This window comes from Pseudoalteromonas porphyrae (genome assembly GCF_001298125.1).
Classification (GTDB): domain Bacteria; phylum Pseudomonadota; class Gammaproteobacteria; order Enterobacterales; family Alteromonadaceae; genus Pseudoalteromonas; species Pseudoalteromonas neustonica.
In genome coordinates, this window is sequence record NZ_LHPH01000005.1 from 173,015 (window position 1) to 230,685 (window position 57,671).

48 protein-coding genes (2 of these 48 running past the window's edge) are annotated in these 57,671 nt (G+C 39.9%); 25 read left to right on the top strand and 23 right to left on the bottom strand.

Features of this window, described 5'->3' with window-relative positions:
- A protein-coding gene (gene ubiG / locus ADS77_RS06410; protein ID WP_054203624.1) for a bifunctional 2-polyprenyl-6-hydroxyphenol methylase/3-demethylubiquinol 3-O-methyltransferase UbiG crosses the window boundary here: on the bottom strand, positions 1-55 show its 5' portion. The gene continues 656 nt to the left of window position 1, outside the view; the window shows 55 of its 711 coding nt (coding positions 1-55); it begins with the start codon at positions 53-55; its stop codon lies beyond the left edge, outside the window.
- Positions 56-234: 179 nt separating this feature from the next.
- Between ubiG and gyrA the strand changes: the two genes are divergently transcribed.
- From gyrA to ADS77_RS06460, 10 genes are all read left to right on the top strand, one after another.
- Positions 235-2,931 carry a DNA topoisomerase (ATP-hydrolyzing) subunit A gene (gene gyrA, locus ADS77_RS06415; protein WP_054203625.1) on the top strand — a complete coding sequence of 899 codons (2,697 nt, stop codon included), beginning with the start codon at positions 235-237 and terminating at the stop codon, positions 2,929-2,931.
- A gap of 130 nt (positions 2,932-3,061) precedes the next feature.
- The gene (serC, locus tag ADS77_RS06420) at positions 3,062-4,144 is read left to right on the top strand and encodes a 3-phosphoserine/phosphohydroxythreonine transaminase (protein ID WP_054203626.1); all 1,083 of its coding nucleotides are present in this window, start codon (positions 3,062-3,064) and stop codon (positions 4,142-4,144) included.
- Positions 4,144-5,421 carry a 3-phosphoshikimate 1-carboxyvinyltransferase gene (gene aroA, locus ADS77_RS06425; RefSeq protein ID WP_054453452.1) on the top strand — a complete coding sequence of 426 codons (1,278 nt, stop codon included), beginning with the start codon at positions 4,144-4,146 and terminating at the stop codon, positions 5,419-5,421. Before serC ends, aroA begins: the two co-directional genes overlap by 1 nt.
- Positions 5,422-5,528: 107 nt before the next feature.
- Positions 5,529-6,239 (top strand): (d)CMP kinase, encoded by a 711-nt coding sequence (gene cmk / locus ADS77_RS06430; RefSeq protein ID WP_054453454.1) that lies wholly within the window; start codon positions 5,529-5,531, stop codon positions 6,237-6,239.
- 95 nt (positions 6,240-6,334) lie between these two features.
- Positions 6,335-8,002, top strand: a complete 1,668-nt coding sequence (rpsA, locus tag ADS77_RS06435) for a 30S ribosomal protein S1 (RefSeq protein WP_029216020.1) — start codon at positions 6,335-6,337, stop codon at positions 8,000-8,002.
- Positions 8,003-8,064: 62 nt separating this feature from the next.
- A complete protein-coding gene (gene ihfB, locus ADS77_RS06440) occupies positions 8,065-8,352 on the top strand; it encodes an integration host factor subunit beta (RefSeq protein ID WP_016707218.1) in 288 nt (95 codons plus the stop codon).
- A gap of 21 nt (positions 8,353-8,373) precedes the next feature.
- The gene (locus ADS77_RS06445) at positions 8,374-8,655 is read left to right on the top strand and encodes a lipopolysaccharide assembly protein LapA domain-containing protein (protein ID WP_054203629.1); all 282 of its coding nucleotides are present in this window, start codon (positions 8,374-8,376) and stop codon (positions 8,653-8,655) included.
- A gap of 2 nt (positions 8,656-8,657) precedes the next feature.
- Complete coding sequence (gene lapB / locus ADS77_RS06450; protein ID WP_054203630.1) at positions 8,658-9,794, top strand: lipopolysaccharide assembly protein LapB; 1,137 nt, start codon at positions 8,658-8,660, stop codon at positions 9,792-9,794.
- Between the two features lie 48 nt (positions 9,795-9,842).
- On the top strand, positions 9,843-10,547 hold the full coding sequence (pyrF, locus tag ADS77_RS06455; protein WP_054203631.1) for an orotidine-5'-phosphate decarboxylase: 705 nt from the start codon (positions 9,843-9,845) through the stop codon (positions 10,545-10,547).
- A gap of 98 nt (positions 10,548-10,645) precedes the next feature.
- Entirely contained in the window at positions 10,646-11,020 is a 375-nt protein-coding gene (locus ADS77_RS06460; RefSeq protein WP_054203632.1) for a hypothetical protein, read from the top strand.
- 10 nt (positions 11,021-11,030) lie between these two features.
- On the opposite strand, the gene ADS77_RS06465 is transcribed toward ADS77_RS06460, so the two are convergent.
- Both ADS77_RS06465 and ADS77_RS06470 read right to left on the bottom strand, forming a co-directional pair.
- Positions 11,031-11,864, bottom strand: a complete 834-nt coding sequence (locus ADS77_RS06465; RefSeq protein WP_054203633.1) for a S1 RNA-binding domain-containing protein — start codon at positions 11,862-11,864, stop codon at positions 11,031-11,033.
- A 2-nt stretch (positions 11,865-11,866) separates the two neighbouring features.
- A complete protein-coding gene (locus ADS77_RS06470; protein ID WP_054453526.1) occupies positions 11,867-13,195 on the bottom strand; it encodes a DEAD/DEAH box helicase in 1,329 nt (442 codons plus the stop codon).
- 210 nt (positions 13,196-13,405) lie between these two features.
- Here ADS77_RS06470 and ADS77_RS06475 point away from each other — a divergent pair, with 210 nt between their 5' ends.
- Positions 13,406-14,413, top strand: coding sequence for a rhodanese-related sulfurtransferase (locus tag ADS77_RS06475; protein WP_054203634.1), 1,008 nt, complete (start codon positions 13,406-13,408; stop codon positions 14,411-14,413).
- Between the two features lie 71 nt (positions 14,414-14,484).
- Here ADS77_RS06475 and ADS77_RS06480 read toward each other — a convergent pair whose 3' ends face one another.
- A complete protein-coding gene (locus ADS77_RS06480) occupies positions 14,485-16,332 on the bottom strand; it encodes an ABC transporter ATP-binding protein (protein WP_054203635.1) in 1,848 nt (615 codons plus the stop codon).
- A gap of 78 nt (positions 16,333-16,410) precedes the next feature.
- Complete coding sequence (locus tag ADS77_RS06485; protein WP_054203636.1) at positions 16,411-16,740, bottom strand: DUF962 domain-containing protein; 330 nt, start codon at positions 16,738-16,740, stop codon at positions 16,411-16,413.
- A gap of 199 nt (positions 16,741-16,939) precedes the next feature.
- Between ADS77_RS06485 and ADS77_RS06490 the strand changes: the two genes are divergently transcribed.
- Positions 16,940-19,096, top strand: coding sequence for a prolyl oligopeptidase family serine peptidase (locus ADS77_RS06490; protein WP_054453456.1), 2,157 nt, complete (start codon positions 16,940-16,942; stop codon positions 19,094-19,096).
- 62 nt (positions 19,097-19,158) lie between these two features.
- On the opposite strand, the gene ADS77_RS06495 is transcribed toward ADS77_RS06490, so the two are convergent.
- Positions 19,159-20,448, bottom strand: coding sequence for an anti-phage deoxyguanosine triphosphatase (locus ADS77_RS06495; RefSeq protein WP_054453458.1), 1,290 nt, complete (start codon positions 20,446-20,448; stop codon positions 19,159-19,161).
- A gap of 169 nt (positions 20,449-20,617) precedes the next feature.
- Between ADS77_RS06495 and ADS77_RS06500 the strand changes: the two genes are divergently transcribed.
- From ADS77_RS06500 to ADS77_RS06510, 3 genes are all read left to right on the top strand, one after another.
- Positions 20,618-21,427 (top strand): glucosaminidase domain-containing protein, encoded by an 810-nt coding sequence (locus tag ADS77_RS06500; protein ID WP_054453460.1) that lies wholly within the window; start codon positions 20,618-20,620, stop codon positions 21,425-21,427.
- Entirely contained in the window at positions 21,420-22,088 is a 669-nt protein-coding gene (locus ADS77_RS06505) for a DUF2987 domain-containing protein (RefSeq protein ID WP_054203640.1), read from the top strand. Before ADS77_RS06500 ends, ADS77_RS06505 begins: the two co-directional genes overlap by 8 nt.
- A 276-nt stretch (positions 22,089-22,364) precedes the next feature.
- Positions 22,365-22,841, top strand: coding sequence for a GreA/GreB family elongation factor (locus tag ADS77_RS06510; protein WP_054453462.1), 477 nt, complete (start codon positions 22,365-22,367; stop codon positions 22,839-22,841).
- A gap of 123 nt (positions 22,842-22,964) precedes the next feature.
- Here ADS77_RS06510 and asnB read toward each other — a convergent pair whose 3' ends face one another.
- The 7 genes from asnB to ADS77_RS06545 form a co-directional block, all read right to left on the bottom strand.
- A complete protein-coding gene (gene asnB, locus ADS77_RS06515; protein ID WP_054203642.1) occupies positions 22,965-24,638 on the bottom strand; it encodes an asparagine synthase B in 1,674 nt (557 codons plus the stop codon).
- A gap of 154 nt (positions 24,639-24,792) precedes the next feature.
- Entirely contained in the window at positions 24,793-25,461 is a 669-nt protein-coding gene (pcp, locus tag ADS77_RS06520) for a pyroglutamyl-peptidase I (RefSeq protein WP_082355618.1), read from the bottom strand.
- Complete coding sequence (locus ADS77_RS06525; protein WP_054203643.1) at positions 25,454-26,479, bottom strand: DUF979 domain-containing protein; 1,026 nt, start codon at positions 26,477-26,479, stop codon at positions 25,454-25,456. Before ADS77_RS06525 ends, pcp begins: the two co-directional genes overlap by 8 nt.
- Positions 26,476-27,183: a DUF969 domain-containing protein gene (locus tag ADS77_RS06530; protein WP_054203644.1), complete on the bottom strand. Its 708-nt coding sequence runs from the start codon at positions 27,181-27,183 to the stop codon at positions 26,476-26,478. The genes ADS77_RS06525 and ADS77_RS06530 overlap by 4 nt, the downstream gene beginning before the upstream one ends.
- A gap of 10 nt (positions 27,184-27,193) precedes the next feature.
- The gene (locus ADS77_RS06535; RefSeq protein WP_054453464.1) at positions 27,194-28,132 is read right to left on the bottom strand and encodes a biotin-dependent carboxyltransferase family protein; all 939 of its coding nucleotides are present in this window, start codon (positions 28,130-28,132) and stop codon (positions 27,194-27,196) included.
- The gene (gene pxpB / locus ADS77_RS06540; protein ID WP_054203646.1) at positions 28,129-28,794 is read right to left on the bottom strand and encodes a 5-oxoprolinase subunit PxpB; all 666 of its coding nucleotides are present in this window, start codon (positions 28,792-28,794) and stop codon (positions 28,129-28,131) included. The genes ADS77_RS06535 and pxpB overlap by 4 nt, the downstream gene beginning before the upstream one ends.
- A gap of 186 nt (positions 28,795-28,980) precedes the next feature.
- The gene (locus ADS77_RS06545) at positions 28,981-30,498 is read right to left on the bottom strand and encodes a leucyl aminopeptidase (RefSeq protein ID WP_054203647.1); all 1,518 of its coding nucleotides are present in this window, start codon (positions 30,496-30,498) and stop codon (positions 28,981-28,983) included.
- A 173-nt stretch (positions 30,499-30,671) separates the two neighbouring features.
- Between ADS77_RS06545 and msrA the strand changes: the two genes are divergently transcribed.
- On the top strand, positions 30,672-31,964 hold the full coding sequence (msrA, locus tag ADS77_RS06550) for a peptide-methionine (S)-S-oxide reductase MsrA (protein ID WP_054453467.1): 1,293 nt from the start codon (positions 30,672-30,674) through the stop codon (positions 31,962-31,964).
- Between the two features lie 237 nt (positions 31,965-32,201).
- On the top strand, positions 32,202-34,160 hold the full coding sequence (locus ADS77_RS06555; protein ID WP_054453469.1) for a methyl-accepting chemotaxis protein: 1,959 nt from the start codon (positions 32,202-32,204) through the stop codon (positions 34,158-34,160).
- A gap of 80 nt (positions 34,161-34,240) precedes the next feature.
- Here ADS77_RS06555 and ADS77_RS06560 read toward each other — a convergent pair whose 3' ends face one another.
- Both ADS77_RS06560 and ADS77_RS06565 read right to left on the bottom strand, forming a co-directional pair.
- Positions 34,241-35,446 (bottom strand): putative zinc-binding metallopeptidase, encoded by a 1,206-nt coding sequence (locus ADS77_RS06560; protein WP_054453471.1) that lies wholly within the window; start codon positions 35,444-35,446, stop codon positions 34,241-34,243.
- 65 nt (positions 35,447-35,511) lie between these two features.
- Positions 35,512-36,351, bottom strand: a complete 840-nt coding sequence (locus ADS77_RS06565; RefSeq protein ID WP_054453473.1) for an SHOCT domain-containing protein — start codon at positions 36,349-36,351, stop codon at positions 35,512-35,514.
- A gap of 611 nt (positions 36,352-36,962) precedes the next feature.
- Between ADS77_RS06565 and ADS77_RS06570 the strand changes: the two genes are divergently transcribed.
- The 8 genes from ADS77_RS06570 to ADS77_RS06605 all read left to right on the top strand — a co-directional run bounded on the left by ADS77_RS06570 (position 36,963) and on the right by ADS77_RS06605 (position 49,573).
- A complete protein-coding gene (locus tag ADS77_RS06570) occupies positions 36,963-40,274 on the top strand; it encodes a DUF2126 domain-containing protein (RefSeq protein WP_082355619.1) in 3,312 nt (1,103 codons plus the stop codon).
- Positions 40,275-40,375: 101 nt separating this feature from the next.
- On the top strand, positions 40,376-42,892 hold the full coding sequence (locus ADS77_RS06575) for a circularly permuted type 2 ATP-grasp protein (RefSeq protein WP_054453475.1): 2,517 nt from the start codon (positions 40,376-40,378) through the stop codon (positions 42,890-42,892).
- Positions 42,889-43,767 carry a transglutaminase N-terminal domain-containing protein gene (locus ADS77_RS06580; RefSeq protein ID WP_054453477.1) on the top strand — a complete coding sequence of 293 codons (879 nt, stop codon included), beginning with the start codon at positions 42,889-42,891 and terminating at the stop codon, positions 43,765-43,767. Before ADS77_RS06575 ends, ADS77_RS06580 begins: the two co-directional genes overlap by 4 nt.
- A 42-nt stretch (positions 43,768-43,809) precedes the next feature.
- Positions 43,810-45,264, top strand: coding sequence for a circularly permuted type 2 ATP-grasp protein (locus tag ADS77_RS06585; RefSeq protein WP_054453479.1), 1,455 nt, complete (start codon positions 43,810-43,812; stop codon positions 45,262-45,264).
- Position 45,265: 1 nt separating this feature from the next.
- Positions 45,266-46,189 carry an alpha-E domain-containing protein gene (locus ADS77_RS06590; RefSeq protein WP_054453481.1) on the top strand — a complete coding sequence of 308 codons (924 nt, stop codon included), beginning with the start codon at positions 45,266-45,268 and terminating at the stop codon, positions 46,187-46,189.
- 239 nt (positions 46,190-46,428) lie between these two features.
- Positions 46,429-46,806 (top strand): BlaI/MecI/CopY family transcriptional regulator, encoded by a 378-nt coding sequence (locus ADS77_RS06595; protein ID WP_054203656.1) that lies wholly within the window; start codon positions 46,429-46,431, stop codon positions 46,804-46,806.
- 4 nt (positions 46,807-46,810) lie between these two features.
- A complete protein-coding gene (locus ADS77_RS06600) occupies positions 46,811-48,217 on the top strand; it encodes a M23/M56 family metallopeptidase (RefSeq protein WP_054453483.1) in 1,407 nt (468 codons plus the stop codon).
- Between the two features lie 69 nt (positions 48,218-48,286).
- Positions 48,287-49,573: a M23 family metallopeptidase gene (locus ADS77_RS06605; protein ID WP_054453486.1), complete on the top strand. Its 1,287-nt coding sequence runs from the start codon at positions 48,287-48,289 to the stop codon at positions 49,571-49,573.
- A gap of 132 nt (positions 49,574-49,705) precedes the next feature.
- Here ADS77_RS06605 and ADS77_RS06610 read toward each other — a convergent pair whose 3' ends face one another.
- The 8 genes from ADS77_RS06610 to ADS77_RS06645 all read right to left on the bottom strand — a co-directional run.
- On the bottom strand, positions 49,706-50,362 hold the full coding sequence (locus ADS77_RS06610; RefSeq protein WP_054453488.1) for a 3-oxoacid CoA-transferase subunit B: 657 nt from the start codon (positions 50,360-50,362) through the stop codon (positions 49,706-49,708).
- A 12-nt stretch (positions 50,363-50,374) separates the two neighbouring features.
- Positions 50,375-51,073, bottom strand: a complete 699-nt coding sequence (locus tag ADS77_RS06615; protein ID WP_054203660.1) for a CoA transferase subunit A — start codon at positions 51,071-51,073, stop codon at positions 50,375-50,377.
- 57 nt (positions 51,074-51,130) lie between these two features.
- Positions 51,131-52,039 (bottom strand): hydroxymethylglutaryl-CoA lyase, encoded by a 909-nt coding sequence (locus tag ADS77_RS06620; protein ID WP_054453492.1) that lies wholly within the window; start codon positions 52,037-52,039, stop codon positions 51,131-51,133.
- Entirely contained in the window at positions 52,032-54,008 is a 1,977-nt protein-coding gene (locus tag ADS77_RS06625; RefSeq protein ID WP_054453495.1) for an acetyl/propionyl/methylcrotonyl-CoA carboxylase subunit alpha, read from the bottom strand. The genes ADS77_RS06620 and ADS77_RS06625 overlap by 8 nt, the downstream gene beginning before the upstream one ends.
- Before the next feature lie 8 nt (positions 54,009-54,016).
- On the bottom strand, positions 54,017-54,787 hold the full coding sequence (locus ADS77_RS06630) for an enoyl-CoA hydratase/isomerase family protein (protein WP_054203663.1): 771 nt from the start codon (positions 54,785-54,787) through the stop codon (positions 54,017-54,019).
- A 10-nt stretch (positions 54,788-54,797) separates the two neighbouring features.
- On the bottom strand, positions 54,798-56,417 hold the full coding sequence (locus ADS77_RS06635; protein ID WP_054203664.1) for a carboxyl transferase domain-containing protein: 1,620 nt from the start codon (positions 56,415-56,417) through the stop codon (positions 54,798-54,800).
- 11 nt (positions 56,418-56,428) lie between these two features.
- Entirely contained in the window at positions 56,429-57,604 is a 1,176-nt protein-coding gene (locus ADS77_RS06640; protein ID WP_054203665.1) for an isovaleryl-CoA dehydrogenase, read from the bottom strand.
- A gap of 64 nt (positions 57,605-57,668) precedes the next feature.
- Positions 57,669-57,671 carry the 3' portion of a MerR family transcriptional regulator gene (locus ADS77_RS06645; protein ID WP_054203666.1) on the bottom strand. 432 nt of this gene lie beyond the right edge of the window, so the window shows 3 of its 435 coding nt (coding positions 433-435); the start codon falls outside the window, past its right edge — the gene reads right to left on this strand; its stop codon occupies positions 57,669-57,671.

The following is a 57,671-nucleotide window of genomic DNA, read 5'->3' on the forward strand; positions in this document are numbered from 1 at the left end:
CAATGGCTTCAAATTTTGCAATTTCTGCGTTATCTACATTTTGATGTTCGGTCATAAAAAGCTTCCTCGTCAATCTGAGGCCATTATATAGGGGGAAATTAATAAATCGCAAAGATTTAGCGCCTGTAAATATAAATAAATTGTGGTAGCATGACTTGGTAATAATAACTAAATACCCGCAAGCGCCCAGTATGTGGCACTTTAGGGGTAAATACTGAAGGAATGTGATATCAAATGACTGATTTCGCCAATGAAATTCTGCCAGTCAATATTGAAGACGAGTTAAAAAACTCCTATTTAGATTACGCAATGAGCGTAATTGTAGGACGAGCATTACCAGACGTACGTGATGGTTTAAAACCTGTTCACCGCCGCGTTTTGTTTGCTATGAACGAGCTTAATAATGATTGGAATAAGCCTTACAAAAAATCAGCCCGTGTGGTTGGTGACGTAATTGGTAAATACCATCCCCATGGCGACAGCGCTGTGTATGACACGATCGTACGTATGGCACAGCCATTCTCATTACGTTATATGCTAGTAGACGGCCAAGGTAACTTTGGTTCAGTTGATGGTGACTCAGCAGCAGCAATGCGTTATACGGAAGTCCGTATGGCGAAAATGTCTCATGAGCTTTTGGCCGATCTTGAAAAAGAAACGGTTGATTTTGTACCTAACTACGACGGTACAGAGCAAATTCCTGACGTATTGCCTACGAAAGTTCCTAACTTATTAGTAAACGGTTCATCGGGTATTGCGGTAGGTATGGCAACAAACATTCCGCCTCATAACTTAACTGAAGTTGTGAATGGTTGTTTAGCCCTTATTCAAAACCCTGATTTAACAATCCTTGAGTTAATGGATTATATTCCGGGGCCAGATTTCCCAACTGCGGCAATTATTAATGGTAAAAAAGGCATTGAACAAGCCTATTTAACCGGTCGCGGTAAAGTGTACATGCGTGCACGTGCAGAAATCGAAGTCGACGAAAAAACTCATCGTGAAACGATTATCGTTCACGAAATCCCTTATCAAGTAAACAAAGCGCGTTTAATCGAAAAGATTGCAGAGCTGGTTAAAGATAAGAAGATTGAAGGTATTAGTGCATTACGTGATGAATCAGATAAAGACGGTATGCGTATCGTTATCGAGATCAAACGTGGTGATGTAGGTGAAGTGATTCTAAACAACCTTTATGCACAAACTCAGTTACAAACTGTGTTTGGTATGAACATGGTTGCCTTAATTAATAATCAACCTAAGTGTTTCAATTTAAAAGAAATGCTTGAAGAGTTTATTATTCACCGTCGTGAAGTTGTAACGCGCCGCACCGTATTTGATTTACGTAAAGCCCGCGATCGTGCACACATGCTCGAAGGTTTAGCGATTGCACTTGCAAACATTGACCCAATTATCGAACTTATTCGTAACTCGCCAACCCCAGCTGAAGCAAAAATTGCCTTAGCTGCGCGTCCGTGGGAACTAGGTAATGTTAAAGCCATGCTTGAAAAAGCGGGTGAAGCAAATGTAGCGCGTCCTGATTGGTTAGCTGATGACTTAGGCATTCGTGATGGCCAGTATTATATTTCTGAGCAACAAGCCCAAGCTATCCTTGATTTGCGTTTACATAAGCTAACAGGTCTTGAGCACGAAAAGATTCTAAGCGAATACCAAACGTTATTAGATTTAATTGCTGAGCTTTTATATATTCTTGCTACACCAGAGCGTTTAATGGAAGTTATCCGCGATGAGCTAGTTGAAATTAAAGCGCAATATGGTGATGAACGTCGTACGGAAATCAATGCCGCAGCGCATGATATCAGTTTAGAAGACTTGATCACTGAAGAAGACGTAGTAGTTACACTTTCTCACGAAGGTTACGTTAAGTATCAACCATTATCTGATTACGAAGCACAGCGTCGTGGTGGTAAAGGTAAGTCAGCAACGAAGATGAAAGATGAAGATTTCATCGAACGTTTATTAGTTGCAAATACGCACGATACGATTCTGTGTTTCTCAACAGCTGGTCGCTTATATTGGCTTAAAGTGTATCAATTACCGCTTGCTAGCCGAGCTGCCCGCGGTAAGCCAATTGTAAATTTACTGCCGCTTGAGGCTGACGAACGTATCACAGCAATCTTGCCGGTGCGTGAATATGCAGAAGATAAATACATCTTTATGGCCACTGCATTTGGTACAGTTAAGAAAACACCACTGACAGCGTATAGCCGTCAACGTGCTAGCGGTATTATTGCCGTTAACTTAAACGATGGTGATAGCTTAATTGGTGTAGACATCACTGATGGAAGCAACGAGATCATGCTATTCACTGATGCTGGTAAAGTTGTTCGCTTTAAAGAAGCTGAAGAATCTCCAGTATTAGATGAAAATGGTAACCCAGTACTTGATGAAAATGGTAAGCCAGAAATCAAGTTCAAAGGTGTACGCCAGATGGGTCGTACAGCAACGGGTGTTCGTGGTATTAAAATGCCTGAAGGTCAACGTGTTGTCTCATTAATTGTACCTAAGACAGATGGTGCTATCTTAACAGTAACTGAAAACGGTTACGGTAAGCGTACTTTACTTGAAGATTATCCATCGAAGAGTCGTGCGACTCAAGGTGTGGTATCAATCAAAGTAAGTGAGCGTAATGGTGCTGTTGTTGGTGCAGTTCAAGTTGATGATAACGATGAAATCATGATTATATCTAATCGTGGAACCTTAGTACGAACTCGCGTTAACGAAGTTTCTACAGTTGGGCGTAATACCCAAGGTGTTATTTTGATAAGAACTATTGACGAAGAGCAAGTAGTTGGTTTACAACGTATCGAAGAAATTGAAATCGATGAGCTTGAAGCTATCGAAGGCGAAAGCGTTGAAGTAGTCGAGATTGTTAATGATGACGCTGGGGATAACCCTCCAGCAGAATAGCATTAATAAATAAAAGCGGCTTTGGCCGCTTTTTTTTATTGTTAAAATAAAACTGAGCAATAATATTAATCCCCAGATACGGGGATAAATATACACTCTTATTGTTAAATTACTGGAATGAGGAAAGGTAATGAGTAAATATAATTTTTGTGCGGGGCCTGCAATGTTGCCGCCAGAAGTAATGGCAAAAGCACAAAAAGAATTTGTTGATTGGCAAGATTTAGGTGTGTCGGTGATGGAGATAAGCCACCGAAGTAAAGAGTTTTTAGCGCTCACAGCAAAATGTGAAGCAAGTCTACGCCGTTTGATGGATATTAGTGACGAGTTTGAAATATTATTTATGCACGGTGGTGGTCGCGGTCAATTTGCTGCAGTACCGTTAAATTTGCACCTCGATGACAAAGCCGCCGTGTATTGTGAAAACGGCGTATGGTCAAAAGGCGCAGTAACTGAGGCATTAAAATTTACACAAGTGACAGAGCTTGATGTACGTAATGATAGTGATGAGCAATTTTCAATCAAGCCAGTGAGCGAATGGCAATTCCCCGCTGATCCGTCATACATTCATTATTGCCCTAATGAAACCATTGATGGTATCGAAGTATTTGACGTACCAAGTCATCCTACTGCACCCATAATCGCAGATATGTCATCAACGATCTTATCTCGTGAATTTGACGTCAATAAGTTTGATTTAATCTATGCTGGCGCGCAAAAGAATATTGGTCCATCAGGCTTAGCCATTGTCATCATCCGTAAAACCTTGTTAGAGCGCCAAGGCTTAGCTAAACCTGGTGTATTTGATTACGCGCTAGAGGTTAAGCAAGGCAGTATGTATAACACACCGCCAACATTTGCATGGTATTTAGCAGCGGAAGTGTTCGAATGGCTTGAGCAAAATGGTGGCGTTAAAGCCATGGAACAGCAAAACATTGCAAAAGCCGAATTACTTTATGGTTTTATTGACGAGTCGCCATTTTATAACAATAAAGTGGCAAAACACTGTCGTTCACGCATGAATGTACCATTTTGGTTAAACGATGAAAGTTTGAATCAGCAATTTCTATCACACGCTAAAGAAGCTGGTTTACTAGCCCTTGAGGGACACCGTATTGTTGGTGGCATGCGCGCGAGTATTTATAACGCAATGCCACTTGCCGGTGTACAGGCTTTAGTTGATTTCATGGCAAAGTTTGCCAAGGAGAACAGCTAATGGAGCAACTACGTTTAGAGCCAATTAATAACGTAAATGGTAGCGTGACATTACCTGGCTCAAAAAGTTTATCAAACCGTATTTTATTATTGGCAGCACTTGCTGAAGGTACAACGGTTGTTGAAAATTTATTGGACAGTGACGATATTCGCCACATGCTAGGCGCATTAAAATTATTGGGTGTAGATGTAAGCCTCAATGATGATAAAACAGTTGCAACAGTAAAAGGTGTTGGCGGGCAATTATTAACCCCATCAGAGCCATTATTTCTTGGTAATGCTGGTACAGCGTATCGTCCTCTAACGGCCGTACTTGCTGCTGTATCAGGCGAGTACGAATTAATTGGTGAACCGCGTATGGAAGAGCGACCAATTGGTCATTTGGTTGATGCACTGCAAGCGCTTGGCGGTGATGTAACTTATTTAAAAAATAAAGATTATCCGCCACTAAAAATCGTGGGTGGACAGATTAAGGGCGGACAGGTTGAAATTGACGGCAGTATTTCAAGTCAATTTTTAACCGCGCTATTAATGGCAGCCCCTTTATTCAGTGGTGACACCAAGATCACAATTAAAGGCGCGTTAGTTTCAAAACCTTATATTGATATTACCCTCGATGTAATGGCACGTTTTGGTATTGCAGTAGCGAATGATGATTACAAAACCTTTATCGTAAAAGGCGCACAGCAATACCAAGCGATTGAACGCATTATGGTTGAAGGTGATGCGTCATCAGCCTCTTATTTCGTAGCTGCAGCTGCGATTGCAGGTGGTGAAATAGAAATCAAAGGCGTTGGTGCTAAATCAGTGCAAGGTGACATTGGTTTTGCCAAAGTGATGGAGCAGGTGGGTGCTAAAATTGATTGGTATGATGAGCGCTTAGTTGTTCGCAAAGGGCAATTGAAAGGTGTAGACATAGATGCCAACGCTATTCCTGATGCAGCGATGACACTTGCAACAGTGGCTTTATTTGCAGATGGCCCTACAGCTATTCGTAATATTTATAATTGGCGCGTAAAGGAAACTGACCGCTTACATGCAATGGCAACTGAGCTTCGTAAAGTCGGGGCTGAAGTTGTTGAAGGGGAAGATTTTATCGAAATTATCCCCCCAACACACTTTAATGACGTTGCAATTGATACATACGACGATCACCGCATAGCCATGTGTTTTGCTATGGTAGCAGTAGGTGGAAAAGCAATTACAATTAATGATCCTAAATGTACCTATAAAACATTTCCGACATTTTTCAAGACCCTAGCGTCAGTAAGTCATTAAGGTACAGCGTTGTTGATATAAAAAGTTACATACAAAAAGCGGATAAATTTAATTATCTGACGTATAATATGGCGGTTTTATTTTGGTGTGCATTGAAGGAGGTTTAAATGCAGGCGTTATTAATGCCCGTAATCACCGTTGATGGCCCAAGTGGTTCAGGTAAAGGAACTGTTTGTCGCTTGTTAGCCGAGAAATTAGGGTGGGATGTATTAGACAGTGGTGCTATTTATCGTGTTTTATCACTGGCTGCACTTCACCATCAAATTGCATTGGACAATGAAGAGGCATTAGTGCCTTTAGCTGCCAATTTAGATGTGCAATTTTTAGTGGATAGTCAAACAAATGCTGGAAAAGTTATTCTTGAAGGCGAAGACGTATCAACTACAATACGTAATGAAGAGGTTGGTGCTGCAGCGTCAAAAGTTGCAGCGTTACCACGCGTTAGAGAGGCCTTATTACGCCGCCAGCGCGCATTTCGCACAGAAAATGGCTTAGTTGCAGATGGCCGAGATATGGGCACTGTCGTGTTTCCAGATGCGCCATTGAAAATATATTTAACCGCAAGTGCAGAAGAACGTGCTCGTAGACGTTTTGTTGAGTTGAATGAGCGCGGTCTTGATGTTACACTAAGTGGTCTATTAGAAGACATTAAAGCACGTGATGATCGCGATATGAATCGCGCTGTTGCGCCGCTTGTGCCTGCAGATGATGCAATTGAACTCGATACTAGCGAGCTTAATGCTCAGCAAGTATTTGATAAAGTTATAACTTTAATCGATATTGCAATATCTGAAGGTAAGTTTCCTAAACGAAACTAAACACATTTTATGCACCAGCAGGATGCCAGTGCTATTTTAACAACCCCATGCAGCATGGTTGCTAATTGGTAATAATATATGAGACGTATATTCGTATGTCAGAAAATTTTGCGCAGTTATTTGAAGAAAGCTTAAAGGGTTTTGAAGCAGAGCAAGGCTCTATTGTTAAAGGTACAGTTATCTCAATCGAGAACAACATTGTACTTGTAGATGCTGGTCTTAAATCAGAAAGTGCTATCCCTGCAGAGCAGTTCAAAAATGCTGCTGGTGAACTAGAAGTTGCTGTTGGCGACGAAGTAGATGTTGCACTAGATGCAATTGAAGACGGTTTCGGTGAAACTATCCTTTCTCGTGAGAAAGCTAAGCGTCACGAAGCATGGATCCGTCTTGAGAAAGCATGTGAAGAGCAAGAGACTGTTACTGGTGTTATCAACGGTAAAGTTAAAGGCGGTTTCACAGTTGAAGTTGATTCAATCCGTGCTTTCCTACCTGGTTCACTTGTTGATGTTCGTCCAGTACGTGACACAACTCACCTTGAAGGCAAAGAGCTTGAATTTAAAGTAATCAAGCTTGATCAAAAACGTAACAACGTTGTTGTTTCACGTCGTGCAGTTATCGAATCTGAAAACTCACAAGAACGTGAAGAGCTTCTTGCTAACCTTGTTGAAGGTCAAGAAGTTAAAGGTATCGTTAAGAACCTTACTGACTACGGTGCATTCGTTGACCTTGGTGGTGTTGATGGTCTACTACACATTACTGATATGGCGTGGAAGCGTGTTAAGCACCCTTCAGAAATCGTTAATGTTGGCGACGAAATCGCAGTTAAAGTTCTTAAATTCGACAAAGATAAAACTCGTGTATCTCTAGGTCTTAAACAGCTTGGCGAAGATCCATGGGCAGCTATCGCTGGTCGTTACCCAGAAGGTTCTAAACTTTCTGGTCGTGTAACTAACCTTACTGATTACGGTTGCTTCGTAGAAATCGAAGAAGGCGTTGAAGGTCTAGTACACGTTTCTGAAATGGATTGGACTAACAAGAACATCCATCCTTCAAAAGTTGTTAGCCTTGGCGACACTGTTGAAGTTATGGTTCTTGAAATTGACGAAGAACGTCGTCGTATTTCACTTGGTCTTAAGCAATGTATTGCTAATCCTTGGCAAGAATTTGCTCGTCTTCAAAACAAAGGCGATCAAGTTACTGGTAAGATCAAATCAATCACTGACTTCGGTATCTTTATCGGTCTTGACGGTGGTATTGACGGTCTTGTACACCTTTCAGACATTTCTTGGAATACACCTGGCGAAGACGCTGTACGTGAATTCAAGAAAGGCGACGAAATCACTGCTATCGTATTGCAAGTTGACCCAGAGCGTGAACGTATCTCTCTAGGTGTTAAGCAAATCGAAGCTGACCCATTCAATAACTACCTTGATGCAAACAAAAAAGGTGCTATTGTTAAAGGTAAAGTGACTGAAGTTGATGCGAAAGGCGCAACTGTTGAACTTATCGAAGGCGTTGAAGGTTACATCCGTGTAGCTGATATCGCTCAAGAGCGCGTTGAAGATGCAACTACTGTTGTTTCTGTAGGCGACGAAATTGAAGTGAAATATGTTGGTGTTGATCGTAAGAACCGCACTTTAAGCCTTTCAGTTAAAGCTCTTTTCGAAGCAGAAGAGAAAGAAGTACTAGAAAAGCTTAAGAAAGAAGAGCCAGTGTTTGAAAACGCAATGGCAGCTGCTTTCGCAAATGCACAAAAAGACTAATTAATCAGTCTTAATTGGAAGGGCAGTGTTGCCCTTCCTTTATCTCTTTTTAAGGAAACGTTATGACTAAGTCAGAATTGATAGAACAATTAGCCGAGCAACACGCACATGTCCCTGTGAAAGATGTTGAAAATGCTGTTAAAGAAATTCTTGAACAAATGGCCGGCTCATTATCAAGCTCAGATCGCATAGAAATTCGTGGTTTTGGTAGTTTCTCATTACATTTTCGCTCACCTCGCACAGGTCGTAACCCTAAAACAGGCGATACTGTTGAGTTAGAAGGTAAGCATGTACCACATTTTAAACCAGGCAAAGAATTACGCGATCGTGTAAATGCGAGTATTGCCTAGTTATTAAGTTGGAGTAGTTACTTGTTTAGGGTATTAAAAATTATTCTGGTAGCAATATGCCTAATTTTTGCATTTGTACTTGGTTCGCAAAATCCGCACTTGGTGAAAATCAATTATATTATTGCCAGTAATACGTTACCCCTCGCAATGATTATAAGTATCTGTTTTGCTTTAGGTGTCGTGATCGGTTGCTTTATAAGCTTTAAGTTGTTTTCACAATTGAAGTGGCAAAACTACCGTTTGAAAAAAAAATTAGCACCTGAAAAAAATAAAAATAAGCTCGTAGCTAATAAAGATTCTTAATTATGATTGAGCTTTTGTTTTTACTTTTGCCTGTTGCGGCTGGTTATGGCTGGATAATGGGTAAGAACAGTGCTAAAAACCAAGCTCATCAGCTAAATCGTCAGATCACGTCTGAATACAGTAAAGGCTTAAAGTTTTTACTCGACAGAGAAGAAGATCAAGGTCTTGAGCATTTAATTAACTTGCTTGAAGTATCAGCTGACTCTGTTGAACATTATTCTACACTTGCGACTATGTTTCGCCGTCGAGGCGAGCTAGACCGCGCGATAAAAATTCACGAACTACTGCTTAAACACCCAAGCCTTAATGAACAACAAGCTGCCAGTAGCCGACTTGAACTTGCCGAAGATTATATTATGGCGGGTTTGCTTGATGGCGCCGAAGAGCATTTAGTGTGGTTGATAAAAGCAAACCACAGTGATGCATTAGAACCGATACTTAATTTATATTCACAAACACGTGAATGGGAAAAAGGTATTAATATGTTCGAGGCTCACAGCGACTTATTTTCAAAGCCACAGCATTTTAAAGCCATAGCCAATTTTTATTGTGAGGCTGCGTTAATAGATAACGACCCACAAGTTATGCGCAAAGCTATTAGTCTAAATCATAAAGCAATTCGCCCTTTGTATGAATTAGGTAAGTCTGCTTATGCAAAAGAGGATTATGTAAAAGCGATTTATTATTGGCGTGAGCTGATATGTACTTTTACTTTTTTTGCTCCTTTATTTATTGATGATCTTGCTCACAGCTATAATCAATTAAAGTTGACTGAGCAATTTCATGCGTTACTTTTACAATTGCTTGATAAGGGCGGGGTGTTGATAAAAATAAAACATTGCCAAGCATTACTTGAGCAAGGGCACACAGATCAAGCAATTAAATTTTTAACTGATAGCTTAAAGCGTCAACCTACAATTCGCGGTTTTAGTTTTTTATTACAGCTTCTTGCTAAACAAAATACAGATATTAAAGATGTGCTTGATCAAATCGATAAGTTAGTCACCTCTTATATTGCCACAAAACCAGATTTTCAATGTCAACACTGTGGTTTCACCAGCCATACAATTTATTGGGTTTGTCCATCGTGTAAACATTGGGAAACCATTGTACCAAGCCGTGGTTTAGACGGTTTTTAGTTTTCTATAAAATATTCACTTACTTCTACAATTAGTTTTAGGAAAGTTATGTCTCTCGAACATTCAAAAAAAGTTCTTATCGCCCTCGATTATGATGATCAACAAACAGCTTTAAATTTCGTTAAACAATTATCACCAGATACTTGCCGCTTAAAGGTTGGCAAAGAAATGTTTACTTACTTTGGGCCTGCTTTTGTTAAAGAACTCATTGATTTAGGTTTTGATGTATTTCTAGATTTGAAGTTTCATGATATTCCTAATACGGTTGCAAAAGCGGTAACGGCGGCTGCAAAAATGGGTGTTTGGATGGTTAATGTTCATGCCAGTGGTGGTGTTGAAATGATGACTAAAGCGAAGCAAGCACTTGAACAATTTGGTGATGAAGCGCCATTATTAATTGCAGTTACAGTATTAACAAGTATGGATAGTGCCGAATTAAAAAGACTCGGTATTGATAAAACACCTGCTGAACAGGTAGTTTATTTAGCAAAACTGGCTAAAGAGTCGGGGTTAGATGGCGTTGTGTGCTCAGCACAAGAAGCCAAACAACTAAAATCAATATTAGGAAGTGACTTTAAACTTGTTACACCTGGTATTCGCCCAGAAGGCAGCGCAGCAGGTGATCAGAAGCGGATAATGACACCAAAACAAGCTATTGACGATGGTAGTGACTATCTAGTTATCGGTCGTCCTATAACGCAAGCAGATGATCCTGTTTCTGTTTTGATAAATGTTAATAATTCGATTTCTTAAAATTAACTTTTACCTATACTTTAGTACCAATGTTTTTAATTACAATTTATAACTGATCTGTTATATTAGCCTATATTAGTTTGTTGTATGGGCTTTTTATGAAATATATTATTACTTCTATTTTGTTGTTTGTTATCTATTTTTCGGTTAATAAATATGGGGTTTCTGCTAATTCATTTGATGATTCATCAAATGTGAGCGATGCATTCAATATTTATCCTGTCAATCTCGTTGACTTTAAGCTAACGCTTGTTAAATATATCCATCATGTATGCGAGAAGAATGAAGAAAGATTAACCCAAATGAAAAGTGATGTTTCAGAATGTATTTCAGCTCATGATCTTGCTAAGGATAAATGTGAGGTAAAAGTTTTACGTTTAGCGCCATTTAATATTGAAAATAAAGAAGATTTAGATGAGTATGGGCAAGATTACAAACAGTGTACCTTGCCCTATAAAAATTTAGTGGGTTAGTTTTTGTTATTTAAGCTTTTAAGCGAATTGCTTTTGCTTCTATATCAATTAAACCTTGCTTAAATAAACCACCAATCGCTTTTTTATAATTAGCTTTGCTGGTTGAAAAAACTTTTTTGATTACTTCTGGATCTGATTTATCGCCAAGTGCAATGACACCACCCTCGGCTTTTAATTTATCCATTATTTTTTCACCAAGGTCACTTACCTTTCCCATTCCTGGTTTTTCAAGAATGACGTCAATTTTTCCGTCTTCACGTACTTTTTGAATAAAACCAGTTAAGCGCTGGCCAACAAACATGTTTTTAAACACCATGTTGTAAAAAATTACGCCATAATGTGCTTCTTCAATTAACACTTTATAGCCAATATCCGTTTTACCGGCGACAATCAATTGTACTTCTTGCAGTGGTGTATATTCTGGTTCAGTTTTATTGATGAAGCGATTAAAGTTATTTGAAGCACAAATACGGCCACTTGCATTATCTAAGTACAAACGAACTAAATAAGAATAGCCTTCTTGCATTCTAGGTTTTTGTTCGTTAAATGGTGCAAGTACATCCTTCTCAAGACCCCAATCTAAAAAAGCACCAATGCTGTTCATTTCTTTTACGCGAAGCAGGGCGTACTCACCCACTTGTGCTAATGGCTTTTTAGTTGTTGCTGTTGCTAAGTTAGCATTATCTAAGAAAATGAATACGCTGATACTATCGCCAGCTTCTAATTCATATTTGATTTCATTACTTGGTAAGAAAACCTCGCCTAGGTCATGACCATCAAGGTACGCGCCTTCGTTACTTACTTCATTAACGAATAGTGTTTGGGTGGTTCCGAGGTAACTCATAATTATTCCTGTTCTGGCTTTTTACGACGGCGCATTGGGGCATCGCCATCAATATTAAGGGGGGCTTTAATCGGTGCTTGTGGCTTTTTAGACTTAGACTTACGCTTGGTCATTACCTTTGCTTTTGGTTTTGCTTTATCTTGCTCTTTAGCCCAAATAGCATCAGGTTTTGGTTCGCGGAGACCTTTAAATTTACCTTTAAGCCCTTCGATGGTATGAAACTCAAGTTCATCATTTAAAAAAGCTTTAATTGCTTTGTAGCTTAACCAATCTTTAGGTCCAACGAGTGAAATTGCAGTGCCTTTAAAACCTGCACGACCTGTCCTGCCTATACGATGAACATACTCTTCAGCGTGTTTAGGTAAATCAAAATTAATTACGTGTGTGACACTGAGTAAATCAAGGCCGCGGGATGCGACATCTGTTGTAATCAAAATCTTAAAGTTTTCACGACTAAAGCTGTCCATAATCTCAAGACGTTTATTTTGTGCAAGGTCACCTGCTAAGGCTTGTGCTTTAAATCCTTTTGCATTGAGCGCATCACTTAAACGGCTTGTATCCGCACGGGTTGCTGTAAAAATAATACATTGGCCCACATCATCTTGCTTTAAAAAGTGCTCAAGCAATGCTTCTTTGTGATCAAGGTGATCAGCTAAAAATAAACTTTGCTTAATGTCTGAATGTTGTTCGTTAGCGGCACTGAGCGTAATTTGTTTTGGCTTTTTTAATAAATTACGTGATAGCGCATCAACTTGGGCATGATCAAGTGTTGCAGAAAACAATAAGGTTTGACGCAGGCGATGATCCGCTTGTTCATTGATCATTTTTAGCTGTTCGGTGAAACCTAAATCTAAAATTCGGTCTGCTTCATCAAAAATAAGTAATTCAAGGCCACTTAATTGTAATGAGCGTTTTGTTATGTGATCAGCTAAACGTCCAGGTGTTGCAATAACGAATTGTGGATCATTACGAAGAGCTTTAATTTGATCATTAAAATTCTCACCGCCTAGTATTTTTACCGCTTTAATATTAGTACCCGCAATTAAAAGTCGAAGCTGAGTAAATACTTGTGTAGCAAGTTCGCGAGTAGGCGCGACGATAAGTACTCGAGGATCGCGTTTACTGAGCGCTTTTTGCTTCATGACTCGTTGAACTGCTGGGAGTAAAAAAGCTAAGGTTTTGCCTGACCCAGTTTTAGACTGAGCGAAAATGTCATGACCTGCAAGTGCTGTTGGCACTGCATGGGCTTGAATATCTGTAGGCTGGGTGATCCCTTGATGAGCTAATTGTGTTTCAAGGCGAGTATCAATCCCAAGATCAGTAAAGTGCAAAGTGTATTTCTCCAAATGAGCAATTAATTGGGTATAAGCCAACAATAATGTCGCTATTATAGCGTAGTAGAGTGCTTGGCCGACAGTAAAAACCTGTTTATCACTGCTTTTTTTGCATTTAACCGTAAAATGCGTAAAATATGCGCCCCAATGCGCCGGATTTACGATTCGGTTACCGCCAATAACGGCTAAAGCAAAATAGGAATACCCATGACTGCAGTACATAAAGATAATGTCACCAGTGAGCACTTTGTTGTATGCGCGCTGTATAAATTTGTTGCACTCCCTGAATTTGAAGCACTTCGTCAACCACTTTTAGATGTAATGGAAGCCAATGAAGTACGCGGTACTTTATTAATTGCTGCTGAAGGGATTAATGGCACAGTATCAGCTAAGCGCGAAGGTATCGATAATTTACTATCGTGGCTTGATACTCAACCAAACCTCGATAACATTGTGAGTAAAGAGTCGTTTGATGATGAATGCCCATTTTATCGTACGAAAGTAAAGCTTAAAAAAGAAATCGTGACTATGGGTGTTGAAGGTGTTGATCCGCTCAAAGTTGTTGGCAGTTACGTCAAGCCACAAGATTGGAATGCGTTGATTTCAGACCCTGAGGTTATTCTAGTTGATACCCGAAATGACTATGAAATTGAAATCGGTACTTTCCAAAATGCCGTTGATCCAAATACTAAAACATTTCGCGAGTTCCCGCAGTGGGCAAAGGAAAACTTAGACCCTACAAAACATAAAAAAGTAGCGATGTTTTGTACGGGTGGTATTCGCTGTGAAAAATCAACGGCTTATATGAAAGAGCAAGGCTTTGAAGATGTATATCATCTCGAAGGCGGCATTTTAAAATACTTAGAAGAAGTGCCAAAAGAAGAAACAATGTGGGAAGGTGAATGTTTTGTCTTTGATAACCGCGTTGCGGTGGATCACGACTTACAAAAAGGTTCGTATGATCAATGCCATGCTTGTCGTATGCCAATCACAGAGGCTGAAAAACTAAAATCAGAGTATATGGAAGGTGTATCGTGTCATCACTGTATTGACAACGTTACAGATGAACAAAGAGAACGATTTGCAGAGCGCCAAAAGCAAATTGAGCTGGCACAAGCGCGTGGTGAAGGTCATATAGGTAATGAAGCGCAAGCGGTTTTACAAAAACGCAAAGATGCTAAAAAAGCACAAAAAGATGCGCAACGCGGTAAATAATCTAACCACTTATTAATAATGATAAAAAGAGCCACTAAGGCTCTTTTTTATCATTCGGACATTTTAGTACTCTATTCAACCCCAATAAATCCACCCGTTTGATGTGCCCATAACGCAGCATAAATCCCATTTTGAACGAGTAATTCATCATGACTACCTTGCTCAACAATACCGCCTTCATCAAGTACAATGAGTCTGTCCATTTGAGCGATCGTTGAAAGACGGTGTGCAATTGCAATTACTGTTTTACCTGTCATTAAATCATCAAGGCTTGCTTGAATTGCAGCTTCAACTTCAGAATCAAGTGCGCTTGTAGCTTCATCTAAAATAAGGATAGGTGCATTTTTTAGGAGTACGCGTGCGATCGCAATACGTTGGCGTTGCCCGCCCGAGAGTTTAACACCGCGCTCACCCACTTGTGCTGCAAAACCTTTGTTACCTTGGCTATCTTCAAGGTCATCTATAAATTCGAGGGCTTTAGCCTGCTTTGCAGCGTTTAACATCTCTTGGTCACTCGCATCAGGGCGACCATATAAGATATTTTCTTTAACAGAGCGGTGTAGTAATGACGTGTCCTGAGTGACCATTGCAATGTGTTTGCGTAAGCTTTCTTGGCTGACCTTTGAAATATCTTGGTCATCAATTTTAATAGCTCCACTGTCAACATCGTAAAAACGCAACAGTAAATTAACCAAGGTTGATTTGCCCGCACCGGAACGACCAACTAAGCCTATTTTTTCGCCTGCTTTGATATTTAAATCGAGACCATTGATCACAGGGCCTCTATTTGTTTCATTGGCAGCTTTACCGTAATTAAAATGCACGTTTTCAAAATTTATAACACAATCACTCACATTAAGAGTATGAGCATCTGGGGCATCGTCAACGTCAATAGGGTTTGAAAGTGTTTTCATGCCATCAGCAACAGTGCCTATGTTTTCAAACAAACCACTAATCTCCCACATTATCCATTGGGCCATACCATTTAATCGCAGTGATAAACTTACTGCTATCGCAATAGCACCGGCACTAATGGCACTTAACGACCATAAATACAAAGATAATGCAGCGACGCTGAACACTAAAAGGTAGTTAAGGGATTGAATCGCAAAATTTAAGCTCGTGACCAAACGCATTTGTTTATAAACTGGCTGTAAAAAAACATCCATACTGTCTTTGGCGTATTGTTCTTCACGTTGTGTGTAAGAGAAAAGCTTAATGGTAGAAATATTGGTGTAACTGTCGACAATACGACCTGTCATTTCTGAGCGGGCATCGGCTTGCGAGCTGGCTATTTTTTTGAGTTTTGGCACAAAATAAAGCTGTATTAGGGTATAAAATGTGAGCCATACCAGCAGTGGGATCATCAGTCTCCAATCTGCCGCGGCAACTAAAAATACCATAGCGCTAAAATACACCACAATGTACATCAGTACATCAAGTAACTTCATCACCGTTTCGCGCACAGCAAGAGAGGTTTGCATTACTTTGGTTGCAATTCTTCCTGAAAACTCATTTTGATAGAAACTGACACTTTGACGTAGTAAATAACGATGAGCTAACCACCTGATTGACATTGGGTAATTACCCAATAGAGCTTGGTGTAATATTGCTGAATGAAAAAAGACCACCAGTGGTAAAATAATTAATAGCACCACAGCCATTTTAATAAGTTCAGATTTTTGCTCAACAAATAATGTTTCGGGTGTGTGAATACTTAGCCAATCAACTAATTGCCCCATATAACTGAACAGCGATACTTCTAAAATAGCGAGCAGCGCAGCACTAAGTGACATGAAAACGAGCGACAGTTCCATACCTTTTGTATAATGACGGCAAAAGGCAAATAAGGTTGAGGGCGGCTGCGTTGGTTTATCTTCAGGGAACGGCTTAGTCATCCGCTCAAATAATCGATACATTTTAATATCTTAAATAGTAAAAATGACCTTCACTATATCATTGAAAAGGGACAAAAACAGGGGGATTTAAAGTCTTATTTACCACTTAATTTTACCTGTTAGTATATCTCTAAACATCACCCAATCACCAAGCAGACTATAGAGAGGATGTTTAAAGGTAGCGGGGCGGTTTTTTTCAAAGAAAAAGTGCCCAACCCAGGCAAAACCATAGCCAATAATGGGTAATAACCAAAATACTTTGAGGTTTAGTGTGAGCAAAGCGTAGCAAATAGCTATGACAACTAAACAACTGCCAATAAAATGCAAACGTCTGTTTGTTGTATTAGTGTGCTCTTGCAGATAATAGGGATAAAAGTCTTTAAAGTTAGTAAATTGGATTGTGCCTTGCTCTGTGGTTTGCTTTTTCATTATATTTATACCAGCTTCAAGTGAAGTGTTTATTGTTAACGCAATGGCACTAAAAGTGCAAACAAGTTCATCTAAATGTCCGTTATAGGTTTACATATATTTACAGTCTAGCCTTTTATTAGTCGCATTACGCTAGACAAGGAGGCACTAAGGAAATATGTTACTCGATCTAATAAATTGTCCTATAAGAAATAATACGATGTTAAAAAAAGTTTTAGCTTGCGCCGTGCTTGTTGCGCTCAGTGGTTGTTCTGACAACACATCAAGTTCTGCGACAACAAATACGCAGGTCAAAGATCAAAAGGCACAAAGTGTTACTTACCCTGAGACGAAAAAGGGTGAAGTAGTTGATGTTTATTTTGATCAAAAAGTGGCTGACCCTTACCGCTGGTTAGAAGATGATATGAGCAGTGACACGGCTGATTGGGTTAAAACACAAAATAATCTTACTTTTTCGTACCTTGAAAATATTCCATACCGCGACAAATTAAAAGCCAGCCTTGAAAAATTAATGAATTATGAAAAAGTGACGGCCCCTTTTATCGAAGGCGATTACACGTATTTTTATAAAAATGATGGCTTACAAAATCAATATGTCCTTTATCGCAGTAAAGATGAAAGTGATGCTGAGGTATTTTTAGATCCGAATAAATTCAGTGAAGATGGTACGACTTCAATGTCTGGCTTAACTTTTTCTGAAGATGGTTCATTAGCGGCTTATCAGATCTCGGAAGGTGGCAGTGATTGGCGCAAAGTTATTATTATTAATACCCAAACAAAAGAACAAATTGAAAGCGCGTTAATCGATGTTAAATTTAGCGGTATTTCGTGGGTTGGTAACGATGGTTTCTATTACTCAAGCTACGATAAACCAAAAGGCAGTGAGTTATCAGCAAAGACTGATCAACATAAAGTTTACTATCATAAGTTAGGTACTGCGCAAACAGCAGACGAACTTATTTTTGGTGGTACAGATAACGAGAAACACCGTTACATTGGCGCATCAGTAACACGTGATAATAAATATTTAGTGATATCAGCCAGTGTATCAACATCTGGTAATAAACTGTTTATTAAAGATTTAACAAAACCTGACAGTAAACTCGTAACGATATTAGGGCACACTGATTCAGATACATACGTGTTTGATAATGACGGTAGCAAACTATATTTGGTGACTAATCTTAATGCGCCAAACAAAAAAGTAGTTACTGTTGATGCTGCAAACCCAACACCTGAAAACTGGCAAGATCTTATCCCTGAAACTGACAACGTTTTAAGTATGTCAAAAGGCGGCGATTTTTTCTTTGCAAAATACATGGTAGATGCAATTTCAAAAGTTAAACAATTTGATAAAGCAGGTAAGTTGGTACGTGAAATTAGCCTACCGGGTGTTGGTACAGCACGTGGCTTTGGTGGTAAAAAAGAGAGCAGTACCTTATATTATTCTTTTGCAAATTATACGACACCAGGAAATACCTATTCGTTTGACGTAAATACAGGACAATCTGACGTATATCGTAAATCGGGTGCAAAATTTGACTCTGCGCAATACACGTCAGAGCAAGTTTTTTATACATCAAAAGATGGCACGAAAGTACCGATGATTATATCGTACAAAAAAGATGTAAAACTTGATGGTACTAACCCAACAATTTTGTACGGGTATGGTGGCTTTAACGCAAGCTTAACACCAAGCTTTAGTTCTACTGTAGCCGCATGGCTTGAGCAAGGTGGTGTTTACGCCGTTGCAAATATCCGTGGCGGTGGTGAATATGGTAAGCAGTGGCATGACGCTGGTACGCAACTGAAAAAGCAAAATGTGTTTGATGACTTCATTGCTGCAGCTGAATACCTTAACGAGAAAAAATACACATCAAGTGACTATTTAGCTGTTCGTGGTGGCTCAAACGGTGGCTTGTTAGTCGGTGCTGTTATGACTCAGCGCCCTGAATTATTTAAAGTTGCGTTACCGGCGGTAGGCGTGCTTGATATGTTACGTTACCATACATTTACTGCAGGTGCTGGTTGGGCTTACGACTACGGTACAAGTGAGCAAAGTAAAGAAATGTTCGACTACCTTCATGGTTATTCGCCAGTTCATAATGTTAAAGCGGGTGTAAAATACCCAGCTACTATGATCACCACAGGCGATCATGATGACCGTGTTGTTCCTGCGCATTCATACAAATTTGCGGCAGAATTACAAGCAAAAGGCGCAGGTGCAAATCCATACTTTATCCGCATTGAAACGAATGCAGGTCATGGTGCGGGCACGCCAACGAGTAAAATCATTGATCAATACGCAGATATCTATGGTTTTACCCTTTATAATATGGGCATTAAATCACTTTAATCGTTATAAAATAAATAAGTATAAAAGCCACTTGTCGTAAGTGGCTTTTTTTATTTAAAAACTTAAATTGGTGAGAAAAGTCGCTCGTATGTTTTATACGCATACTCATCACTCATGCCAGACAAGTAATCACAAATAACTCGCATGCCTTGATTTTGTTTACTTGCTTGTAAGTAAATATGCTGTGTAGTTATCGGCAATAACCGTAAAGGATCACTTGCAAAGGCATTGAATAGCTCAATTAGTAAGTTTTGGCCTTTAAATTCAATCTGTTGCATATGTGGCTCTCGAATTAGCTGATTAAACACAAATTGCTTTAGTACCTGAAGTGCACCAGCATATTGATCTGGTAACTCTACACCAACTTGTAAAATTGGGCATTCAAACACACTGTTTTGCTCTGTTAAATGGGCATGAATAATAAACGTATTAACCAGTTCGCCTATGGCATCTTTACGCTCATAATCAAACGGTGAAAACAGGCGCTGAGTTATCGAAGCTAAATTGCTTTTTAACCAAGGTGAGTCAATGGCTGTTAGTGCAGGAACGGCGTGATTTTGCCAATCGGTTAAAGTCAGAGTGTGTGTTGCGATCGCATCTTCTAAGTCGTGTACTGCGTAGGCAATATCATCTGCAAGTTCCATAATCGCTGCATCAAGGGATTTATAATTAGTTTTAGAACGATAGTTATCAACTTTTTTGTGGCTAGCTAAAAGCGTTTGGTCATGAACTGATAGCGGGGCTTTTATCCAATGTAGAATTTCTTTATCGTCGCTGTATAAGCCTTTAGCAGGGCGCCAATCATCGGCCTTAATAAATCGCTGACTAGTGGAGTGCGAAGGGATTGTATGCCATAAATCATCAATGAGTGCTGGGTACTTGATGAACCCGAGTAAAGTGCGGCGAGTCAAGTTCATACCGTGGCCATTACTGTATGGCTCTAACTTAGCAACTATACGCAACGTTTGTGCATTGCCTTCAAAGCCCCCGTGATCACGCATCATATAATTAAGCGCTATTTCACCACCATGGCCAAAGGGGGGGTGACCAATATCATGTGCTAAGCAAAGGGTCTCTAGTAAACTGGTTGTGGGGAAATGATGAAAATCTGTATGTTGATTTTTTAAATGACGCAGCAAACCGCTGCCTATTTGCGCAACTTCCAAAGAATGTGTAAGGCGGGTACGATAAAAATCGTTTAAGCCAATCCCCATTATTTGCGTTTTAGCTTGTAAGCGCCTAAATGCAGCTGCATGGATAATACGAGAGCGATCAACTTGCCAAGGCGAGCGGTTATCATTTGGTCGATTTTTTTGCTGATCAATAATACGCTTTTGCCAGTCTAAATTCATGAATTCAATACCTAATAATAACTTACACGTTTGATGAGCGAATTGTAGCTGAAATTTTTGAATTATAACAATTGTGTTAATTCGCCTTTATTTAGATGCTTAGGTATAATGATTTGTCGAGTGCATGTGTATTTACCATGCATAACTGCTAGTTTTTTTGAGATGATACATGCTTAAATACGTTTTTCGTTTTCTAATGAGCCTCTTTTTTATCTGGGCATTAAGTTACCCATTTATACAACGTCCAACTTCGCTAAGCGAACCACAAACGACAGCAGAAAAAAAACCTGTCGTTAAGAAAATAGAAAAGCCATTGCATTCGGTAAAATTACCTAAGTTTGACAGCTTCACTGATGTGAAAGAAAAAAAGCATGCTTTTTTCGACTTTATTCGCCCACATATTGAGGCTGAAAATAAAAAAATTCGCCAGCAACGCGCAACATTAGAAATTGCGTTAATGATGTTGCAATACGATGAGCCCCTTAATGAGAAACAAACCAAGCAAGTAAAAGCAATTTTAAATAGCTATAAATTGCCTGACACGATTAATAGTTTGTCTTTAAATCAAGCTCTACGCCGTGTTGATATTATTCCAAAAGAATTGGCACTAATGCAGGCAGCCAACGAATCTGCGTGGGGAACATCACGATTTGCCCGTATTGGATTGAATTTTTTTGGCCAGTGGTGTTACAGTAAAGGCTGTGGCATGGTACCAAGTAGACGTAATGCCGAAGCAAAACATGAAGTTGCAGCATTTAAATCGGTTCGTGCAGCGGTAAACTCATATTTTAAAAATATTAACACGCATGGCGCATATAAAGAATTACGCTCGATTCGTGCTGATTTACGTCGCCAACAAAAACCTGTATCTGCAATAAAGTTAACCTATGGTTTAATATCGTATTCAGAACGAAGAGAAGCATACATTGAGGAATTAAACCAAATGATAAACCAAAACCGAGCGTATTTTGATGAATAAGTTAATGTTCAGCCTTCCCCGTTATATTATTATTACATTCATGCTGTTAGGTACTTTTAGTATTCACGCCAAAGAGTTTGTTGTTTCTTATGATGGCTTTTATGACCGTTTAAAAGTTGTAAACAAAGGGGACTTTCAGTTTGCGCAAGTTAATTTCTATATCACAGACATTGCAACAAATGATGCCTGTTTAATTAAAACTGGGCGTATTATTACTGAGCGACAGGAGTTCCCGTTAAACTACACCGATCAAGCTCAAATGCTATTACCGTTTGATAAACAACTAGATTCTGATAAAGCGGTCGTTGTCATTGAACCACAAAATGACAATCATGATTGCCAATTAAAATTACAAATAGAAGCGCGTGAATTTAACGCAAGCTATTTAAATAAAAAGCATCTTTATCAACTTGATCAAGAGTTTGATGAATTACTATCTAACTTGTCAGGTTTTTTCATTAGTAAATTAATGAGCTTTTTATTACCGGAACAAAAAGGTGTTGTGTTGACGTTTGCAGAACCTATCGTAGTTGCTGATCCTGCCTTTACATGTGAAGGTGTGGTTTGTCATGTCGCTATCTCTGACGAGTGGGAAGGCGATAAAACAGCGTTTAATATCACCGCAACGCTTGTTAGAGTCACTCCTTGGATAGCCAATTAACTATTTTATTAAGCACTGTGTGCAGTGCTTAATTATTTTATCTGCTTAAGCCTCTTTCGTTTAGTATCATATTGATTTTGGTTACTTAAATCATGTAATAAATACCCCTAAAAGATATCAACCAATAATTTACTTAATCTACGAATATCACTAACAGTGCTATTTCGATACAACTAGGTAAGGTATCAGTCATTTTTGTCAATTCAGTTACAACGCACTCAAAGCACGTTAAAATAGAGATATTATTGATTTTTATAGCACGTATGAACACAGACTATGAATAAAGCCCATGTTATAGAACACCTACGTTTTGCTCTTGAAGCGCAATTAACCACAGCGCAAGCCGCGGCTAAAACGGCTCACGATACTGCCACTCACGAAGAAAATGTTGCAGAAAACAAATATGATACGCTGGGGCTTGAAGCAGCGTATTTAGCGCAAGGGCAAGCGCAGCGTGTGAATGAATGCCATATGAGTATTAAAGCGTTCGAAAAAGCCTTTAAAGAACCCTCATCGACGAAGGTGAAAATAGGGTCTTTAGTATGCTTAAGTGATGAAGATGATGTACTTAATTGGTATTTTATCGGGCCTTATTCAGGTGGCTTAAAAGTGACGATTAAAAGCATTTCTGTTTATGTTCTCACACCATTATCGCCGCTTGGTAAAGCCCTATTGAATAAAGAAGTAGGTGATGATGTTTCATTTAGTGCGGGTGAAAAAACACGTTTGTTGTGCGTTGCTTCTATCGCATAAAAAGTTATTGTTTTAGTTAAGTTGAACTATGGCAAGTGGAGACATTACCAGAGTTCAACTTAAATTAAGTCGTAAACAATATACTCAAACCACCTCACATCTTGAGGTGATTTGGGTATATACCTAGCTTTTTTGCGTGTAGGCGTCGTTATGTATACCCGCAGCTCGTCCTGATGGATCTGCATTATTTTGAAATGAAGCATCCCATGCTAGCGCTTCAGGCGTAGAGCAGGCCACTGATTTACCATGAGGCACACACTTAGCGGCTGCGTCTCCCGGAAAATGTGATTCAAAGATAGTCCGGTAAAAATAGGCTTCTTTAGAATCAGGGGTATTTATTGGATATTTAAACTTAGCATTCGCTAAGTCTTGATCGCTCACTTGCTCAGCAACAAACTCTTTTAAGGTATCAATCCAGTTATAGCCTACACCGTCAGAGAATTGTTCCTTTTGACGCCATAGTACTTCGTCAGGTAAATAACCTTCAAAACCTTCACGTAAAATATGTTTTTCGATTTTGCCATTGCCACACATTTTGGCTTCTGGGTTTATTCGCATGGCTACATCAACAAATTCTTTATCAAGAAATGGCACGCGCGCTTCTACGCCCCAAGCTGCCATTGATTTATTAGCACGTAGGCAATCAAACATATGCAGTTTAGATACTTTACGATTTAGCTCTTCATGAAATTCTTGCGCATTAGGTGCTTTATGGAAGTATAAATAACCACCAAATAGTTCATCGGCCCCTTCACCTGAAAGTACCATTTTAATACCCATTGCTTTTATTTGACGTGCCATTAAATACATAGGCGTCGAAGCGCGTATAGTTGTTACGTCGTAGGTTTCAATATGGTAAATAACCTCTTTTAATGCATCTATCCCTTCTTGAATTGTAAAGTGAATAGGGTGATGCACTGTGCCAATCATATCAGCTACTTTTTGTGCAGCCGCTAAATCTGGTGATCCTTCAAGACCAACAGAGAATGAATGTAATTTTGGCCACCATGCATCACTTTCGTCGTTGTCTTCTATGCGTTTTGCGGCAAATCGCTGAGTTATGGCTGAGATCACCGATGAGTCTAATCCACCTGAGAGTAAAACACCGTATGGTACATCGCACATTAATTGGCGCTTAACGGCTGCTTCAAGCGCATCCTTTACGTCTTCTGCTTTTGCGCTATTATTTTTAACTGCGTCGAATGTTTCCCAATCACGTTGGTAATAAGCTGTGAGCGCGCCATCTTTACTCCATAAAAAATGCCCTGGAGGGAATTCTTCTATGTGTTTACAAATAGGTGACAGTGCTTTGAGCTCTGAGGCAACATAAAAATTACCATGTTCATCATGGCCGGTATAAAGCGGGATAATACCAATGTGATCACGGCCAATTAAATAAGCGTCTTGCTCTTCATCGTATAAACAAAAAGCAAAAATTCCGTTTAAATCATCTAAAAAGTCGGGGCCTTTTTGTTTGTATAGCGCAAGAATAACCTCGCAATCTGATTGTGTTTGAAACGTAAAGTCAGTTTCAAGTTGAGCAGCGAGTTCTTTATGATTATAAATTTCACCGTTCACTGCAAGAATATGGGTTTTCTCTGGGTTATATAGTGGCTGCGCTCCACTAGATACACCTACGATAGCTAAACGCTCGTGGACTAAAATCGCTTTGTCAGATGAATAGACACCTGACCAATCAGGGCCGCGATGACGCAGTAATTTTGACATTTCAATTGCTTGACTACGCAATTGTGTGGCATCAGACTTTATGTCTAATACACCAAAAATTGAACACATAGTAACTCCTCATTCCTATCATGTGTGTAGCATAGGTACATTTTCCTAAGCGCTAACCTTTGTTTTAACAGAAACAATTAACTAAGTCACATAGCTTTTACAATATTTAAAGAATAATTTATGCACCACAATGAACTGCAGTGCACCACAATGATCAGTGTGTAGTGCCTGCGGCCACCTTAACGTCTTTTTTTGTACTCAACGCTGCCGTAATCAGTACTTTTAGAGCATTGATGACGGTATCTTCACTCATACTTGGTGCACCGTGGTGGTGCACCGCTTGGCTTGGTAAATACGGTATATGAATAAAGCCGCCTTTGAGCTGCGGTTCATACTCTGCAATATAGTGTAATAAGCCATACATAACATGATTACAGACATACGTACCTGCAGAATTAGAGATAGCAGCCGGGATATGGCTTTTTTGTAAGTCGACGAGCATGCGTTTAATGGGGAAGTTTGTAAAATAAGCCGCTGGAGCATCTTCAATCACTGGTTTATCAATAGGCTGAGTGTTGGCGTTATCTGCAATGCGGGCATCATCAATATTAATGGCAATACGCTCTATGCTTATTTCACTGCGCCCACCTGCTTGACCAACACATAACACTAATACGGGGTGATGCTGTTCTATCGCTTTGTAAAGCACATCTAATGAGCGGTCAAATTCACACGGTAGCTCTAAAGCAATCACTCGATGCTTAGCAATTAAGTCATCGCCTAGTTTATTTACAGCTTGCCATGAGGGATTAATTGATTCGCCACCAAATGGTTCAAAGCCGGTGATAATCACACACGGCATACTCGATGTTAGTTTAGTCATTAAAAATCACCATATACATTAAAATAATATTAACAGTTAACAAGGTCAGTGCAGTGGGTATTTGCACCTTTATAACATGGTATTTGTCTTTTAAGTCGAGCAATGCAGCAGGGATAATATTAAAGTTTGCTGCCATGGGCGTCATTAACGTGCCGCAGTAACCACTGTACATACCAATTGCTACTAATGGTGCAGGGTTAGCGCCGTGACCTTCAATTAGGAATGGCATTGCAATACCTGCGGTCATCACCGGAAATGCGGCAAATGCATTGCCCATTATCATGGTAAATAATGCCATGCCAACACAATACAAAACCACCAACATAAAACGATTTTCGGGTGCAATAAACAAAGTGACTAATTCTTTGATAGAATCGCCTGTTTGCGCCACAATAAATACGCCGCCAAGCATGGCCAACATTTGCGGTAAAATAGCAGCCCAACCAATTGAATCAACCAGTCGGCGAGACTCAGTGATCGCTTCAACAGGGTTACCTCCTGTAATTTTCCAGCCAATTAAAAGTGCAAAAATACAGGCTGCTGTCAAAGACGCTAGCGTTAGATGGCGTTGGTCTAGTAAGTAATAATCACCTATAGCGACCCCATCAAATGATACTGTAAGTAATACAGTGATTACGGGGATCATTAATGCAGGAATAAATAACTTATTGCCAAGACGTGAGGCAGACTCAGTTTGTTGTCGCTCTGTTAGAGGTTTATAACTGCCCATACTAACAAGATTAAACCCTGCCAGAAGAGCAATTAATATTACGCTCACCCCAACTAATAAATAAGTAGTGGCTCCACCTAATATGGCAATAGACAAATCACCAAATAAAAAACTACTTCCGAATAAAAACCAAAATAGTGCTGTAGTGAGTCTTTTCGGGTGGTTTTTATCTTGTAACGTGCGTACGACTAAGAACATTACAATGATACCAATCAATAAATAAATGTTTTCTATGGTAATTATCGCAGTGCTTGAGCTGCTTATATCCGTTGTTGATACTTTACTCATATTGCTTCCTGCTGTTTGTGTGCGGCAACGGCTAAGGCAATTTTTGCTTCTAGGCGAGATAATCTAAATAGGTGAATAATCAGTGCAGCAATAGCCGTAGGGATTGCCCATAAACCGATGTGCAATGGTTCGATACCTGCGATCCCATTTTCTTTTAAAAAAGCATCCATTAAAAGTACTGCGCCAAAAGCAATAAAAATATCTTCACCAAAGAACATTGCAATATTATCAACAGCCGCAGCATGCGCACTGATCATGTCCTTAATTGGTTTTGGTAATTCACCATATTTATTCGTCGCAGCCCCTAATGCCATTGGGGCCAATAATGGGCGAACAGTTTGTGCTTGACCACCAAGGCTTAGTAAGCCAAGTGCAGCAGAGCACTCACGAACAATGAAGTATAAGGCCAATATGCGTGCGCTAGTGGCGCTTTTTATTTTTGCTATCCAATTTTTAGCATGTTGCTGTAGGCCATAACGTTCAAGTAAAGCAATGACGGGTAAGATTAAAATGAAACTAGCAAGCTGACGCGAGTTCATAAATTTCTCACCAAAAGTTTGCAACAAAGTGATGATATCTAAATTAACCGCCCAGCCTGTTGCAATACCAGCGATCGTTACGACCATTAAGGGGTTAAAGCGCAATGCAAAACCTAGCACAACAACTGGTATACCAATGAGTGGCCAAAAATTAAGTTCAAACATACTATAATTCCTACCTCTTTATTTTTAATGTGTTTAGCGCAAGTTTTAATTGTTGCAGATGGGCATTTAATTTTGACTGAGCTTGTGCTGCGACGGCTAAATCTACATAACTAAATTTTACTGTATCACCGGGTTTTAACTGAGCAAACTGATGTAAATCAGCACTAATAACAGTACCCAACAATGGGTATCCTCCCGTTGTTTGCGCATCATTTAAAAGTACTATTGGCTCACCACTGGGCGGAAGTTGAATACTGCCAGGGCCCACAGCTAAAGAAGGGAGCGAACGAATGTGTGTTAAATCACAAGCTTGGTTTGTTAAACGTAAACCCATTCGGTTACTATTAGGGCTTATATGCCATGTTGTTTGGCAAAATGCTGTTAAAGATTGTTCAGTTAGTAAGTGTTTATGTGGACTTGAATGAACTCTAATATGTTGTCTTGCCGCTGGTGAAATTGCCCCTCTTTGTGACCAAATACCATTATAATGGGTTATAGGGATGTGATCTCCAGTTTGTAAGGCGCGACCGGTTAATCCACCAAACTGTGCTGCTACATCTGTCGCGCATGACCCCATTGTAGGACTGCACACTATACCGCCCTTAACAGCTAAATAGGCTCTAAAACCACTTCGAGATGTGGCAAAGCATAATTTTTGGCCCGCTTTTATTTGGTATGTCCACCCAGGTGCCAATGGAGAATTGGCCAATGTGGCTTTCATATCAGCGCCCGTTAATGCGACTACGCAATCGGTTGTAAACGTAAGTTGCGCAAGTCCAAGAGTGATCTCAATGACAGGTGTATTATCGGGGTTGTTAAGTAGTCGGTTTGCGATGATCATGGCATAGGGATCTAAAGCACCTGAACGAGCAACGCCAATATGACGATACCCATTACGGCCTAAATCTTGAATCGTCATTTGCATACCCGGTTTGTTTACTGTGATCATGATGCAATGTCCTTCGCAATAAACTCAATGGTATCGCCTGGGTTGATAATGCTGGGCACGCTTTGGTTTGAATCAAACAAAGTAAAATCAGTATGACCAATAATATGCCAGCCACCAGGGGAGTCAGCTGGATAAACACCCGTTTGATCGGCACCAATTGCAACCGAACCTTTTGGAACATGGGTTCTTGGCTCACTTCGTCGAGGTGTATGTAATTGCGTATCTAAGCCATGTAGGTAAGTAAAACCGGGCTGAAAGCCAAGAAATAAAACCTGATAGTGCACGCTAGAGTGGCGTGCGATAACATCTTCAATGTGCATATTATGAAAACGCGCTACGTGTTCAATATCAGGTCCGTTTTCACCGCCATAACGCGTTATTAGTTTGTGATGGCGTCCTTTAAAGTCCTCCGGTTGGAGTGTTTTCCAGCTATTTAATAATTGCTCTTTTAAATCAATGAATTTAGTTTCATTTGAAAAATAAAGAGTTAAAGAGTTCATTGCCGGGACAATATCAATGCATTGATAGGTTTTTTTGCACTGTGATGCTAAGGCCCAGATACGTTTTTGAATGGCCAGTTTATCGCCAAGTAGGGTAGTGGCGTCAAAAAGTACGCTTGAGTTGCTTAGAATATGGATGGTTGGTTGGTCTTTTTTGTCCATCATTAATTATTTTTATTAGTAGATCATACCAGCAAGCTAGCACACTCGAAGGTAAATGTTTATAACAATACGATTAGCATACTCCTTTTTAAGTACCTGTTAAGTGTATAATTACGAGTCGGCATTACAAATGCATTAAATTTAAACTACGCCAAAAAAACTGGCGCAGTTTAAATAGATAGTTGTTTAGTTATTGAGTAACCATTCAGATAATAAACGCACGCCAAAGCCAGTACCGCCTGGCGATATTTCATCTTTACCTTTTGTAGCTAAAGCATTTCCGGCAATATCTATATGAACCCAACGAGTGTCATCTGCAAAGTGCTGTAAAAAGCTTGCTGCAGTTGTCGCGCCTGGACCACTTGATCCAATATTTTTAAGGTCGGCAATATCAGAGCTTAGAGTATCCTTATAGCCTAGCGGTAAGCGCCATAGGTTTTCGTTTACGTTTTTACCAGCAAAGGTAAGTTGTGACACTAAAGTATCATCATCAGAAAATACTGCGGCGTAATCATTACCCACGGCTCTAATTTTAGAACCCGTTAATGTTGCAACATCAATCATGATTTCTGGCTTGAAGTGTTCGCGTGCATACCACATTGCATCACTTAGAACTAAACGGCCTTCGGCATCGGTATTCACAATTTCTACACTTAAGCCTTCAGCAGTTCTGACGACGTCACCAGGAGCGACTGCAAATTGCGACACCATATTCGCAGCCATACCCATAACAGCAACCACATTTTTATCCGCTTTTGCCAAAGCCATTGCTTTAACAGTGCCTAAAACGGCTGCTGCACCAGCCATATCAGATTTCATACGCGCAATAGACGCACCTGTTTTAATGCTATAGCCGCCAGAGTCAAAGGTGATCCCTTTACCGACCAAAGCAATAGGAGTGTCATTTGAACCTTTATAATGCGCAACAACTAAGCGTGCGCCTTGTTGGCTGCCACGGCCAACGGCTTCTAAGGCACCCATGCCTAGTTCTTTCAATTGCTTAGGTTCTAAAATTGTAATTTCGACACCTAATGATTCAAGTTCTTTTGCGGCATTGGCAAAATCAACAGGGGTCATCTCTGTGGCAACTTCAGATGTTAAATCGCGCGCGAGAAAAACACCCGCCTGAATGCTTTCTAGCACTGTATATTGCTTGCGCGTTTGTTTAGTACTTGCAACATCAATTGTATAGCTAACTGTATTTGTGCTTGGTTTTTGCTTGTATTTTTCAAACCGGTGATCACGTAAGTTAGCACCATGGGCAAAGTTAGCAGCCAGCTCGCTATTATTAACAGCTCCTTTAACACTATCAAAAGCGATAGAGGCCGTCGTTGTTTTGTTAGCGATTAGACGCGCGTGGATGTTGCCACCTAATTTAGCGATAAGTGCTTTATCGAGCTTTTCTTGCTCGCCAGTACCAACGATTAGTACGCGTTTAAAATCACTATTAAAAGGGGCGAGTAGTTCAATAACACTGGCGTATTTACCTGTAAAGCTTTCACTTTCGACAGCGCGTTGCAATTGGTTATTTAATTGTTTATTTGTTGAATTAAACAGTGTGTTTTTGCCATCTTCACTGTAAAAAAGCACTAAAGTTTGGGCTGTATTATCTATTTTTGAAGAAAAATTAAACTCAGCTGCATATGATTGCGTAGAAAGGGAAAGGGCGATTGTTAATGCCGAAGCTTTAAGGATTTTTTTCATGTTTAAACTCAAATAAAATAAAAGCTCTTTTTACCTTATTTAGGTTCATAGGTTAAGTCGGATACGGTGGATATGCAATAAACAGCGATAAAACTATTTAAATAGATGAAATAAATTAGTTCACGTCAAGGTCTCACTTTATGACTGTGGAGTAATACACTAAAAGGTAAAATATGTTGGAACCAAAAAGTTTACTTAGACTAGCAACATTCGCGCTTTTATTCAGTGCTGCGAGTTACGGACTTTCTCTTGAACAAATAAAATCAAGTGATGTACAAGCAACTATGCATTTAGAAAAAATAGTACTTGGATCTGGATGTTTCTGGGGGGCGGAAAAACGGTATGAAGCATTACCAGGCGTGATCGATGCTGAATCCGGTTACGCAGATGGTAAAGGCTTTAAAGCGACGTATCGTAATATCACAGCACATTCCCGTCGACTTGATGAACATAATTATGCGGAAGTGGTACAGGTAACTTATAACAGCAATATTATAAGTGTAGATACACTCCTTAAAAACTACTTTGAAAGCCACGATCCAACACAAAAAAACCGTCAAGGTAATGATGTTGGTACGCAGTATCGTTCAATTGTATTAACCACAACACAGCAACAAGTAACTGTTGCAAATGCCTTAAAGACGAAATACCAAGCCAAGTTAACAAATGCAGGTTTTGGGGTTATAAAAACGATAGTCAAACCATTAGCAGAATTCTTTCCAGCAGAAGAATATCATCAAAATTACTTGGCAAAAAACCCAAATGGCTATTGCCCAGATCATTCAACAGGCGTTGTGTTTGACAAAACGGCCGATGAAAATATTGACAATTCGACTTTATTAAAAGGAAAACAGATAGTCATTATTGATTCGCGCAGCTATTGCCCATACTGTGAAAAACTGAAAAAAGACGTGTTAAATGATTATCAAGGAACAATTGCTTTAACGTTTAGAAAAGCCGATCAACTTTCTGGACTTACTATAAAGTCAGCGACATGGGCTACACCGACCATTTTGTTTCTCGAAAATGGAAAAGAAGTGTACGCTCGCCAAGGGTATGTCACTAAAGAGGAGTTTTATAAAGCATTAGGTGCGTTTAAACTAGGCGATAGTGAAGCATATCGTGTTGCCTTTAGTGCTCGTACCGACAGCCCATTTTGCAAACAATACGATATATTTAAAAACACGCCCGATGGTCAGTTTGTTGATAAGCTAAGCGGGGCGCCTTTATTTGATACAGATGATCGATTTACTTCAGGCACAGGGTGGCTATCATTTACTAATCCGATAGGTGAGAGTGTGACAATGCACGAAGATAACAGTTATGGTATGCAGCGTATTGAGATACGTTCAAAGTCAACAGGCATACATCTTGGCCATGTATTTCCTGGTGAAGGGCCAAAGGGAGAAGATAGGTATTGTATTAATGCCACCGTGTTGGAATTTGTGCCTCGAAAAAATAGTTAAAATTAACTCACGACTACAAAGGTTATATTGATTACTATAATAATTTATAGCCTTTATGAGTTTGCAAAGTCGTACATTTAAGTTACATACAGCAGTTAATACTATTTATTTTTGATTGAAATCATAACTTATTGTTATATTTAGTTTTAGTAATGCACTATAGGAAAATTCCTATTGGCATTTTTCAAAAATACGCCTAAAGTTTAAATATCTGTGTTATTTAATCGTTAGGCCTTTATGATTGTTTATATAAAAAATATRAGATTAGCCTCTCAGCTGCGTGGTTCATTCTTTTTTTTACTTGTTCTTTTGGCTGTAGTGGCTGGGTTTAGCCTTTATGGTTTTACAAAAAGCCAGCAAGGATTTGTTGATTATAGGCAACTTGCTATAGAAACAAATTTAGCAGGGCGTTTACAAGCTAATCTACTTTATACACGTTTGAATGTTTTAAAATACATCAAAGAAGACGACCCTGAAACCCTTAAAGAATATACACGCCGATTAGATCTTGTTGAGCAGTTTTTGAGAGAAATAAAAACCGCTTCGAATGATCCAACTCGTTTAAAGTTGATAGAGGAATCATCGCAACTTACTCAAAATTATAAATCAAACTTTATAAAAGTAGTTCAGTTAATTAAAGATAGAAATAAGATAGTGTCTGAAGATTTAGATCCCGCAGGAAAAGCAATGCGTATTAGCATCTCAGCTTTATTTAATCAAATTAGTAAGAATACTGATTACGACGATGCTCAATTGCTCTCACAAGTACAAGAATCACTTTTACTTGGTCGGTTATATGTAACTAAATTTTTGGTTTCAAACAAACACTCTGATATCGAACGGGCTGAGCAAGAGCTTGCTAAAACAAGTTCTTACATAGATAAATTGCTTAAAGGAACACTTAATACAGATTCAAGTCTGGAGAATGTAAAAACAAATTTAGCAAAGTATTTAAATGCCTTAAAAAATATAGAGCAAACAATTATCACGCGTAACGATATTATTAATAACAAACTAAATAAGATTGGCCCTAGTATCGCTGATAATTTAGAAAGCGTGAAGTTATCAGTTAAAAATGAGCAAGATGAACTTGGCCCGAAGGTACAAAAGAACAGTGAAATGATGATTTATATCGTTAAGATAGTATCGATATCCGCGCTATTTTTAGGCTTATTATTCGCGGTCACATTACCTAAAATGATCCGCAGACCTATTGGTGGAGAGCCTAAGGAAATAGCAGCTGTTACAGAGAGAATTGCTAAAGGTGACTTAACAGAAAAATTCGAACACCAAGAAGATGCGACAGGTATATTTAAATCTATCATTTATATGTCTAATAGTTTGAAAAGTGTTATTTCACGCATCGTTACTAATGGAGACTCAATCAGCGAAGCGGCAATTACTTCGAGTCAAATTGCGCAAAATACCAATAATGTCGTTAATGAACAACGAGAGCGAACGTCACAAATTGCAACCGCAATTAATGAAATGGCTTACAGCATCCAAGAGGTTGTTAAGCTATCAACGAATTCAGCAAGTTCTGCAAATGAAGCTAAAAAAGCTGCAGAGACAGGCCTTACAGTTATTGATTCAACGGTAGGTGCTATAAACCGTTTGGCAGAAACAATTGAAAATGCCATGAAAGATATCAATAAACTGGAACAAAGCAGCCATGATATTGGCGCTGTTGTTGAGGTTATTAGAAATATTTCTGAACAAACAAACCTACTAGCGTTAAATGCCGCAATTGAAGCCGCGCGAGCGGGTGAACAAGGCAGGGGCTTCTCAGTCGTTGCTGATGAAGTTCGAAATTTAGCCCAACGTACGCAAGAATCAACCAACGAAATTCAAACAATGATTGAAGCACTACAAGCAGGAACAAATACCGCCGTAAGTAGTATGTCTACCAGCAGTGATGAAGCACATCGCACCGTTGAGTTATCAGGGCAAACACGCCAACAACTAGATGGTATTTTATCCATGATCAGTGATATTAATGATATGAATAACCAAGTTGCTGTTGCAGTAGAAGAGCAGTCAACCGTTTGTGAGGATATCAATCAAAATATTACTGGGATATCAGAGTCATCAGATGCGTCGTCTCAAAGTGCTACTGAAGCGGCAATGGCGAGTGAGAAAATGGCTGAACTAGCGCATGCACTACAAATGATAGCGAAAGAGTTTAAAATTAGCTAAACCCAAATTAAACTCATTAATTATGAAATAAGCACACCCTTTTAGGTGTGCTTTTCCTTTTAAAATAAGGCGTTACTAAATCATGATTTTGCTGCTGAAATCTCGTTTTCGCTACTAGTCTTTACTTCTACATTTAAGTCTGGCATCAAATTTAGCCTATTATGAATGGCGTGATGAATGAAAGCTAACTTAGTACGTACCGCTTGAGTTAATACAAATGGATAGGCGTCGGCGAGGCCCATACTACGATTTAATGAATTTAGAATAACTGAAAACTCCATCCACGCATCTAAAATAGTGTCAATTGATGTTTGAGTATAAAAATAGCGTGCGTTTTGGGGTAATTGTAATTCGTCGGTATCTTCAACATCAGACTCATTGCCTGTTGTTGAGCCAGTAATAGAGAAGTTTTTTGCTGTTTCTAATGTATCGATAATATGCATGTAATGCGCCCATGTTTCAGCCCAATCTTCGTATGGGTGCATGGTGGCATATTCACTGATAAAACTCTCATGCCAATTAGCAGGTGCGCCTTGTTTATAATGTGTATCAAGTGCCTGTTGATAATCTAACTCATCATCACCAAAGTACTGTTTACACAAAGCATGTTTGATTGGGCAATGTATAATTAATTGATCAAAATAATAATGACCAAGTTCATGGCGAAAATGACCAAGTAATGTACGGTAATGCTCGCCCATCGCCATTTTAGTGTGTGATCGCGCTACATCATCGGCTTCAGCTAAGTTTATTGTGATGTGACCATCGTTATGCCCAGTAAACACGGTTTCTTGACCTACAATAGGGCTAACAAAGTGATCGTTTACATTTCGATCTGTAATAAAATCAAAACTTAATCCGCCCTCGGGAACTTGAGTTATAGTGTTAAGTGGCAGTGATAATGACTTTAATGTGTACAGGGCTCGGCGCTTCGCGGTCTCCATTTTTTTCCACAGGGGGATATGGTCAACAATACTTAAATCGGGCACCGTTTCGTTAAAGCGACACGCAAAACACAATACTTCATCTTTATCTGCAACAGGCACAAATGTACTTAAATTCACCATACCGTTACACACTTTGAATTGGGCATTATTATCACATTTTTTATAATGGACTTCTGGGCTTTCAGATTTATAAAATAGCCCTGATGCTTCATCAAGCTCATAAGGCTCGACTTGCTCAAACTCATCATCAATTCCCACTGTTTTGCCGCACGCTAAGCAGTGACTACTTTCAAAAAATAAAATGAGCTCTTCTTTGCAATTACATTTAAATGTTTTCATATTTTTTACCAAAATTAAATAAACTGCTATGAGGTTATCTTCATAGCGTATTAATACCTGATTTATTAGAGCCTTTTTAATAGCTCTGATTTTTTGGAATTAAACTCTTCATCGCTCAGTGCATTAGAGTCACGTAATTGCGCAAGTTTTTCTATAATTTGTAACGTCTCGTTTGTTGAGTACTGCGGATGTGTATTCACAGGAGCGTCCACATTATTTACTGATGCAGGTATAGAGTTTTGCTCTACTACTTGTTGTGTAGAGTGCGCAGCTTGTTGTGTAGAGTGCGCAGCTTGTTGTGTAGAGTGCGCTGCTTGTTGTGTAGATTGCGCAGCAACGTCCTGCTGAGCAGCGCTAGGCTGTATCCCTGATATTAATGGTAATGTATCCACATTAATGGTTCCCCACTGGCTACTAAATGTGAGCGATGTATTGCTACCTTGTTGCTGACTGACGCCACCAATATTGTGATCTAGCGTGTCGTATACACTCACAAGTCCATTGAGTTCAACGGCTAGTCGGTTAGGGAATATAGCGTAGCGAATATTATTTTGCGCGCCGCTACTAAATGGGCTCCCCAAATCACCTGGCCACCATTGATTACTACCAGGAGTCCCTGCAGGAATAGTTGGAAATACTTGATTGCTACTTAGAACATTTGAAAGTTCATTACACAAGTTATCGACAGTTGATTTGAGGCCATAATTAAACATATCGCCAACCATTGTCATCCCACCGCGCATCCATTGGCCAGAGCCACCGAGTTCAGGACTATTAAATTGTGCCATTGATCCTCCACCATTATTCACTGCAATAAGCATGTGAAGTACCGCATTTTGGCTAAGGCCATAACGAGAGGCGATACCGTTAACTAAATTATGACCGACATCTGTTAGCTGTTGCATACGAAAATATCCTATTGGTAAATTGGTTTGTTTTAAATATGAATAGAAATGGTAATGCACGCTTTAGCCTAGGCGTGGGTGATAACAAAACTAACACCTTGAAAATAAAACAGCTTGTTTTATTTTACTGGGCTTGTTAACTTTGATGTAACGTAAGTGATTAAAAATCGATCCACTATAACATTGTTATAGAATTTACTCGCAGCTTTATTATGAACTATTTTTTTAGTTTTATTATAGATAGATATGCAATGATTAGTCATGCCTATTTTGCTCGAATAGCAGTTGAAGTGTTTCGTTTTTTTATTGCTTAATTATCTATAAAATCGATTAAGTTGCTGATTTAAAATTAATAACTCTCCATTAGTGTGCGGACCTTACGATTGAAAATGATAATTGCAATATCAAAAAAATTACAAATATATTTAATTAACGTGTCTTCCTATTAATTAGGCCAAAATGATAATTGCATAGTCTGTGTTTTTAAGTGGCTATGTATATAAAGTACAAAACTGGTAAGTGTACTTATACAAGAATTACTGAATGAAATTAGGCCAAGTCATATTTATATGCGCTATGTTATGACTATACATTATAAAAGGGATTAATAGATGACGATTACAGTTGGTATTTCGCACCATACTCAGTACAAATACGATCGGTCAGTCAATATGGGACCGCATATATTTCGCCTTCGCCCGGCGCCTCATAGCCGAACTAAAATTAAAAGTTATTCAATAAAAATAGTACCAGAAGATCACTACATAAATTGGCAGCAAGATCCTTTTGGAAACTACCAAGCAAGAGTTGTGTTTAATAAACCGACCGCAGAGTTCAGTTTTACAGTTGATTTAGTCGCTGAAATGACTGTAATTAATCCATTTGATTTCTTTTTGGAAGATTACGCAGAAGAGTTCCCATTTGTATATGATGCGGTTTCAAAATCTGAATTGGCTCCCTATCTTAAAAAACGTAAAGCCAGCCCAAAATTTTTAGAATTAATTAACTCTTTGCAGCCTAAAGAACCGTTAAGAAGCGTTGATTATCTAGTGGCCATTAATCAGGCTATATATAATTTAGTCGGTTATGGCATTCGTTTAGAGCCCGGCGTACAAACAGCAAATGAAACAATCACTAAACAAACTGGTTCATGCCGTGATTCTGCTTGGTTACTTGTGCAATTGTTTCGTCACCTAGGGCTCGCGTCTCGGTTTGTATCGGGATACTTAGTGCAATTAACTTCAGATCAAAAATCATTAGATGGGCCAAGTGGTCCCGAAGAAGATTTTACAGATTTACATGCCTGGACTGAAGTGTATATTCCGGGTGCAGGTTGGATAGGACTTGATCCTACATCAGGCTTGTTTGCAGGTGAAGGACATATACCGCTTGCTTGCACGCCTGAGCCAAGCTCAGCTGCCCCAGTTACTGGCGGCATTGACGATTGTAAATCAGAATTTAGTTTCTACAACAAAGTAACGCGTGTTCATGAAGACCCTCGAGTAACTAAACCATATTCTGAGGCGCAATGGGCTGCAATTAATCGCTTAGGTCAGCATGTTGATAATGTTTACCAAGAAGAAGACATACATCTTACTATGGGGGGCGAGCCGACATTTATTTCTATCGATGATATGGAGCATCCCCAGTGGAACACAGACGCAGATGGCAAAGAAAAGCGTGTCCTTGCGCAAAACCTATTTGTAGAAATGAACAAGGTTTACACAAAAGGCGGCTTTACGCATTATGGACAAGGAAAATGGTATCCAGGTGAACCTTTACCGCGTTGGCAGTATGCGTGTTATTGGCGCAAAGATGGTGAGCCACTCTGGCAAGATGCAACATTATTAGCGGATCCTAATAAAGACTATAAATACGATCATACAGATACCAAAAAATTCGCCGACACATTATGTGAATCACTGGGATTAGATAATAAAGCACTCACCACGGCCTATGAAGATATTTTGTATCATATGTGGCAAGAGGCTTCTCTACCAACAGAGATAAAACCTGATCAACCTGAGTTACTTAATGCTATGAGCCGAAAAGGCTTTTTAGCAAAAATGGATAAAGGCATTGAAAAGCCTGTCGGGTATGTGCTTCCTTTGAAGTGGAATGACAGTAAAAATTGTTGGCAATCTTGTACATGGGAATTTAAGCGTGGTCACTGCTTTTTATTACCGGGTGAATCACCGCTAGGCTACCGTCTACCTTTAGATAGCCTTGATTGGAGTGGCAATATAATTGATCGCGACCCATTTGATATACCAGACACCTTTAGCAAGCCTAAAAAGCTTAAAAAGGGATTTATTGGTCAAGAAATGGTAAAAACTGCGCTTGTCATGGAAGTAAGAGAGGGGCGATTATACCTGTTCATGCCGCCAACAAGTCATTTTGAACATTATATGGGACTATTAAACAGTATAGAAGCTGTTGCTAAAAAATTGAAAATGCCTTTAGTCATAGAAGGTTATAGTCCACCTAAAGATAGTCGTGTTGAGAAATATGCGGTAACGCCAGACCCCGGTGTTATTGAGGTTAATATTCATCCATCTACATCGTGGGATCAATTAGTTGACCGCACAACCACCTTATATGGCTTAGCAAAAGAATGCCGGTTAGGAACAGACAAATTTATGGCGGATGGTCGTCATACCGGAACCGGTGGCGGTAACCATGTCACTCTCGGTGGTGAAACGCCTGAACAAAGTCCGTTCTTACGTCGGCCTGATATTTTAAGAAGCTTTATTACCTATTGGCAGCACCACCCTGGTTTATCGTATCTATTTTCAGGTTTATTTATTGGGCCTACAAGCCAAGCACCTCGCGTAGATGAAGCCAGAGATGAAGTACTTTATGAGCTTGAAATTGCTTTCTCTCATATGCCAGAAGGGGAAGTGCCAGAACCTTGGCTAGTCGATAGATTACTTCGTAATTTATTAGTCGACCTAACGGGTAATACACATCGTGCAGAATTTTGTATTGATAAATTATATTCACCTGACTCAGCAACTGGGCGTTTAGGTATTGTTGAGTTTAGGGGCTTTGAAATGCCACCGCATTCACAAATGAGCCTAGTACAAATGCTATTGCTACGAACTTTGCTTGCATGGTTTTGGAAAAAGCCTTATCACAAGCCATTAATTCGTTGGGGTACAGAATTACACGATAAATTTTTATTACCACAATATGTTGAGAACGATTTAGCAGAAGTAAGTCGTGATCTACAACAAGCTGGTTTTCAATTTCAATTAAGTTGGCTTAACCCATTTTTCGAGTTTAGGTTCCCTGTTTGTGGTACGCGTGAGCTTGATAACGTCACACTCGAATTACGAACAGCTATCGAACCTTGGCATGTACTGGGTGAAGAGGCGAGTGCCTCGGGTACAGCACGCTATGTTGATTCCTCACTTGAGCGAGTACAAATAAAAGTACAAGGGACAATGAGTGACCGCTATATCGTCAGTTGTAACGGCCGAAGAGTGCCATTGCGACCCGTAAAAGGAAAAGCAAAAGATGAAATGGTCGCTGGGATCCGATATAGAGCATGGCAGCCACCCACAGCTCTTCACCCTACAATAGGTGTTCATGCACCCTTGGTATTTGATCTGATTGATACATGGGAAGGACGTTCTGTTGGCGGTTTTGTATACCATGTAAGTCATGCTGGTGGTCGTAACCCTGAAACGCTTCCGGTTAACGCATTTGAGGCTGAAGGGCGCCGCGTTGCCAGGTTTTGGGAGCATGGTCATACACCATCGTTATTGGCATCTACAGAGCCTAGCTGGAGTCCTTCTGCGGTTACACATAGCTTTCAAGCTGTGCAAAATGTGAATGAATACGTAGTACCAGATGAGGAAAGTATGAATTCGGATTATCCAAATACATTAGACTTACGCAGGCAGCCAAGCTTTAAATAAGCATAGATAGTTGTTGGGAATATGCCGTTTTACTGTGTATTTCACATTGTAAAACGGCGCATTGATGTTGGCTAATTACTATAAATTGGAGCACGTTCAGCTTGTATATAAATACAAATACGATGCCAGAGTTGCCTAGCTGGTTATCTTTATATCTTAATAAAACACATGTTCATGATGAACTTGCAAATCACAGTGGCTCAAACCCAGCGCATTGGGATACCTTGTTTAACCGCTTAGCAAGTTTAACAGCGGATGATGTAAATAGTCGTGCCATTGAAATTAGGCAGCTACTTCAAAATGGTAATATAAAAAACGAAAGTAATAAGCAATGGCATTTTGACCCATTGCCTTTTATGTTATCAAAATCGGATTGGGCAATACTTGAAGAAGGCATTAAACAACGAACCCGTTTATTAAATCTAATACAGCAAGATATCTACGGCGATCAAACACTTCTCGTTGATGGGCATATTCCAGCACAGCAATTATTTCAGGATCCAAATTATTTACGTGAAGGTTTTAGTTTACCAAGTAATGAGTTATCTCTTTTCTTTACGGCGCTTGATGTTTACCGAACATCCGCGGGTGAATTTAAAGTACTTGCCGATCATTGTCAGTGCCCATTAGGTTTAGGCTTGCTACTTAAAAATCGTATTATCGCAAGACGTGTAATGGCCGAAGAGTTTGCCGATTGCAACGTTCAGCAAATCAAAGAGTTTTTAAATCTATTTCAAGAAGGGATTGATGAATATACCCATTATATGGATGACCCACGGATCGTCATTCTTACACAAGGGATCGACGATCCTAACTACAATGAACACGCTTTTCTCTCTACTTATTTTGGCTACACATTAGTACAAAGCGCCGATCTTACTGTGCGTGGTGGGGAAGTGTGTTTAAAGTCGTTGCAAGGGCTGGGGAAAGTAAATGTTATTTTGCGTTGGGTTACAGACCGTAGTATTGACTCATTAGAGCAAACAGAATATTCACTGCATGGTATTCCTGGTTTACTACAGGCAGTACGAGAAGGATCGGTTAAGGTATTAAATCCTTTTGGTAGCGGCGTATTATCGTCTTCTTCTATCAAGAGTCATCTAGCAGATTTATCACAGCACCTTCTAAAGCAGCCATTGTTACTTGGAGAGCCTAATTACTATAGTGTCTTAGAGGCTAAAAAATTATCATGGGATAATCTTGAACTGTTGTGTCATTTAAACCCGAAACTAAAGTTAGACGGGGTGCTTGATGAGCAGGAAATTAAATTACTTATTAGTAATGATCCTGATAATTATTTTTTCCAAGAAAAACCATTGTTTAGCAGTGCGCCATTTTGGCATGATGGTCAGCTAGTTGCTAGACCGGTTGTATTTCGCTGTTATGCATTAACAACAGAAAATGGCATAGAGGTTTTACCCTCAGCATTATGTTTTTCTAACGAAACAAGCAGTGATCCACACGTCTCAGGTTGGATAAAAGATACGTGGATAAATACCGCCGATCGCATTGAGGCCAGTGAGCATAATATTGCCCCGATCAGAAAAAGAATGGACGTCACTTTATTAGAAGGCGTGGTCTCAAGTCGTACGGCAGAGCATCTATTCTGGCTAGGCAGGTACTTAGAGCGATGTGAAAATACCATTCGTATTTTACGTATTTTTATCGATAAATACACTGAGCTTTCTATTTATCCCGATTTAATAAGGCAAAATATTGTAGCGAGACTTTTGAATGCGATTAATCTGCAATATATCGTGTATCCGTATATTGAACCTGATTTAACACGTGAGCTACCTGATGTTAGCTTTTCCAAAGAAGCCGCATTTAAACTGTTAGCAGATGAGCAATGCGCAGGCAGTATTGTTAATACACTCAAGTATATCGCCAATGCATCTGTACAAATACAAGAGCTATTATCTCATGATAGTCGGCGAATTATAGACAGCATTAATGATCAAATTAAAATATTTAAGAATATTAACCTCAACGTGCCAACTCGCGCTATGCAAAGTAGCTTAGACAACGTTATTGGTACGATTATGGCGTTTAATGGTTCTATCACCGATTGTATGCCAAATAGTAATGGCTGGTTTTTATTAGAAATGGGGCGACGAGTTGAACGAAGCATGCAAATAACATCGTTAAGTGCAGCTTTGTTAACTCAAGAATTAGAAGAGCCAGAAGAACTCGGTTTGCTTGAAGTTGCGCTAAGCTGCCAAGTGAGTTTAATTACGCATAAGCGTCGTTATAGAGTGTATCAAACCATTGGTACTGGGTTGGAGTTATTACTTTTAGATGCGGAGTATCCGCGTTCAATATTATTTCAATTAGAGCAAATTCATCAGCTGTGTATTCATTTACCTAATAAGCGACGTCAAGGAGTAATTGCGGCACATGAAAAAGCTATATTATTATCTAAAACAAGTTGTTATGTAACTGAAAAAGATTACTTACAAAAAAGTGATGGTGGGTTGCGTAAGCAATTAATAGAATTTAATCATAACACGCGGATGAATTTAGAAACGTTTTGCGATGTGTTGTTACTGCAATATTTTTCACATACTCAGACCGCAAACAAATTAAACTGGACTAATATTGAGCAAGCTCAATCGTGAAATATAAAATAAAACATTCAACAACCTATAACTATGCTGACTATGTCAGTTTATGTCAAAACCAAGCCCGATTAACACCAAAAACAAACCGTGGGCAAATATGCCACAGTAGTCGTATTGAAATTGAACCAACACCCAATTACATACGATCATTTAGTGATTACTTTAATAACCAAGTAACCGCATTTGAAATAGCAATACAGCATAAAAAACTCAAAGTAACTATGATTAGTGAGGTTGAGTTGTTAATCGATGCGAACGACAATTTAAAACGAGTAGACGTCCCATGGCAAGATGTACGTAATTTATTGGCTAAGCCAAATACTACTGAGCTGTTAAAAACCTCTGAGTTTGTATTACCCTCAGGGCTTATTCCTATTGATGATGGCATAAAAGACTATGCATTAATCTCGTTTAAGCCTGAAGTAACAATTATTGCCGCATGTAAAGATTTGATGGCAAGGATTTTTCATGAGTTTCATTATGATCCTGGTTTTACAACCATTAGCACCCCGTTGAGTGTTGTTTTTTCACAAAAAAGAGGCGTTTGCCAAGACTTTGCGCACTTTGCAATTGCGTGCTTGCGCAGTATTGGTTTAGCTGGAAGGTACGTCAGTGGGTATATTGAAACGATGCCGCCAGAGGGAGAAGTGAAATTAGAGGGAGCAGATGCGACTCATGCTTGGTTTGGCGTGTTTATCCCAAATATTGGCTGGGTTGATTTTGATCCTACTAACAATGTATTGCCATGCGATCAGCATATTACGCTCGCTGTAGGGCGAGATTTTTCTGATGTGACTCCTCTCAAAGGAGTCGTGTTTGGCGGCGGTAGTCAGCTGCTGGACGTAGCTGTGGATATGATTCGATTAGAATAAATTAAATAACGTCATAGTAATGATGGATAAGGTGAGTAGTGTATGAAAATTGATTGGAAAGAGTACCAAACAAATGGTTTTTTTGATGAATTAATTGATGCCAAAGGAAATATCAGAACACACGGAAAACAATTAGCGCAATTCTTCTCGAGTTTATCGGCGGAAGAGCTGGTCAAAGCCAGGGCAGTTGCTGATTTAGCCATCAAAGAAATGGGCATTACTTTCACTGTTTACAATGAAGGTAACATGATCGATAGAGCATGGCCGTTTGATATCATTCCTCGTACTATTGGCAAAAAAGAATGGCAAAGTGTTGAGACTGGTTTAAAGCAGCGTGTTGAAGCACTTAATCTATTTATAGATGATTTATACCACGATCAAAAAATAATAAAAGACGGTATTTTCCCCAAAGGTTTATTAGAAAAATCGGTGAATTTTCGTAAGCAATGTGTTGGTATTAATCCGCCAAATAAAATATGGGCGCATATTTGTGGCTCAGATCTAGTACGTGATGGCAATGGCACCATGTATGTATTGGAGGATAACCTGCGTGTTCCGTCTGGGGTTTCTTATATGCTGGAAAATCGCTCTGTTATGAAGCGCGTATTTCCTGAGCTATTTGAAGAAGTGTCTATTTTACCTGTAGATGATTACCCTTCTCAGTTATTTGATATGTTAGCTGCCATGTCTCCTCGCCCAGATGATAAACCGGAGGTAGTTGTATTAACCCCGGGGGTGTTTAATTCGGCTTACTTTGAGCATTGTTACCTTGCCCAAGAGATGGGGTGTGAATTAGTTGAAGGGCGCGATCTCGTTGTTGAAAAAGACGACTGTGTATATATGAGAACAATAACAGGACTTCAACGAGTAGATGTAATTTATCGCCGTATAGATGACTTGTTTTTAGACCCAGAAGCCTTTTTACCAGAGTCTCAACTCGGCGTTGCTGGCTTAATGCGTGCTTGGTCTAAAGGCAATGTGGCTTTAGTTAATGCGCCAGGTGCAGGTGTTGCTGATGATAAGGTTGTTTATGCCTATGTTCCTGAGATGATTAAATATTACTTAGGAGAAGAAGCTAAAATTGCTAATGTACCTACATTTAAATGCCTTGATCCTAAAGAGTGTGATCATGTTATTAAAAATATAGACAAACTTGTTGTAAAACCTGCCAATGAATCAGGTGGCTACGGATTGTTGATTGGTCCCAAATCAACCAAGCAAGAGCAAGAAGCGTGCATCGCGCAAATCAAAGCAGATCCTCGCAACTGGGTCGCACAACCAACATTAGATTTATCAACGGTTCCGACATTTGATGATAATCAACCAGATGGTCGACATGTAGATTTAAGACCGTTTATTTTATCATCAGGAAAAGACACTCAAGTTACAACGGGTGGTTTAACGCGAGTTGCAATGGTTAAGGGATCGCTCGTGGTGAATTCATCACAAGGTGGTGGCAGTAAAGACACGTGGATAGTTGACGAAGAGGCTAAATAATATGTTATCAAGAGTAGGTGAAACTTTATACTGGGTATCTCGTTACATTGAACGTGCAGAAAATATTGCCCGTCTTATCAATGTTAATAATTTACTAATGATGGACTTACCCAAAGGTGTTTGCACTGGTTGGGAACCGCTTATCGATATTATTGGTGTACGTAAAAACTATCAAGAAAACCATACTGATTTTTCTGATCAACATGCTTTAAAATATTTGCTAGTGGGACGTGACAATAGTTCATCAATTCTTAACTCTATCAGTTCGGCACGAGAAAGTGCTCGTACTATTCGAGATGTAATGCCAAGAGATGTATGGGAAGCGATAAATTCACTGTACTACTATGTCAAAGATAATCAAAACGAAGGCTTAACAAAGCGTGGTCGTTTTAATTACTTAAAAGAGATCATTGAGGCTGCCCACCAAATATTTGGTGCATTGGATGCGACGATTAACCATGATCAGGGTTATATTTTTATACGATTTGGTTCACTGATAGAGCGTGCAGATATGACTTCCAGAATATTGGATATTCGCTCGGCGACGCTTATAACAAATGAAGAAGAAGTAAAACCGTACGAAAATATTCAATGGATCAGCCTATTGCGCTCACTCAGCGCATACCAAATGTACCGCCAAGAAATGGGTGTTCGAGTACAACGTTCAGATGTTATTGAATTTGTCATGCTAAGCAAAGTGTTTCCGCGATCAATTTTATTTTGTATGAATGAATTAAAAACGTTAATTCAACAGCTACCTAATTCAGCTGATATTATTAAATCAATTGATAAAGCAACAGGCGAACTGGCCAGCGACGATGTACGTGCGTTAAAAAATGGCTTACTCCACGATTTTATTGATGAAATACAAATTAACTTAGCCGATATCCATAATGGCTTAGCAGAGACATATTTTTTAAAGTAGTGACTACTTAAGGGAACTGCGCAAATTTCAAGGCTATTTAACCTGAACTAAAGAGAAGTTAATGCTCTAGCTCAGGTTAAATAGATTTTTAAACACCTCGACTCATCAGCACTATAAATCCCAAAATGATAACGCGTTATCTGTTTGTCATATTTAATGTGACAATTGTCGCAGTTTTCACTTGCCTTTGTGTGACTTATGTCGCAGTATAATTAGAATTGTGAATTTATAGGTGGTTTATGCAACCAACAGCGCCAGAATTAGAAATTTTAAAGCAACTTTGGTACAAGCAACCACGTACTGCCAGAGAGCTTCATGATCATATTGCACCACTTTATGATTGGAGTTACTCATCAACTCGAAAAACCTTAGAGCGAATGGGGGAAAAAAAATTCATCTATAGTGAAGCACAAGGAAATAAGCGAATCTACTTTGCAAAGCTCGATAAAATGACGACGTTAGCACGTATCACAAAAGATTTCGCGACACGTGTACTTGAGCTCGATGGACCGCTTCCTATAGCGATGTTTGCGGACAGCAAATTGATAAGTAACACCGAGATTGATGATTTAGAAAAATTGCTAAACGATTTACAGCAGCCAGTAAAGGGAGAGTAAACGAATGAGTGTTTATGGGTTGCTAAGCACTTTTATAATCCCATTACTGGTGTGCTTTATAAGCAGTGCGGTGTTAGCAGGGTTAAGTGTATTGGTAAAAAAACATGCCAAAAGTGTTTACGAGTGGTCAAGGTTTTGGCTGTTACTCGCGGGACTTTCATTACTGCCTATACTGCCGTTGTCAATATTAGCAATTGATACGGTTATACCTGTGGCACTGCTGCAAAGTATTGAAGGTGCATCGCCCATGTTAGTAGGAACACATGCTAATTTTGATACAGTAGAGATACACAACAATGTGTTTGTTAATAGTGTTTACTGTGTATTTGGTATTTTATTATGTTCATTTTTATACGGTTTTTACACTTTTATTAAAGGAGTGGTTGCAATAAAACGCGTGATAAATAATGCTAAAAATATTACCAATCTCAGTATTTTTTCAATTAACCAACAAGCTTTTATTATGAAAAAGCATATAAATATCAAAGTAAGTGAAATAAACCATTCACCATTTGTATTTGGCTTGTTTTCCCATGTACTTGTATTACCCAATACAATTGAGAAAATGTCACCTGTGCAGCAGCAACTCTTGTTAGAGCATGAACTAATGCACATACATCGTAATGACAATCGCACTGTACTATTGTTTCGGCTTATCTGTTGTGTATTTTGGTTTAACCCTTTTATAAAATGGTTTGAACGACGGTTTTTAATGGCCATGGAATTAAACTGTGACGCAGCTGTATTGGCAAAAAATCCAGATCATAAAATGGATTATGCGAAAACATTATTGGTTAGCTTAAGGTTAAACAAAGCGATTATCCCACAAGCCAGCAGCTCTTTCTTTGGCGATCCTCTAGGGAGTAAAGCCGAATTTGAACAACGGATCCGAGCTGCCATGTTGGATCAACCCCGATTTAGATTTAAAATACAGAATGTATTTATCCTGCTGTGCTTTTGCGTTATATCGTCAGGTTTTATGGTGTTTGCACAATCGCCAAATATGACTGTCAATGAAGAGAAAGGGTTTAACCCTGTAATGACAGGTTGGATCAGCTCTGATTTTGATGATGTAAATAGTTTTCGTGGCGATAAACCCCATCAAGGCATTGATTTTGCTGCGCTCACAGGTACAAATATTATTGCAAGCTTTAGTGGCAAAGTGATTATTGCTGATAATACGAGTCTGCACAAAAATTACGGCACTGTGATTCTAATTGAGCACAATGATCGTAAACAATCTCTGTATGCGCATTTAAGTGCCCTTAATGTTAAAACTGGCCAGGTGGTTAAATCAGGCGATGTAATTGGCAAGGTAGGGCAAACAGGGCGCACAACGGGGCCTCATCTACATTTTGAGCTATTAGAAAATAATCAACGTCTCAATCCCAATTTATATTTAAACCTGTAGCGCTTTAATAATGATTACCTCAGGGCATGCCCTGGGGATCACTGCGCCCAAAATTTAATAGAGAGAATTATGAAAAGCTTTATTTTTATATGCTTGGTACTTTTTTGTGCCTGTACTGATCCCAGTATTAATCGCGTACCTGAGAAGAGTTGCTGCACAGCACACAGCGATAAATCAGTGAATAATTACAACGTGAATAACAATCGAGAAAAATTGCTCGTTAAAACAACTATGCAGACAATAGCGCTTGCCAAAGGGCAAACATTGGCACATTTACTCACGCCTTATGGTTTAACTGCGCAAGAAATTTGGCAAATAGCAGAGCAACTAGAGCCAGTCTATCCAGCCAATAAATTACGCGTAGGTGAACAGTTTACTGTGTATCTTGAGCAAGGGGTTCTACAAAAAGTGACTTTTTTTGCTGCGTTTGAAAAGCGTATTGTGATAGAAAAGCAAGCTGTAAACTGGCAAGTTACAACCCAAAAGTTGGCAACCACAACTGCCACCATTTATGTAGCTGCACGTGTTGAAACGAGCTTATACAACAGTGCCTTAGAAAATAATATACCGGTGAATGTGATCCAACAGTTTATACTTTTGTATTCGTATACGGTCGATTTTCAACGTGAGCTGCGCAGTGGCGACCAATTCGCTGTTATTTATAAACAACACGCTTTAGTGGAAAATCCAGCGATAACGAAACTTGCAAGTATTGAATTCACAAAATTAGTATTAGGTAATAAAACCTCTCGTTTATACGCCTTTACTGATAAACAAGGTAACAATGACTTTTATAATGATGCAGGGCGTAAAATGGGTAGTTTTTTAATGAAAACCCCATTAGATGGGGCGCGATTATCATCTTACTTTGGTAAACGAAAGCACCCTGTATTAGGTTATACGCGTATTCATAAGGGCATTGATTTTGGAGCCCCGATTGGGACACCTATCTTTGCTGCAGGGAAAGGTGTTATCACCAAAGCTGGCCGAGAAGGATCTTTTGGTAACGTAGTAAAAATAAAACATGCAAGGGGTTATCTGACTTTATATGCGCACCTTAACGGGTTTGCAAAGGGAATTAAAAAGGGCGTGCATGTAAAACAAGGGCAAACAATCGGCTATTTAGGCAATACCGGACTCAGTCAAGCTAGGCATCTGCATTATGAAATACATAAGCATGGGCGCGCAATCGATCCGCTTCGCATTAAAGACAGTGGCGGTGAAACACTAAAAGATAAAAGCTTGTCCGCTTTTCTTACCACTAAAAAAACGCTTGATGAGTTAATCGACTTGTATGAACAGTCAGCGCCCCCTCGTTTGGCAGATAAATATGAGAATCATCATATCAGTGAATAGTCATTAGTTTTAAGCATTACGAACTTGTAAAAATTAATAGGCAAAAAAAATCCCTCTTGCGAGGGATTTTGGGTAACTCAGCGCCATTGGCACTGGGAATGAGGTCGGTACAGAGTGAAATTAAGAGTTAGTTTAAAAAACCATCTCTGGGATTTCACCATCAACAAGTAATTTACCTGCTGTTTTACTAATAATTTCATCGACAGATACGCCAGGTGCGCGTTCTAGCAGATGAAAAGCGCCGTCTCTAACTTCAAGTACGGCTAAATCTGTTACTATTTTCTTTACACAATTAACGCCAGTTAAAGGTAATGAGCAACTTTCTAAAAGTTTTGAATCTCCATGCTTACTTGCATGAGTCATAGTAACGATAATATTTTTTGCACCAGCGACAAGGTCCATCGCGCCGCCCATGCCTTTAATCAGCTTTTTTGGGATCATCCACGATGCTATGCTGCCGTTCTGGTCAACTTCAAATGCACCTAAGACTGTTAAGTCTACATGACCACCACGGATCATTGCAAAACTATCTGCACTATTAAATATGGCCGCACCTTTGGCTGCTGTCACGGTTTCTTTACCCGCGTTGATCATATCTGCGTCAAGTTCTGCTTTTGTTGGGTATTGACCCATGCCGAGTAAGCCATTTTCAGACTGTAACATCACTTCAATATGATCTGGTACATAGTTAGCTACCAAAGTAGGAATACCAATACCGAGATTGACGTAATAACCGTCTTGTAGTTCTTGTGCAACGCGCATTGCGACTTGTTCACGTGATAATGCCATGATTATTGCTCCTTAATCGCGAGTGGTTACACGTTCAATGCGTTTTTCAAAGCTGCCTTTGATCACGCGATTAACAAAAATACCAGGGGTATGAATTTGGCTTGGCTCAAGTTCACCTGGTTCAACAATTTCTTCAACCTCAGCGACGGTTATTTTACCCGCTGTTGCGGCCATTGGGTTAAAATTCATGGCAGTGTGGCGAAATACTAAATTACCATAGCGGTCTGCTTTCCATGCTTTAACAATAGCAAATTCACCGGTAATTGATTCTTCTAGTATATAAGGACGGCCATTAAATTCTTTAACGTCTTTGCCTTCGGCTACAGGCGTACCATAACCAGTGGCTGTATAAAACGCGGGGATACCAGCACCGCCAGCACGCATTTTTTCTGCAAGTGTGCCTTGAGGTGTTAGTTCTACGTCTATTTCACCGCTTAATAATTGTTGTTCGAATAGGGCGTTTTCACCCACGTAGGAAGCAATAATTTTTTTAATTTGTTTGTCATGCAATAATAAGCCTAAACCAAAATCGTCTACACCACAGTTATTAGACACAACGGTCAAGTCGGTGGTTTTTTTACGTTTGATTTCGCTAATTAGCCCTTCAGGGATCCCGCATAAACCAAAACCACCAGCGATAATAGTATCGCCATCTTTTAAGCCTTCCATTGCAGCTTCATAACTTGAAACTACTTTATCGAAACCGGCCATGGGCCCACTCCTCATTTTATTAATATGACTGCTGATCAACGTGTTAAATATAGACTATTAATCAGTAGTTTGATTTTTAAGTGCCAAGGAAACCTTGCTCACAGGTTGTTTATTTAATGCCGTACAAATTGCCCAACCAGCTTGAGCTAGCCTTTGTAAATCAATACCATGGTTTATGCCAAGCCCTTGGAGTAAGTAAATTACATCTTCGGTGGCAACATTTCCTGACGCTCCCTTTGCATAAGGGCAGCCACCAAGGCCTGCAACTGCACTGTCAACCGTTGCTATACCTCGTTTTAGGGCAGTGTAAATATTTGTGAGCGCTTGTCCGTAAGTGTCGTGAAAATGAACAGCCAACAACGATTTGTCAATGTGTGCTAATAATACATCTAACAGCTCGTCCACTTTTTTAGCTGTGCCAATACCAATGGTGTCGCCTAGGCTTACTTCGTAACAACCAAGGGCTAATAGCTTTTGGCTTACTTCAAGTACACGTTGTGGGTCTATATCACCCTCATACGGGCAGCCAAGTACACAACTTACATACCCACGCACACGAATATTATGTGCTTTGGCAAACGCCATTACATCTTCAAAGCGGGCAATACTTTCGTCAATCGAGCAGTTAATATTTTTTTGGCAAAATGCTTCGCTTGCGGCAGTAAATATAGCAAATTCTTTAATACCTACCGCATGCGCGGCTGCTGCGCCTTTTAAATTGGGCGTAAGCGCGGTTAAATTTGTATTAGGTAACGTAAGCGCGCTTATTACTTCACTTGAGTCTGCCATTTGCGGCACCCATTTGGGTGATACAAACGCCCCGGCTTCTATATCAGTAATACCCGCATCAGCAAGGGCTGTAATAAGCTTTATTTTATCTTGGGTGCTTACAGCGCTTTCGTTTTGTAAACCATCACGTGCGCCCACTTCAACAATGCGAACATGGCTTGGGAGTGTGTTATTCATCTGCTGAGCTCTCATCGGTGACAATTGCCAATAAGGCCCCATGGCTAACCAATGCGCCTTCAGCAAAACAATAACTCTGTAACACGCCATCATGCGGGGCGGTGAGGGTGTATTCCATTTTCATTGCTTCGATGATAACCACAGCGTCACCTTTAGTGACTGCGCTACCAATGTCAATTAGGTGCTTAACGACAGTGCCATTGAGCGGCGCTGCAAGTGGCAGAGCATCACTTTCGTGCTCGCTCACATAATGTTTGTCTATTACATCAAACGTGCTTTGTAGCGCTTTGTACATCACTGTAATTACATTGTCAGTGTTTACAACATGACATGTGTGCTTATCGCCATTAATAAACATGCTGCATCCGCTATTTTCAATGCTGCCGGAGGTTGTATAGTCAACTCCGTCAATCGTGATTATAAAGCCGTTTTGCTGTGGGGTTGCAGTTATAATATGATCAGAAAACGGGATGTTAATTGCCGCTTTTATGTTGAGTTTAAAGCCAGAAAGACGATCCCATGGGCTGCTATTGGCTATATTATTTAAGCCAGATAAATAACTAAATGCCGCGATTACGGTACTCATCAAACGTTGCTTGTTATCAACTGTAAGTAAGGTGTCACCTTGCTCTTCAATAAAATGCGTATCTGGCGCACCTTGTTTGAAAGTGGCGTGATCAGCAAGGTTATGTAAGAAGCTTACATTGCAGCTAAAGCCCGCTAAATGGAATTGCTCAAGTGCTGTTCTTAATCGTGCTAATGCGTGTTCACGGGTGTCATCATGAACAATTAATTTAGCGATCATAGGGTCATAAAAAGGGCTTATTTCATCCCCTTGTAAAATACCGGTATCAATACGTACATATTCAGATTGAGCTGGTATATACAAGCCATTAATCGTGCCAGAGCAGGGGATAAAGTCATTACTTGGATCTTCTGCGTAAATACGCGCTTCAAAACTGTGACCTTGTAACTGGATGTCATCTTGCGCAAGTGGTAATGCTTTACCAGCGGCGACGTTTATTTGCCAATTGACTAGATCAACACCGGTCACCATTTCTGTCACTGGGTGTTCGACTTGCAGGCGGGTGTTCATTTCCATAAAAAAGAATTCATCGCCACACAGCAAAAACTCAACAGTACCCGCACCACGATAATTAATCGCAAGGGCGCATCGAACAGCGGCTTCCCCCATTTCCTTACGTAGTTCATCAGATAAACCAGGCGCAGGGGCTTCTTCGATCACTTTTTGGTGGCGACGTTGCAATGAACAATCACGATCGCCTAAATACACACAGTTACCGTGGTTATCTGCAAAAATTTGTACTTCAACATGGCGCGGTTTGTTTACGTAACGCTCAAGTAACACTAAGTCGTTACCAAAGCCAGCAATTGCTTCACGTTGTGCGCCTTGCAAAGCACTGATAAAGTCTTTTGCTTGCTCTACAACACGCATGCCTTTACCGCCGCCGCCAAAGGCTGCTTTGATTAGTACTGGGTAGCCAATTTTTTCAGCTTCTGCTTGCAAAAAGGCCGGATCTTGTTTATCTCCATAGTAACCAGGCACCAAGGGCACATTGGCCGCTGCCATAATTTCTTTAGCACGGGTTTTTGAACCCATGGCTTCAATGCTGCTGGCTGGTGGGCCAATAAAGGCAATATTATTTGCTTCGCAAGCTTTTGCAAACTCACTGTTTTCAGATAAAAACCCGTAACCTGGGTGTATACAATCAGCGCCAGCAGCCAGCGCTACTTGCATAATTTTATCAGCGACTAAATAGGAGTCTTTACTTGGCGCTGCACCAATATGGTATGCTTCGTCGGCAAGCTTTACATGTTGTGAATTTTTGTCGGCATCTGAATAAACCGCAACAGTGGTTAAACCCATTTGTTTTGCAGTTCGCATCACACGGCATGCAATTTCGCCGCGATTAGCAATAAGAATTTTTTGTAATGATTGTGTGCTCATGGGGATCCCTATTTTTGCCAATTTGGCGGGCGTTTTTCAAAAAAGGCAGTAAGCCCTTCTTGGCCTTCTTCAGATACGCGTATTTCAGCAATGCGCTCAGCAGTTAAGTTTACAATTTGACCATTAATTTCGTGCCCGGCAACATCGTTAATTAATTGTTTGGCAGCACGTACGGCAACAGGACCGTTATTGATCAATGTTTCAAGTAGCTGATCAAGGGCGCATTCAAGTTTGCCCGTTACTTGATGTATTAAGCCTAGCTGTTTGGCTGTGTGTGCATCAAAAATCTCTGCGGTTAAAAAGTACCGTCTTGCAGCGCGTTCGCCAATCGCTCTTATTACATAAGGGCTAATGACCGCAGGTATTAGGCCGAGTTTAACTTCGCTTAAACAAAATTGTGCGTTGTCTTGGCAAATGGCAATATCGCAACAGGCAATTAAACCCAGTGCGCCACCAAAAGCGGCACCTTGCACGGCACAGACTGTGGGCAGTGGACTACTTGCTAATACATGCATAAGTTTGGCAAGTTGTTTTGAGTCAGCAAGATTTTCAGCAAAGTCATTATCTGCCATCGACTTCATCCAATTGAGATCCGCACCAGCCGAGAAGTGCTCGCCCTCGGTTTTTAAAACCAACGCGCGCACGTCTAAGGTATTGGCGTGTTCAATACATTGAATTAGCTCTTGGATTACTTGCTCGTTAAAGGCGTTGCGCTTTTCAGGGCGACTTAAAACGAGGACAGCCACATTTGATTTAGTTATTTGTAGTGTTACTGACATACTCACTTCCTTACATTCTAAATACGCCGAATTGCGAATCACGTTTAGGTGCATTAGCTGCTGCGCTTAGCGCTAAGCCAAGCACATTGCGCGTATCAGCGGGGTCAATAATACCGTCATCCCACAAACGGGCGCTGGCATAATACGGATGACCTTGCTGCTCATATTGATCAATAATGGGCTTTTTAAACTCAGTAACTTGCTCATCAGTCATGCTTTGGCCTTTACGCGCTAAACCATCTTGTTTAACTTGTGCCATTACACCTGCAGCTTGTTCGCCGCCCATGACCGAAATACGGGCATTTGGCCACATCCACATCATGGTAGGTTCAAATGCGCGGCCACACATACCATAGTTACCAGCGCCATAAGAGCCACCAATTAAAACGGTAAATTTTGGTACATCAGCACATGATACCGCCATCACCATTTTAGCGCCGTGTTTAGCAATACCTTCTGCTTCGTATTTTTTACCCACCATAAAACCGGTGATATTTTGTAAAAATACGAGGGGGATATTGCGTTGGGCACACAGTTGAATAAAGTGTGCGCCTTTTTGGGCTGACTCACTAAATAAAATGCCGTTGTTAGCAACAATGCCAACAGGGTGTCCATAAATTTTCGCAAAACCAGTCACTAATGTGTCACCAAAGTAACGTTTAAATTCATCAAATGATGAGTCATCCACAGTGCGGGCGATTACTTCGCGTACATCGAAGGGCTTTTTCAGATCAGTCCCGACGATGCCGTATAGCTCGCTAATGTCGTAACGTGGCGCTTTTACTTTATTGAGCGCATCATCCAATAATGGTGAAGTAGGGCGTTGATAGTTAATGCGTTCAATACATTGGCGCGCAATTGATAGCGCATGAGCATCGTTTTCAGCGTAATGGTCAGCCACGCCAGATGTTTTACAGTGCACGTCAGCGCCACCAAGTTCCTCGGCTGTTACCTCTTCACCAGTGGCCGCTTTAACGAGCGGCGGGCCGGCTAAAAATATAGTGCCTTGCTCTTTTACGATAATGCTTTCATCAGCCATGGCGGGTACATATGCACCACCTGCGGTACATAAGCCCATAACCACAGCAATCTGCGGGATACCTTTTCCAGACATACGGGCTTGATTGTAAAAAATACGACCAAAATGCAGTTTATCTGGGAATACATCGTCTTGCTCTGGCAGGTTTGCACCACCTGAGTCAACCAAATAAATACAGGGTAAATGACAACGCTCAGCAATATCTTGCGCGCGTAGGTGTTTTTTTACTGTTAGCGGGAAATACGTTCCGCCTTTGACTGTGGCGTCATTGGCGATGATCATACATTCAACGCCTTTTACGCGGCCAATACCGGCAACAACACCCGCACACGGAATGGCTTGTTCATATACACCAAAGGCTGCAAATTGTGAAATTTCTAAAAAGGGTGAGCCTTCATCAATTAATGTGCTAATACGTTCACGAACAAACATTTTACCGCGACCTTCATGGCGCTCAATAAGAGCAAGGCCGCCACCTTGGCTAATTTCGCTTACTTTATCGCGTAAATCATCAACCAGCGCAGCCATGTTTTTATGGTTTTGTAAAAACTGCGGATCGTGGGGGTTAACGCTTGATTTTAAAATAGTCATCGCGTTTATCCTTAACGGCTTTCAGTGAATAATTCGCGGCCGATTAACATGCGGCGAATTTCAGACGTACCTGCACCAATTTCGTACAGTTTTGCGTCACGTAATAGACGTCCAGCTGCGTATTCATTAATGTAGCCATTGCCACCGAGGATTTGAATGGCATCTAATGCCATTTTGGTTGCCAGCTCTGCGGCATATAAAATTGCACCAGCAGCATCTTTACGGGTTGTTTCACCACGATCACACGAACGCGCTACTGTATATACGTATGAACGAGCTGCATTCATTTGTGTATACATGTCGGCAATTTTACCTTGAATCAGTTGGAATTGACCAATAGGTGTATCAAACTGTTTACGTTCATGAATATACGGTACAACGATGTCCATACAGGCTTGCATTATGCCCAGTGGGCCTGCTGCAAGTACTACGCGCTCGTAATCAAGGCCGCTCATGAGTACTTTAACGCCTTCATTTAAATTACCAAGGATGTTTTCTTCTGGCACTTCGCAGTTTTCGAAAACCAGTTCACAAGTGTTTGAACCACGCATGCCCAGTTTGTCGAGTTTTTGCGCCGTAGAAAAACCAGGGAAGTTACTTTCAACAATAAATGCGGTAATGCCTTTAGCGCCTGCGGTTAAATCAGTTTTTGCGTAGATGACTAAAGTATGGGCATCAGGGCCGTTAGTGATCCACATTTTATTGCCGTTTAAAATGTACTTATCGCCTTTTTTCTCAGCTTTAAGCTTCATTGATACGACATCAGAGCCAGCATTAGGCTCACTCATCGCCAGCGCACCAATATGTTCACCACTAATTAATTTAGGTAGGTATTTTTCTTTTTGCGCTTGCGAGCCATTACGATTAATTTGATTAACACACAAGTTTGAATGAGCACCGTAGCTTAGGCCAATAGACGCGCTGGCGCGGCTTATTTCTTCCATCGCGATTACGTGTTCTAAATAACCAAGGCCCGCACCACCTAACTCTTCAGATACTGTCATACCTAACAAACCCATTTCGCCTAATTGTGGCCAAAGCTGGTTAGGAAACGCGTTATCAAGATCGGTTTTCTCTGCTAAAGGGGCAATTTCTTGGCTGGCAAAGCTATTAACATGATCGCGGATCATATCGGCTGTTTCGCCTAGGCCAAAGTTCATTTCTTTATATAGTGAAATAGTGCTCATGATTCATTCCTGTGTGAGAGACTGTTAATGAATAGTCATTTAATCGTTATAGTTTAAAGCTCTTTTA

Bases quoted from the DNA above. Each gene is read 5' to 3' on its own strand.
- serC (WP_054203626.1), top strand. From the start codon at position 3,062: ATGAGTAAATATAATTTTTGTGCGGGGCCTGCAATGTTGCCGCCAGAA.
- ADS77_RS06620 (WP_054453492.1), bottom strand. From the start codon at position 52,039: ATGAATAACACACTCCCAAGCCATGTTCGCATTGTTGAAGTGGGCGCA.
- ADS77_RS06490 (WP_054453456.1), top strand. From the start codon at position 16,940: ATGTTAAAAAAAGTTTTAGCTTGCGCCGTGCTTGTTGCGCTCAGTGGT.
- ADS77_RS06610 (WP_054453488.1), bottom strand. From the start codon at position 50,362: ATGGCATTATCACGTGAACAAGTCGCAATGCGCGTTGCACAAGAACTA.
- aroA (WP_054453452.1), top strand. From the start codon at position 4,144: ATGGAGCAACTACGTTTAGAGCCAATTAATAACGTAAATGGTAGCGTG.
- rpsA (WP_029216020.1), top strand. From the start codon at position 6,335: ATGTCAGAAAATTTTGCGCAGTTATTTGAAGAAAGCTTAAAGGGTTTT.
- ADS77_RS06530 (WP_054203644.1), bottom strand. From the start codon at position 27,183: ATGTTTGAACTTAATTTTTGGCCACTCATTGGTATACCAGTTGTTGTG.
- ADS77_RS06615 (WP_054203660.1), bottom strand. From the start codon at position 51,073: ATGGCCGGTTTCGATAAAGTAGTTTCAAGTTATGAAGCTGCAATGGAA.
- ADS77_RS06595 (WP_054203656.1), top strand. From the start codon at position 46,429: ATGCAACCAACAGCGCCAGAATTAGAAATTTTAAAGCAACTTTGGTAC.
- pcp (WP_082355618.1), bottom strand. From the start codon at position 25,461: ATGACTAAACTAACATCGAGTATGCCGTGTGTGATTATCACCGGCTTT.
- ADS77_RS06635 (WP_054203664.1), bottom strand. From the start codon at position 56,417: ATGACTATTTTAAAATCAAGCGTTAACCCCCACGATCCGCAGTTTTTA.
- ADS77_RS06640 (WP_054203665.1), bottom strand. From the start codon at position 57,604: ATGAGCACTATTTCACTATATAAAGAAATGAACTTTGGCCTAGGCGAA.
- ADS77_RS06605 (WP_054453486.1), top strand. From the start codon at position 48,287: ATGAAAAGCTTTATTTTTATATGCTTGGTACTTTTTTGTGCCTGTACT.
- ADS77_RS06535 (WP_054453464.1), bottom strand. From the start codon at position 28,132: ATGATCACAGTAAACAAACCGGGTATGCAAATGACGATTCAAGATTTA.
- ADS77_RS06545 (WP_054203647.1), bottom strand. From the start codon at position 30,498: ATGAAAAAAATCCTTAAAGCTTCGGCATTAACAATCGCCCTTTCCCTT.
- ADS77_RS06465 (WP_054203633.1), bottom strand. From the start codon at position 11,864: ATGAGTTACCTCGGAACCACCCAAACACTATTCGTTAATGAAGTAAGT.
- ADS77_RS06525 (WP_054203643.1), bottom strand. From the start codon at position 26,479: ATGAGTAAAGTATCAACAACGGATATAAGCAGCTCAAGCACTGCGATA.
- ADS77_RS06485 (WP_054203636.1), bottom strand. From the start codon at position 16,740: ATGAAAAAGCAAACCACAGAGCAAGGCACAATCCAATTTACTAACTTT.
- gyrA (WP_054203625.1), top strand. From the start codon at position 235: ATGACTGATTTCGCCAATGAAATTCTGCCAGTCAATATTGAAGACGAG.
- msrA (WP_054453467.1), top strand. From the start codon at position 30,672: ATGTTGGAACCAAAAAGTTTACTTAGACTAGCAACATTCGCGCTTTTA.
- ADS77_RS06505 (WP_054203640.1), top strand. From the start codon at position 21,420: ATGAATAAGTTAATGTTCAGCCTTCCCCGTTATATTATTATTACATTC.
- ADS77_RS06475 (WP_054203634.1), top strand. From the start codon at position 13,406: ATGACTGCAGTACATAAAGATAATGTCACCAGTGAGCACTTTGTTGTA.
- ADS77_RS06495 (WP_054453458.1), bottom strand. From the start codon at position 20,448: ATGAATTTAGACTGGCAAAAGCGTATTATTGATCAGCAAAAAAATCGA.
- asnB (WP_054203642.1), bottom strand. From the start codon at position 24,638: ATGTGTTCAATTTTTGGTGTATTAGACATAAAGTCTGATGCCACACAA.
- ADS77_RS06625 (WP_054453495.1), bottom strand. From the start codon at position 54,008: ATGAGCACACAATCATTACAAAAAATTCTTATTGCTAATCGCGGCGAA.
- ADS77_RS06630 (WP_054203663.1), bottom strand. From the start codon at position 54,787: ATGTCAGTAACACTACAAATAACTAAATCAAATGTGGCTGTCCTCGTT.
- pxpB (WP_054203646.1), bottom strand. From the start codon at position 28,794: ATGGACAAAAAAGACCAACCAACCATCCATATTCTAAGCAACTCAAGC.
- ADS77_RS06460 (WP_054203632.1), top strand. From the start codon at position 10,646: ATGAAATATATTATTACTTCTATTTTGTTGTTTGTTATCTATTTTTCG.
- ADS77_RS06565 (WP_054453473.1), bottom strand. From the start codon at position 36,351: ATGCAACAGCTAACAGATGTCGGTCATAATTTAGTTAACGGTATCGCC.
- ADS77_RS06560 (WP_054453471.1), bottom strand. From the start codon at position 35,446: ATGAAAACATTTAAATGTAATTGCAAAGAAGAGCTCATTTTATTTTTT.
- ADS77_RS06480 (WP_054203635.1), bottom strand. From the start codon at position 16,332: ATGTATCGATTATTTGAGCGGATGACTAAGCCGTTCCCTGAAGATAAA.
- ADS77_RS06590 (WP_054453481.1), top strand. From the start codon at position 45,266: ATGTTATCAAGAGTAGGTGAAACTTTATACTGGGTATCTCGTTACATT.
- ADS77_RS06570 (WP_082355619.1), top strand. From the start codon at position 36,963: ATGACGATTACAGTTGGTATTTCGCACCATACTCAGTACAAATACGAT.
- ihfB (WP_016707218.1), top strand. From the start codon at position 8,065: ATGACTAAGTCAGAATTGATAGAACAATTAGCCGAGCAACACGCACAT.
- pyrF (WP_054203631.1), top strand. From the start codon at position 9,843: ATGTCTCTCGAACATTCAAAAAAAGTTCTTATCGCCCTCGATTATGAT.
- ADS77_RS06600 (WP_054453483.1), top strand. From the start codon at position 46,811: ATGAGTGTTTATGGGTTGCTAAGCACTTTTATAATCCCATTACTGGTG.
- lapB (WP_054203630.1), top strand. From the start codon at position 8,658: ATGATTGAGCTTTTGTTTTTACTTTTGCCTGTTGCGGCTGGTTATGGC.
- ADS77_RS06510 (WP_054453462.1), top strand. From the start codon at position 22,365: ATGAATAAAGCCCATGTTATAGAACACCTACGTTTTGCTCTTGAAGCG.
- cmk (WP_054453454.1), top strand. From the start codon at position 5,529: ATGCAGGCGTTATTAATGCCCGTAATCACCGTTGATGGCCCAAGTGGT.
- ADS77_RS06500 (WP_054453460.1), top strand. From the start codon at position 20,618: ATGCTTAAATACGTTTTTCGTTTTCTAATGAGCCTCTTTTTTATCTGG.
- ADS77_RS06585 (WP_054453479.1), top strand. From the start codon at position 43,810: ATGAAAATTGATTGGAAAGAGTACCAAACAAATGGTTTTTTTGATGAA.